The organism is Cryomorphaceae bacterium 1068, from assembly GCA_027214385.1.
Lineage (GTDB): Bacteria > Bacteroidota > Bacteroidia > Flavobacteriales_D > Cryomorphaceae > JAKVAV01.
The window spans coordinates 1-57,671 of the sequence record JAPVXR010000011.1 but is presented as its reverse complement, the minus strand read 5'-3'; the positions used below and the strand labels follow the sequence as shown (position 1 = coordinate 57,671).

At 44.2% G+C, this 57,671-nt stretch carries 52 protein-coding genes (1 of these 52 running past the window's edge); 18 read left to right on the top strand and 34 right to left on the bottom strand.

Translation table 11 applies throughout. From position 1 onward, the window contains the following. On the top strand, positions 1–1,523 hold the 3' end of the coding sequence (locus tag O3Q51_13410) for a T9SS type A sorting domain-containing protein (protein MCZ4409812.1). Its footprint begins 3,055 nt before the window's first position; the window shows 1,523 of its 4,578 coding nt (coding positions 3,056–4,578); the start codon falls outside the window, past its left edge; the stop codon is at positions 1,521–1,523. A 231-nt stretch (positions 1,524–1,754) separates the two neighbouring features. On the opposite strand, the gene O3Q51_13405 is transcribed toward O3Q51_13410, so the two are convergent. After that, complete coding sequence (locus O3Q51_13405; protein ID MCZ4409811.1) at positions 1,755–2,546, bottom strand: class I SAM-dependent methyltransferase; 792 nt, start codon at positions 2,544–2,546, stop codon at positions 1,755–1,757. A gap of 118 nt (positions 2,547–2,664) precedes the next feature. Between O3Q51_13405 and O3Q51_13400 the strand changes: the two genes are divergently transcribed. Continuing rightward, positions 2,665–3,783, top strand: a complete 1,119-nt coding sequence (locus O3Q51_13400) for an L-dopachrome tautomerase-related protein (protein ID MCZ4409810.1) — start codon at positions 2,665–2,667, stop codon at positions 3,781–3,783. A gap of 11 nt (positions 3,784–3,794) precedes the next feature. On the opposite strand, the gene O3Q51_13395 is transcribed toward O3Q51_13400, so the two are convergent. Continuing rightward, positions 3,795–4,928 carry a pirin family protein gene (locus tag O3Q51_13395; protein ID MCZ4409809.1) on the bottom strand — a complete coding sequence of 378 codons (1,134 nt, stop codon included), beginning with the start codon at positions 4,926–4,928 and terminating at the stop codon, positions 3,795–3,797. A 93-nt stretch (positions 4,929–5,021) separates the two neighbouring features. Here O3Q51_13395 and O3Q51_13390 point away from each other — a divergent pair, with 93 nt between their 5' ends. Beyond that, the gene (locus O3Q51_13390) at positions 5,022–5,696 is read left to right on the top strand and encodes a DNA alkylation repair protein (GenBank protein MCZ4409808.1); all 675 of its coding nucleotides are present in this window, start codon (positions 5,022–5,024) and stop codon (positions 5,694–5,696) included. Between the two features lie 22 nt (positions 5,697–5,718). Here the strand turns inward: O3Q51_13390 and O3Q51_13385 are convergent, their stop codons facing one another. Next, the gene (locus O3Q51_13385) at positions 5,719–6,201 is read right to left on the bottom strand and encodes a hypothetical protein (GenBank protein MCZ4409807.1); all 483 of its coding nucleotides are present in this window, start codon (positions 6,199–6,201) and stop codon (positions 5,719–5,721) included. Between the two features lie 175 nt (positions 6,202–6,376). On the opposite strand from O3Q51_13385, the gene O3Q51_13380 reads away from it, so the two are divergent. Next, positions 6,377–7,354 (top strand): NAD(P)-dependent alcohol dehydrogenase, encoded by a 978-nt coding sequence (locus O3Q51_13380; protein MCZ4409806.1) that lies wholly within the window; start codon positions 6,377–6,379, stop codon positions 7,352–7,354. 70 nt (positions 7,355–7,424) lie between these two features. Here the strand turns inward: O3Q51_13380 and O3Q51_13375 are convergent, their stop codons facing one another. The 4 genes from O3Q51_13375 to O3Q51_13360 form a co-directional block, all read right to left on the bottom strand. Further along, positions 7,425–9,383, bottom strand: a complete 1,959-nt coding sequence (locus O3Q51_13375) for a hypothetical protein (protein ID MCZ4409805.1) — start codon at positions 9,381–9,383, stop codon at positions 7,425–7,427. Positions 9,384–9,495: 112 nt separating this feature from the next. Beyond that, complete coding sequence (locus O3Q51_13370; GenBank protein ID MCZ4409804.1) at positions 9,496–9,960, bottom strand: hypothetical protein; 465 nt, start codon at positions 9,958–9,960, stop codon at positions 9,496–9,498. A 140-nt stretch (positions 9,961–10,100) separates the two neighbouring features. Continuing rightward, positions 10,101–11,120, bottom strand: a complete 1,020-nt coding sequence (locus O3Q51_13365) for a DUF481 domain-containing protein (protein ID MCZ4409803.1) — start codon at positions 11,118–11,120, stop codon at positions 10,101–10,103. 36 nt (positions 11,121–11,156) lie between these two features. Continuing rightward, positions 11,157–12,119, bottom strand: coding sequence for a GDP-mannose 4,6-dehydratase (locus tag O3Q51_13360; protein MCZ4409802.1), 963 nt, complete (start codon positions 12,117–12,119; stop codon positions 11,157–11,159). Between the two features lie 93 nt (positions 12,120–12,212). Between O3Q51_13360 and O3Q51_13355 the strand changes: the two genes are divergently transcribed. The 3 genes from O3Q51_13355 to O3Q51_13345 all read left to right on the top strand — a co-directional run bounded on the left by O3Q51_13355 (position 12,213) and on the right by O3Q51_13345 (position 14,886). After that, positions 12,213–12,950 (top strand): DUF4197 domain-containing protein, encoded by a 738-nt coding sequence (locus O3Q51_13355; GenBank protein MCZ4409801.1) that lies wholly within the window; start codon positions 12,213–12,215, stop codon positions 12,948–12,950. A gap of 34 nt (positions 12,951–12,984) precedes the next feature. Further along, the gene (locus tag O3Q51_13350; GenBank protein ID MCZ4409800.1) at positions 12,985–13,884 is read left to right on the top strand and encodes a nucleoside phosphorylase; all 900 of its coding nucleotides are present in this window, start codon (positions 12,985–12,987) and stop codon (positions 13,882–13,884) included. Positions 13,885–13,986: 102 nt separating this feature from the next. Further along, on the top strand, positions 13,987–14,886 hold the full coding sequence (locus tag O3Q51_13345; protein ID MCZ4409799.1) for a transglutaminase-like domain-containing protein: 900 nt from the start codon (positions 13,987–13,989) through the stop codon (positions 14,884–14,886). Here the strand turns inward: O3Q51_13345 and O3Q51_13340 are convergent. From O3Q51_13340 to O3Q51_13270, 15 genes are read right to left on the bottom strand one after another with little or no spacing between them, the layout of a single operon-like run. After that, positions 14,883–15,473 carry a sugar transferase gene (locus O3Q51_13340; protein ID MCZ4409798.1) on the bottom strand — a complete coding sequence of 197 codons (591 nt, stop codon included), beginning with the start codon at positions 15,471–15,473 and terminating at the stop codon, positions 14,883–14,885. The two genes, O3Q51_13345 and O3Q51_13340, sit on opposite strands and share 4 nt — an antisense overlap. Further along, positions 15,470–16,666 carry a DegT/DnrJ/EryC1/StrS family aminotransferase gene (locus O3Q51_13335; GenBank protein ID MCZ4409797.1) on the bottom strand — a complete coding sequence of 399 codons (1,197 nt, stop codon included), beginning with the start codon at positions 16,664–16,666 and terminating at the stop codon, positions 15,470–15,472. Before O3Q51_13335 ends, O3Q51_13340 begins: the two co-directional genes overlap by 4 nt. Positions 16,667–16,725: 59 nt before the next feature. Then, positions 16,726–17,811, bottom strand: coding sequence for a UDP-N-acetylglucosamine 2-epimerase (non-hydrolyzing) (gene wecB / locus O3Q51_13330; protein ID MCZ4409796.1), 1,086 nt, complete (start codon positions 17,809–17,811; stop codon positions 16,726–16,728). A 2-nt stretch (positions 17,812–17,813) separates the two neighbouring features. Then, positions 17,814–18,845, bottom strand: coding sequence for a glycosyltransferase family 2 protein (locus O3Q51_13325; GenBank protein MCZ4409795.1), 1,032 nt, complete (start codon positions 18,843–18,845; stop codon positions 17,814–17,816). After that, positions 18,836–20,059, bottom strand: coding sequence for an O-antigen ligase family protein (locus tag O3Q51_13320; GenBank protein ID MCZ4409794.1), 1,224 nt, complete (start codon positions 20,057–20,059; stop codon positions 18,836–18,838). Before O3Q51_13320 ends, O3Q51_13325 begins: the two co-directional genes overlap by 10 nt. Next, the gene (locus tag O3Q51_13315) at positions 20,056–21,000 is read right to left on the bottom strand and encodes a GNAT family N-acetyltransferase (protein MCZ4409793.1); all 945 of its coding nucleotides are present in this window, start codon (positions 20,998–21,000) and stop codon (positions 20,056–20,058) included. Before O3Q51_13315 ends, O3Q51_13320 begins: the two co-directional genes overlap by 4 nt. A gap of 55 nt (positions 21,001–21,055) precedes the next feature. Beyond that, on the bottom strand, positions 21,056–22,186 hold the full coding sequence (locus tag O3Q51_13310) for a glycosyltransferase (protein MCZ4409792.1): 1,131 nt from the start codon (positions 22,184–22,186) through the stop codon (positions 21,056–21,058). A 3-nt stretch (positions 22,187–22,189) separates the two neighbouring features. Further along, entirely contained in the window at positions 22,190–23,245 is a 1,056-nt protein-coding gene (locus O3Q51_13305) for a glycosyltransferase family 4 protein (GenBank protein ID MCZ4409791.1), read from the bottom strand. 38 nt (positions 23,246–23,283) lie between these two features. Further along, positions 23,284–24,534 carry a DegT/DnrJ/EryC1/StrS family aminotransferase gene (locus O3Q51_13300; protein MCZ4409790.1) on the bottom strand — a complete coding sequence of 417 codons (1,251 nt, stop codon included), beginning with the start codon at positions 24,532–24,534 and terminating at the stop codon, positions 23,284–23,286. Beyond that, positions 24,534–25,064, bottom strand: a complete 531-nt coding sequence (locus O3Q51_13295) for a DapH/DapD/GlmU-related protein (GenBank protein ID MCZ4409789.1) — start codon at positions 25,062–25,064, stop codon at positions 24,534–24,536. The genes O3Q51_13300 and O3Q51_13295 overlap by 1 nt, the downstream gene beginning before the upstream one ends. A gap of 22 nt (positions 25,065–25,086) precedes the next feature. Next, entirely contained in the window at positions 25,087–26,373 is a 1,287-nt protein-coding gene (locus O3Q51_13290; GenBank protein ID MCZ4409788.1) for an oligosaccharide flippase family protein, read from the bottom strand. Between the two features lie 19 nt (positions 26,374–26,392). Continuing rightward, positions 26,393–27,379, bottom strand: a complete 987-nt coding sequence (locus O3Q51_13285) for an SDR family oxidoreductase (GenBank protein MCZ4409787.1) — start codon at positions 27,377–27,379, stop codon at positions 26,393–26,395. A 4-nt stretch (positions 27,380–27,383) separates the two neighbouring features. After that, complete coding sequence (gene rny / locus O3Q51_13280; protein MCZ4409786.1) at positions 27,384–28,925, bottom strand: ribonuclease Y; 1,542 nt, start codon at positions 28,923–28,925, stop codon at positions 27,384–27,386. A 54-nt stretch (positions 28,926–28,979) separates the two neighbouring features. Continuing rightward, positions 28,980–29,264, bottom strand: a complete 285-nt coding sequence (locus O3Q51_13275; GenBank protein MCZ4409785.1) for a cell division protein ZapA — start codon at positions 29,262–29,264, stop codon at positions 28,980–28,982. 10 nt (positions 29,265–29,274) lie between these two features. Beyond that, entirely contained in the window at positions 29,275–29,571 is a 297-nt protein-coding gene (locus O3Q51_13270) for a hypothetical protein (GenBank protein ID MCZ4409784.1), read from the bottom strand. Positions 29,572–29,743: 172 nt separating this feature from the next. Between O3Q51_13270 and O3Q51_13265 the strand changes: the two genes are divergently transcribed. Beyond that, entirely contained in the window at positions 29,744–31,447 is a 1,704-nt protein-coding gene (locus O3Q51_13265; protein MCZ4409783.1) for a M23 family metallopeptidase, read from the top strand. Here the strand turns inward: O3Q51_13265 and O3Q51_13260 are convergent. From O3Q51_13260 to O3Q51_13215, 10 genes are all read right to left on the bottom strand, one after another. Continuing rightward, complete coding sequence (locus O3Q51_13260) at positions 31,444–32,286, bottom strand: hypothetical protein (GenBank protein ID MCZ4409782.1); 843 nt, start codon at positions 32,284–32,286, stop codon at positions 31,444–31,446. The two genes, O3Q51_13265 and O3Q51_13260, sit on opposite strands and share 4 nt — an antisense overlap. 38 nt (positions 32,287–32,324) lie before the next feature. Continuing rightward, a complete protein-coding gene (locus O3Q51_13255; GenBank protein ID MCZ4409781.1) occupies positions 32,325–33,008 on the bottom strand; it encodes a response regulator transcription factor in 684 nt (227 codons plus the stop codon). A gap of 45 nt (positions 33,009–33,053) precedes the next feature. Further along, positions 33,054–33,992, bottom strand: coding sequence for a ribonuclease Z (locus tag O3Q51_13250; GenBank protein ID MCZ4409780.1), 939 nt, complete (start codon positions 33,990–33,992; stop codon positions 33,054–33,056). Positions 33,993–34,044: 52 nt separating this feature from the next. Then, entirely contained in the window at positions 34,045–34,431 is a 387-nt protein-coding gene (locus tag O3Q51_13245) for an STAS domain-containing protein (GenBank protein MCZ4409779.1), read from the bottom strand. A gap of 72 nt (positions 34,432–34,503) precedes the next feature. Continuing rightward, entirely contained in the window at positions 34,504–35,439 is a 936-nt protein-coding gene (locus O3Q51_13240; GenBank protein ID MCZ4409778.1) for an aspartate carbamoyltransferase catalytic subunit, read from the bottom strand. Next, entirely contained in the window at positions 35,432–35,980 is a 549-nt protein-coding gene (gene pyrR / locus O3Q51_13235; protein MCZ4409777.1) for a bifunctional pyr operon transcriptional regulator/uracil phosphoribosyltransferase PyrR, read from the bottom strand. The genes O3Q51_13240 and pyrR overlap by 8 nt, the downstream gene beginning before the upstream one ends. Positions 35,981–36,115: 135 nt before the next feature. Next, a complete protein-coding gene (locus O3Q51_13230; GenBank protein ID MCZ4409776.1) occupies positions 36,116–37,078 on the bottom strand; it encodes a D-2-hydroxyacid dehydrogenase in 963 nt (320 codons plus the stop codon). Positions 37,079–37,088: 10 nt separating this feature from the next. Continuing rightward, positions 37,089–38,159: a 3-phosphoserine/phosphohydroxythreonine transaminase gene (gene serC, locus O3Q51_13225; GenBank protein ID MCZ4409775.1), complete on the bottom strand. Its 1,071-nt coding sequence runs from the start codon at positions 38,157–38,159 to the stop codon at positions 37,089–37,091. A 104-nt stretch (positions 38,160–38,263) separates the two neighbouring features. Beyond that, entirely contained in the window at positions 38,264–39,154 is an 891-nt protein-coding gene (locus O3Q51_13220; protein ID MCZ4409774.1) for a hypothetical protein, read from the bottom strand. A gap of 47 nt (positions 39,155–39,201) precedes the next feature. After that, positions 39,202–39,549, bottom strand: a complete 348-nt coding sequence (locus O3Q51_13215; protein MCZ4409773.1) for a 4Fe-4S dicluster domain-containing protein — start codon at positions 39,547–39,549, stop codon at positions 39,202–39,204. An 89-nt stretch (positions 39,550–39,638) separates the two neighbouring features. Between O3Q51_13215 and O3Q51_13210 the strand changes: the two genes are divergently transcribed. Further along, entirely contained in the window at positions 39,639–40,688 is a 1,050-nt protein-coding gene (locus O3Q51_13210) for an acyl-CoA reductase (GenBank protein ID MCZ4409772.1), read from the top strand. A 69-nt stretch (positions 40,689–40,757) separates the two neighbouring features. Here O3Q51_13210 and O3Q51_13205 read toward each other — a convergent pair whose 3' ends face one another. Then, complete coding sequence (locus O3Q51_13205) at positions 40,758–42,260, bottom strand: hypothetical protein (GenBank protein ID MCZ4409771.1); 1,503 nt, start codon at positions 42,258–42,260, stop codon at positions 40,758–40,760. A gap of 103 nt (positions 42,261–42,363) precedes the next feature. Between O3Q51_13205 and O3Q51_13200 the strand changes: the two genes are divergently transcribed. From O3Q51_13200 to cmk, 5 genes are all read left to right on the top strand, one after another. Further along, positions 42,364–42,621: a type B 50S ribosomal protein L31 gene (locus tag O3Q51_13200; GenBank protein MCZ4409770.1), complete on the top strand. Its 258-nt coding sequence runs from the start codon at positions 42,364–42,366 to the stop codon at positions 42,619–42,621. A gap of 69 nt (positions 42,622–42,690) precedes the next feature. Next, positions 42,691–43,893, top strand: a complete 1,203-nt coding sequence (locus tag O3Q51_13195; GenBank protein MCZ4409769.1) for a putative sugar nucleotidyl transferase — start codon at positions 42,691–42,693, stop codon at positions 43,891–43,893. 96 nt (positions 43,894–43,989) lie between these two features. Beyond that, positions 43,990–46,437, top strand: a complete 2,448-nt coding sequence (gene lon / locus O3Q51_13190; GenBank protein ID MCZ4409768.1) for an endopeptidase La — start codon at positions 43,990–43,992, stop codon at positions 46,435–46,437. Positions 46,438–46,499: 62 nt separating this feature from the next. Continuing rightward, positions 46,500–47,537, top strand: a complete 1,038-nt coding sequence (gene porQ, locus O3Q51_13185) for a type IX secretion system protein PorQ (GenBank protein MCZ4409767.1) — start codon at positions 46,500–46,502, stop codon at positions 47,535–47,537. A gap of 36 nt (positions 47,538–47,573) precedes the next feature. Next, complete coding sequence (cmk, locus tag O3Q51_13180) at positions 47,574–48,260, top strand: (d)CMP kinase (protein ID MCZ4409766.1); 687 nt, start codon at positions 47,574–47,576, stop codon at positions 48,258–48,260. On the opposite strand, the gene O3Q51_13175 is transcribed toward cmk, so the two are convergent. Further along, complete coding sequence (locus O3Q51_13175) at positions 48,250–49,479, bottom strand: 4-hydroxy-3-methylbut-2-enyl diphosphate reductase (GenBank protein MCZ4409765.1); 1,230 nt, start codon at positions 49,477–49,479, stop codon at positions 48,250–48,252. The genes cmk and O3Q51_13175 overlap by 11 nt on opposite strands. Before the next feature lie 94 nt (positions 49,480–49,573). On the opposite strand from O3Q51_13175, the gene O3Q51_13170 reads away from it, so the two are divergent. From O3Q51_13170 to O3Q51_13155, 4 genes are all read left to right on the top strand, one after another. Then, positions 49,574–51,565 (top strand): hypothetical protein, encoded by a 1,992-nt coding sequence (locus tag O3Q51_13170; GenBank protein MCZ4409764.1) that lies wholly within the window; start codon positions 49,574–49,576, stop codon positions 51,563–51,565. A 124-nt stretch (positions 51,566–51,689) separates the two neighbouring features. Further along, complete coding sequence (rpsA, locus tag O3Q51_13165; GenBank protein ID MCZ4409763.1) at positions 51,690–53,849, top strand: 30S ribosomal protein S1; 2,160 nt, start codon at positions 51,690–51,692, stop codon at positions 53,847–53,849. Positions 53,850–54,088: 239 nt separating this feature from the next. Further along, entirely contained in the window at positions 54,089–56,035 is a 1,947-nt protein-coding gene (locus tag O3Q51_13160; GenBank protein ID MCZ4409762.1) for a T9SS type A sorting domain-containing protein, read from the top strand. Positions 56,036–56,370: 335 nt separating this feature from the next. Then, positions 56,371–57,671, top strand: a 1,301-nt coding sequence (locus O3Q51_13155; protein MCZ4409761.1) for a hypothetical protein, incomplete at its 3' end; no start/stop codon positions are given.

Sequence of the window (57,671 nt, the reverse complement as noted above, 5' to 3'; positions counted from 1 at the left end):
TTCAAGGTTCTTCCAGTCGCCCGGTCATTTATGGAAACTTAAACATTGGAGGAAGTGGAACAGGAGGATATACGATGATAACCAATAACCTGAATACTGATCCGATTTTGGTTAATGGAGAATTGATTATTCAAGCGGGCTCTACGCTCACTAATAACGATACAGGTGGAAGTAATGAAGGAACGGGAATAGAAGTCAAGGGTGATCTCACAGTAGAAGGCTCTTTGGATTTCACATCATCAACAGTTGCGGGCCGCGGGCAACTAGTCCTGTCGGGAAATGGTGATCAGCTAGGAATCGGCGATGGAAATGCCTTATCGGTAAACGAATTTGAAATCAATAAACCAGCAGGTGACTTCTTTACAGAGTTTTCTTTAAACGTAAATCGAGAAGCTCGATTTATTGACGGTATTTATGAAATTGATGATCTGGCTTCGAATCCCGCGGATGTAGAATTCTCAACTTCAGCTACAGCGATTGGAATGAGTAATGCCAGTTTTGTAGACGGTACCGTGGTGAAGTTTGGTTCAGCCGATTTTGACTTCCCTATAGGCGATACGCACGCTGATGGGGGTAGCTTTTACCAACCACTTGTCATGTTTGGACTGACCGGAACCAGTGGTTTTTCAGCGCGATATTATGCCGAAGAGCATCCGAACGCAGGGCTGTACTACGACGGAGAATCAAATAATATTAACGATTTCCAAGAAATTGGTAACTGCGACTACTGGAGGTTTGAACAAGTAGCGGGCACTGCTGACCCCATATTTGGCGTGCGATTTACCAACTCTGATCCCGAATATTGCAATGTAGTTGGTGCACCCGAATTCATCCGTATTTCGAGATGGAATGGATTCTCGTGGGATGAAATTCCATCAGCTGACAATGGTACTGAAATAGAATTGGATCAGGCCGTTGGGGTAGCCGTTGGAAGTGATTATGGAGAGTTTGTTCTTTCGGGTCCTGAGGTGGGGAATTCAAACGTCCTCCCCATCACCCTCCTCTCCTTTCAAGCGGAAGCGAAAGGGCAACAAGTCATCACCGATTGGATTACCGCCACCGAAATCAACAACGATTTCTTTTCCATCGAGCGATCCAAAGACGGAATTTTTTGGGAGCAGGTAGGAACCATTGAAGGTGCAGGCGATTCCCACACCGAACTCTCCTACTCCCTCACCGACCAAAGACCATATACGGGAATATCATACTACCGCCTGCGCCAAACCGATTTCGACGGAACCTCTACCTTGAGCGAACCGCAGGCGGTCGAAGTGCTTTCAAACGGCGATTTTGCACTCGATCAGGTCTATCACGCCCAGGAAGGACTCAACGTCATCTACCACGCTACCGCTCCTTTTGTGACCGTTGAAGTTTTCGATCTACTCGGAAAACGAGTGCACGTAGAATCTCTCGAAAACGGTGGAAATGGATTTGGAACCATTTATCCAGATTTGGCTAATGGAGCTTATTTGTTGCGGTTGTCGAATGGTCAAGAGATGGCTACGGAGAAGTTCGTTTGGTAAATAGGGTTTAGGCGTATTGAGTAGTGCGTAGATCGATTGGGCGCGGAGGTTTGTTGCACAGAGGACACAGAGAAGTATTTTGCGAGTTAAGGTCTAAAAGATGAGTACACTGAGCTCGCTACAGCTCGGGGGAGAATGATCAGTGCGAAGGCAGCAGTTAGGTGTTACCTTGAAATTAAAAAAATATATCTCAGCGAAAGGTGCATTAAATTAGCGGAAGAAGAAACATTCTCAGCGCTGCAAGGCCACCACCGAATACACCATCGGTATCTTATCGCCCAACTTCTCGATTTGAAACTTTCCCGGCTCAAATTCCACCGTACCATTGAAGCAGTCGTAAGGTGAATAATCGTACTCCTTGAAAGACTCTATTTGCAGGCCGACTTTTAGTAATGCCGAAATGACTTCACCGAGGCCGTGATTCCAAGACACGGATTTCGGTTTGATCTTGGCATCCCGATCGGCGTAGGTGCCGCTCTCCTCTTCCACTATCGGATCGGCATTGTTGTACGGGTATTTCACTTCCGTGAAATCATCGTCGAACATCCATACTACCGGATGAAACTCCACAAAAACGAGCTTGCCTCCCGGCTTTAAAAAATGAGCAATCACCTCGGCCCAACGGCTGATGTCGGGCAACCAGCCGATCGTACCATAACTGGTGTAAACGATATCGAATTTCTCATCGACATGATTCGGTGTGTCATAAACATCACAAGCGATAAACCTAGTATCGAGATCGAGTTTGTCGTTGATTTCTTTCGCGGAAGCAATGGCCTTATCGGAAAGGTCGATTCCCGTGCACTTGGCTCCCATTCGCGCCAGCGAAAGCGTATCCTGTCCAAAATGGCACTGTAGGTGGAGAATGGATTTACCGCTTACATCACCCAGTAAGGGCAACTCAATTTCCTTCAAAGAAGTCTGGCCTTTTAAAAATCCTTCTACATCGTAGAAGTCACTTTTGAGATGGGAGTCGACACGGTCGTTCCAAGACTGGCGGTTAATGTTTTGGTAGTTGTCCATGAGGTGAAAATAGGTATTTGAGATAATCTATGTCGTTTCAGTCCATCTTCGAAATATTCATTCTCAAAATAATCCGAAATTGCTATCCTTCAGGATAAGAAATGAATACCTAATCGAAATGAAGTTCCTTAGAAATACCCTTATCACCATTACACTATTCCTTTTGGTTTTGGCCATCACAGGCTACTTCCTATACGGAGGTGGCGAAGAGTATCCCGATATTTCTACCGATCCAATCTACACAGCCAATCAGTTGGAAGAGGTCTTTGCATCAACTTGGCCTTTGGGAAATGTGGCCGCGACAAAAGACAGCACAGCACGCCTCTTCTTTACCGTGCACCCCGAGAGTCGACCGGATACCTTCAAGCTAATGGAAATCATCGACGGGAAAGCCCGCCCTTATCCATCTTCCAAATTGCAAGAAAGACTATTGACTCCGCTGGGACTCTTTACGGATCATTTCAATCGCCTTTGGATTATCGATCACGGAAATCACGGTTTTGAAGGGGCACGATTGCTCGCGATCGATCTAAGCACCGACCAATATGTCTTGGACTACACCTTTCCCGATTCCGTCGGGAAAAAACTCAGTTTCTTCAACGACCTCAGCGTATCTCCAGACGGGAAACATGTGGCGGTAGCCAATGTCAGCTTCTTTGGCAAAAAGCCAAGTCTGGTCATTTATCACACGGAAACAGGTGAAAGTAAAAACTTACTGGAAGGCCATGAGAGCATGCGGCATGAAGGCTATGTCCCTGTGACGCCGATCAAGAAAATGCGCTTCTTCGGAGGTGTGGCGGATCTGCTGACCGGTATTGACGGCATTGACTTTAGCCGCGACGGAAACTACATTTACTGGGCGCCGATGGGTAGTTCGGGACTTTACCGAATTCCCACGGTAGTGGCGGTAGACTTTTCCAAAAGTGAGGGTGAACTAGCAGCAGCAATTGAAAGAGTTTCCGACAAGCCATTGAGCGACGGAATTCGCACAGACGATCAAGGCAATGTCTACATCACCGATGTCGAAAATCAAGGAGTGTATGTAGTAACCCCTTCCGGGAATGGAAAAACCTTGATCAAGGACGATCGGGTTCAATGGGCCGATGGGCTTTCATTGGGTGGCGACGGTTATTTCTACCTCATCGATAGTGAAATTCCCAATCAGATGATGCAGTCGCAAGAACGAATGAGAGAGAGCGCGCCGTATTACATCTTCAGATTTCGACCGCTAGAATAAAAAGGTGGCAATTATCCTTTCACCTCTTTCAGCCCATCTGCGTGTTTGGCAAAACGGCCCAATGATCCATCATGCACCATATCTCGCCTTGGCCATGGCCAACCGCCGAATTGAGTTTTGTGGTAATCTTCAAAGGCCTGCTTGATCTCGTCTTTGGTATTCATCACAAATGGTCCATATTGACTAACGGGCTCATTGATCGGCATTCCTTGAAGCACCAGAATTTTCCCTTTGTCATTTCCATTTTCCAAATGAATCATACGGTCAGCATGAACACGTGCCATGTGGTAATTGGGTATTCGGTTTCCCGCAATTTGTAGCGAGTCTCCTTCGTAGTAATAGATAGTTCGGTTTACTCCTTTCGAGGCACGAGGCAGGGTGAGAGAAGCATTTGGTTCTAAGTTAATGTTCCAAATGCCTACTTCATTAGTAGGATCGGCGGCCCACGAATCAGGCGGTGGTGCAGGGGCTTTATGATTTCCCAAGCTACCCGCGATCACCTCTACGTCAGTTCTATCACCTTCCCCATCGGTCTCGGTATACCTTGGAATATCCTCTGCCCACAGCATTTTAAAGTAGGGATCGACCATTTTGTTTTTCCGAGGCAGATTGAGCCATACTTGAAATAGCTCCAAGGGATTCTGTTTGTTTTGATGAATAAGAGGGAACATCTCAGAATGCTGCACTCCGGCTCCTGCTGTCATCCATTGGGTATCGCCATAGCCGTAACGACCTGCCGCTCCGAGTGAGTCAGCATGATCCACGACTCCTTTTCGCACAATAGTTACCGTTTCAAAACCGCGGTGAGGATGTCCCGGAAAACCGGGCACCTGCTTACCGTGGTACATGCGATAGCCGTCCTTAATGATAAAGTCGTCTCCTAAGTCTCGTCCATCGAGCGATCCCACCGGGCCCATCATTCCATTCCCTTTCGGGTAATCGTCTTCATGATGCGCACAGAAAAGAAAGGGGTCATACGTTTTCCATTGAAATCCGAGTGGCTTGATATCGATCACGGGATCGAGATTCAAGCGGTAGGCGATACTGTTTCTGACCGTTTGAGCAGAACCAATAAATGGAGCGACGACAACGGTTCCCAGTCCTAAAGTTAAATCGCGGAGGAAACTTCTTCTTTCGGAGTTCATATGCTATTTGTTTTGAACGAACATGAAGATAAGTTAAAAAGAGTGGGAAAGGTTCATATCAAAATGACGCTATCTTTAAATCAGAACTAAAACATGGAAAATCAAGCGTTCATCCAACGACTAGAGGAGGCATTTAGCAGTGCATCAAATCGAGAAATTGCGAGAGGTCAGGCTGCCTATATGCGGGATCAGTTTTTATTTCTCGGGCTGAAATCAAATGCAAGAAAGGAGATCTTGAAACCCTTTCTCCGTAAGGACAAACCCCATAAAGATGATTTAGCTCAAGTGGTGAAAGCCCTTTGGCGAAAGCCCGAACGGGAATACCAATACGCCGCACAAGAGCTGGCCGCCAAATACCTGCGAGAATCGGAAAAGGAAGACATTGAACTTTTCGAATGGATGATTACCACTAAATCATGGTGGGATACGGTAGATTATATTGCGGCAACTTTGGTGGGAAACTACTTCCAAAAATTTCCAGATGAGCGAGATCAACGGATCAAAGCATGGCTGGATTCCGGCAATATTTGGCTTCAGAGAACCACATTGATATTTCAGTTGAAGTACAAAGATCAGGTGGACACGGAATTGCTGGCGGACAATATTCACAAGCTTCTTGGCACCAAAGAGTTCTTTATCAATAAAGCCATTGGATGGGCTCTGAGAGAATATGGGAAAGTGAATCCGGATTGGGTGGTGGACTTTGTTGAGAAAAACGAGCTTAGCAACTTGAGTAAAAGAGAAGCTTTGAAAAGGGTGAAGGCGTAATCCTCGAAGTCGCGTTATGTATTCATCGCCTTCTCCTTGACTTGGCGCTTAATTGAGGGCTGTAGCGAGCATATTTTTTCTCAATGACAGTAGCAAATTCTTTTGCGAAAGTTAGCGCCGTATCCTGATCCTTGAACTCTGCCACTTGTGCCTTTGTGCGGTGCGTTTCGCTCAAGAGAAAAACTTCAAAAACGGGGTCGGTTGTAGTCACGGTGCGGTTGGACATACTGGCAGTGGTGTAGCCTTTTTGTGACTTTAAAACGGCCACAAAAGGAAAGTCGGTCAAATTCTTCCACGCTCCCCTTTTAATCCCGAAGGCTTTAGTGTATTCCCGACATCGACCTCTGCCAGCCTCTATTTGAAAACCGTAAGAACTCGTCAAAGCAAAACCGAAAAACAGCGAAAGCGGCACTCCGAGAATGGGAAAAACCAAGATCAGAAGAAGGGAAAAGAACAAGAAGACACCTGAAACGATTCGTTGGATATTGCCAAATGAATAGCCCAATCTTCGGGAAGATTTGCGGAGAGGGTGATCGTCAATGTCTAGGATTTCTTCGATGACTGTTGGTGTTTGAAAGCTGCAATATGAGGAAAAAACCACTTATCCACTCACTTCAGCCATTCAACATTTTTTGGTTCACTTTCATTTCAAGGTATCTCATCTTTGAATTATGGTTAAGATGAAAACCTTCTACCTCGAACACTACGGAGACCCTGAAGAAGTGCTCCAAATTCAGACGGTTGAAATCCCTGAGCCCTCGGCCAACGAGGTGCTTTTGAAAGTAAAAGCCTCTTCCATCAATGATTACGATTGGGCTTTAACTTCAGGTACTCCGTTTGCCTATCGTCTTTTCTTTGGGCTATTTAAACCGAGAAAAAAGATGCGTCACCCTGGGATGGAGGTAGCGGGTATCGTTGAGAAGGTCGGTGCGGATGTGAAAAACCTTCAGATCGGTGATAGGGTTTACGGCGACACTTCCGATCATGGGTTTGGAAGCTTGGCCGAATACATGTCGCTCAATGAAAAGGCCCTTCGAAAAATGCCCGATGAACTCTCCTTTACGGAAGGAGTGGCCTTGCCTCATGCCTCGGCCTTGGCCATGCAGGGATTGAAAGATTTGGGGCAAATTAAAAAAGGAGAAAAGGTTTTAATCAATGGAGGCGGCGGCGGCGTGGGCATGCTCGGCATACAAATCGCCAAAACATACGAAGCAGAAATCACGGGGGTAGACTCCGGTCAAAAACGGGATCGGATGATTGAGATGGGTTGTAAAAAAGTCATCGATTACCGGAAAGAAGACTTTACTTGCAGTGGAGAGAAATTCGACCTCATCTTGGATTGCCGCACTTCACGATGGCCTTTGGCGCACTTGAGAGCGCTCAAGCCAAAAGGGAGATATGTATCCATCGGCGGCCAATCAGGCAAACTCATTGCGATGCTCTTGCTAAGTGGATTGATCAAGCTGATCGCCAAAAAGAAGCTTTTGATGGTCGCGGTGAAAGCCAACAAAGATCTTCCCGAAATAGAGCAGCTGCATGCCGATGGAAAACTGAAATGCGAGATAGACGGCCCCTACCCTTTTGAGAAAACGCCTTGGGCCATCAAACGGTTTGGTAAGGCTGAGCATACGGGAAAGGTGGTTATTCGTAGTGCGTAGTGCGTAGTGCGTAGTGCGAAATTCGTAGATTGTAAATGCTATTTTCAAACGAGCAACGAACTACGAAAATCTAATAAACCGTAGAAATCACCACTAAGCTCACGGTATCATTAATCTTAAGCCTGGTATTTCGATCCGGATTCATGATCAAGTCGATGGTTCCTTCGTCGCGATTGACAATGCGGTAAGTTCCAAGAGCCGTTTCGTGGAATCCTTCTGCCAGAGCCTCCAAATCACGAAAGGTAATTTCGCCTTTGGTCAAACCGTATTCAGAAGGTTCCCTAAAGATAATTTCGGCCCCTCCTACCGTGAGCAATTCATTGTAAAGACTGTGGAGTTCTCTGCGCAATGCAATTGCTGCTAAAAGATGGCTCAAGATCTTCGGTCCGATAATAACCTCACTCTTAAATCTCTTGATGAGGCTTTCGTTGTTGGGATCTGCCAACTCAAGCAGCACCTGTGGCCTGCGTTCAACATTATCCAGAATCTCTTCCAGCAAAATATACCCAACTATGGTTCGTGCATCGGCCTCCTCCTCGTCTTCAATAAGGTCGGAACTTACCAATAGGATATTGTCGAATTGACCGGGGTTTACCGTTCGCAGCTCATTCTCTTTTACATAATCTACCACAACGTGCTTTACTGTAACACGATCAGCAGTTTCCATTATAAGTTCTAAATCTTTTTGTCGACTTTCCACCGATCGCAATGAAGCCATAACGATTTCGTACTGCTCGTCTTCGTAGGTACTAAATTCTTTGATCAAGGAAGGAATGTGATGGTTCCAGCCCAATATCAAAATCCTGGTCACTTGATTCTGATCTTCAACGGGCAAAGCCCTCACAGGCTCAACTTTCATCACCTGACCGGGTTTATTACTCATTTCGATGGCTTCTTGATTCTTTGCCAACATCACCAGCCTGTCATTCTTCTCCAAAAGGTAGTCTCCACGAAGATTCAACATTGGCTTATAGCCATCTTCAGCCATCCGAATAATACCCGCAATAATTGCTTTAGGAAAATAACTCTTCGCTTCGGCTATTGTCTTCCCTGCTAATGCATCGTATTCCTTTGCAAAAAGATTATTGTTCAAGCTTCTCGAAAGAAGTTCATTGTAAATCTCTGACAAACCATGATGCCGAATATTCTGCGCCAGCAATCTGCTAATGATGGTATTGCTTCCTACCACCTCAATCGGCCCTGAATAGGCCCGGTAAGCGGCGGAAATTTTGTTTTCATCCTGTATTTCGGCCACCACGAAAGGACGCTTTCTGCCCATGGCATTTTCCGATTCGGCATTAAGCGAAAGCAACGCTTTGATGGTCTCCACATCAGGAGTCACAAACTCTCTTTGACCGTTTGCCTGACTCGGAATAATAATAGCGGCAGCGTTGAGGCTATCTACCCTTTTGAGGTGCTCTCTATCTATGGCCACCCCTGAGCGGAGGATGATCTCGTGTGCTCTATTGCCGATGAGTGGGTTATCTTTTAGTTCCTGAACGTGGTCAGGTGTCACGTCGTAAGAAAGTATAATCAAACGCAAGGACCGTGTTCCGTGAAGTTTCAAGAAGCGTCTCAATCGACCCACCGAGTGAAAAATCTCAGCGGCGATGTGAATCGTTCTGTTGGTCCAACCAAGGATGATGACGTGATTATTTGCGGCAACAGGAGTAAGGCCTTGTTCCAGGTTTCTGATTTTGCGATTTAACCAAGTCGTAATAATGGCCACCAGTGAGCCGAGAAAAACCACATAGCCCAAAACCGTGACGATGGTGGAAACAAATCTGCGCCACGTACCTTCGTCATCCCCTAAATATCCGGGATCGGAAAGGCGAAGAAAAGCCCACCAAACAGCCTCATTGAAGCTGGCTGTCGGGGCACCCACAGGCATTACCAGCAAGCCTCCAATTACCGAAATAAGCCCGATGGCGGCGGCCACAAATAGCAGCTGATAATAGGCGCCCTTTACGAATTGACGTTCCAGTAAAAACAAAAAACGTTCTTTAATTCTGGGCTTTTTTATACGCATACTTGGGACTATTTAGTGTTGGAAGTGAAGCTATGAAAATATATCCTTTGAGAAATTGCATAAAAAAAGCCGAAATGTTTCCATTTCGGCTTCCATATTTTTCATCAACAGATTAATAATCTCCTATAAAAGGAATCTCATCCATTACACTCAATCTGAGCAGCATACTGATCGCATCATCCAATTGAACAAATCGAGCTGCAGTCTTTGCATCTACCATTTTCACAATCTGCGCATGGTACTTCTTTTGCAGTTTCATACGGCCCATTTTACGCTTGAAACTTGAAGCTATCAGCTCATTGGCCTGCTCATCTGTCATAGTAGCATACTCTTCAGCATACTTTTTCAAGTCAGTCATGTAGCTAGTACGAAAGCCTTCCAATTCTTTCTCATACTCGTCGTAAATCTTCCAAAAAGCTTCTTTTTTAGGAGACTCCAAATCCATCGCTTCATCAAAAATCATTCGACGTTCTGTTTCCACCATGTAGTTGGTCCACTTGGTATCAAGCTCACCCTCTTGCGCAAAAGTAGTAGCTGCAAAAAGGAACACTAATGCTGAAAGAATTAATTTTTTCATTTGAATCATATTAAGGTTTTACACTGATTAATTGGATCATCTTTAAGCGCTATTAAACGCTCTAACGAAAGCAGCAAAGATACTTTTTAAATCAAATAATAATTCAAATTAAACCATTGATTAAAAGCATCTATACCCGATCAAAACTCCCAGCCGATCCCTCCTGTAAAAACGTAATCCGTTTCTGAAGCACCTGCTACGGGTTGATTATCGTAGTTTACTGTTAGCCCCGTTTTGATGTAAAAATCCAACGGCATATCGTAGGAAACATCAATGGAATAATTAATCCGATTACGGCCCTCCTCTGTAAAACTTGGGTACCAGATGATGTTTGTAAACAAGTCAATATCTCCAAGGTTGTACAGATTCAGTTCAGTACCCAACAGTCCTTCAAAACTATCTCGATCTTCGGAGGGCTCTTCCGGCACATCGGTAAAATTCTCATTGTTAATAGCTACTCCAAAAGTGCTTTGCCAATACATCTCATTGTTTCTGACCAGGTAATAACCTACCCCGGCCGATCCTGTTGTCCGCAGGTCGAGTAATTGTTCGGTATTGCTCAGAAAGTTCACACCGGCTCCAAAGAAGATTCCATTGTGCAGAGCGTAATCCGCATTTGCATTTACTTCTGTTCTGCGCACGGGATCAACATCATCCTGCTCAGAACGGTTTTGCTGATAAGTGACTCTATAAGTCCATTGGGCCGATTTATACCCCACCGTCGTGGAGGCATTGAATTGCTGAAGATTGCTCGCTTTGGTCAGGTTGAACCCCAAATCAATTGATGCAGACAACTTGCTCCAAAAACCGGTATCCACTTGCCTGAGATATACAACCTCACTCATTGGTACATAACCAGAGTTCGATTCACCTATGATCTTGAACTCGCCCGGCTTTTGAAACGACATGGTTGCATTGGTGAAGATGGTCCGATCAGTTATCTGAATCATGTAAAGTTGATCACTATAGAATTCGGTTATCTTATCCCATTCTATCTTAAAATCGGTGTTACTGTAGTCAGTTTCAATGGTCAGTATATTACGGTTCATCTCTTTGACTTCACCCACAATCACCTGGCCCCCATCAAATATTAAAGAATCTTTCTGCGCGAACAACACCATTTGTGTCAACAAGAAGCTTGCAACTAATATATTCTTCATCTGATGTAACTATAGGAATTTGAAATACGTCCGAATCTATTGAGGATTTACGGCCTTGTACCACTCAACAAATTTCTCTAGACCATCTTTGATACTCGTCTTGGGATTATAACCGAATAGCTTTTTAGCTTTTTCGATAGAGGCGTAAGTAATGTCCACATCTCCCGGTTGCATGGGCTGTCGATCGATATTGGGTTCTACACCCAGAGCATTTCCGATACTTGAAATCAGGTCAGAAAGCTTTACAGGTTGATTGTTTCCCAAATTTACCGTTTCAAAAACGTCGCTGTTTTCTCGTAAATAATCCATAGCAGCGTTTATACCGGCTACGGTATCGGCTACGAAAGTATAATCGCGCGAAGTGGAACCATCTCCAAACATTGGAATTGATTCTCCTTCACTTAAGAGTCGCGTGAATTTGTGAATAGCCAAATCAGGCCGTTGACGTGGCCCGTAGACAGTAAAAAAACGCAGATTTAAAATATCAATTTGATAGAGATGATGAAAGGTGTAGTTCATCAACTCGCAGCTACGCTTAGAAAAAGCATAAGGAGAAATGGGCTCGTATTCCACTCCTTCTTCTACAAATGGAATGTGTTTGGAATTACCGTAAATACTGCTGCTACCGGCAAAGGCCATTTTGGTGCAACTTTTGGCTCGACATAGCTCCAACACGTTTAGAGTCGCAGTAATATTCGCGTCTACGTAATCTTGTGGGGCATCGATACTAGGTCTCACTCCTGCTTTTCCAGCCAAGTGAACGACCATATCGAAGGCAGGAATTCTTTGGAGCTTTTCTGAATCGGTGAGGTCCAGCTCAAAAAACCCGAAGCGCTCGTGATTGCGGAAAGACTCGAGGTTTCTTTCTTTGATTCGTCGATCATAAAACGGATCGAAGTTGTCGATTCCATAAACCGTATGACCTTGCTCCAACAAGCTTTCGCAAAGATGCGAACCAATGAAGCCCGCGGCTCCCGTTACGAGGATTTCTTGACCCATGCCCGCGAAGATAAAAACATTCATTCATCGACTACAAAACGATTCTATCAGTATTCATGAAATAGTTGGCACTATCTTTGGCAAAATTGCCGCATGAAAAAAATTATTCTTCCGCTCATTGCTATCAGCCTGGTCTTTTCCTCATGTTCTGAAGAGAGCTTTCGCAAAACGATGAAAACGGTGACCGAATCACTGGAAACCTCTGAAGGACTTTCATCATCAGAAGTAGCGGCGGGACTCAAAGAAGCATTGGTGGTCGGGACCAATAATGCCGTCGATTTTGCCGGAAAGGAAAACCAATTCCTTTCAACTCCTCGTATTCGGATTCCATTTCCTGAAGAGGCAGAGAAAGTAAAAGAAACTGCCGAGAAACTTGGCTTGGGAAGTCAAGTAGACAAATTTGAAGAAAACCTGAATCACGCGGCAGAGAAGGCCGTGTCGCATGCGGCTCCGATTTTTATTGATGCCATTACTTCAATGACCATTAACGATGCTTTTGCCATTTTAAAAGGAGAAGATGATGCTGCAACAACTTACTTGCGTCGGAGCACTGAAACCAGTCTCCGCACTGCTTTTGAACCTGAGGTAAACAAGGCAATAAATGAAGTAGAGTTAACGAAATACTGGCAGCCGCTGGTATCGACCTACAATACTGCGTCTGCATTTACAGGAGGAGAAAAAGTAAATCCCGATCTGGAAGCTTACGTTACCGATAAGGCGATGGATGGCCTTTTTCTATTGATTTCGGAAGAAGAGGAAAAGATCAGGGAAGATCCCGCAGCGAGGGTAACAGAGCTTCTCGAAAAGGTTTTTGGTTCACAAAGCCGCTAGTGTGTTTTGATGAAGTTTGTAAATTGGCCAAATCGTGAAAAAATTTCCTCTCAATAACTCGCTCAAATTTGCTCCATCGGAGCTACCTGTCAATGGTGACGGTTCCATTTACCATTTGGCTATAAAACCCGAACACTTGGCTGACACCGTTTTGGTAGTTGGTGATCAAGGTCGGGTAGAGAAAATATCCAAGCATTTTGATCGAACGGATGTCGTCATCAGCAATCGCGAGTTTGTGACGCATACGGGCTATATCGGCTCAAAGAGAATTACTGCCTTGAGTACGGGAATCGGAACTGACAATATCGATATCGTCCTGAACGAACTCGACGCACTCAGAAGCATCGATTTCGAGAAACGAGAGACTATTGAGAACCCCAAACCACTCGAGATTATTCGAATAGGCACGTCGGGAGGTCTAAGGAAAGAAATTGAGCCCGGGAGTTTTATTCATAGTCGTTTTGCCATCGGCCTTGATGCCGTGATGCATTATTACCAAGCGCATTTCGAAGAAGACGAGATTGAACTCGCTCGGTCATTTGCTGCCCATGTCAATTGGTCTTTGGATGGCATAAAGCCTTACGCCGTAAAAAGCTCGGCAGAGGCAGGTAGTAAATTCCAAGAAGGATTCATCCAAGGACTTACTGCTACAGCTTGTGGTTTCTATGGACCGCAAGGCAGAAAAATACGTCTCCCGGTAGCGATGCCCGATATCAACGAAAGAATGGGAAGTTTCTCTTTCGGAGAACTACCACTCGCCAATTACGAGATGGAGAGTTCTGCTTTATTCGGCCTTGGAGCCGCATTGGGACACCAATGCACCACGGTGTGTTTGGTCGTAGCCAACCGCGCCGCCAACTCGTTCCTCACCGATCATCATGTGGCGATGGAGGAGCTAATAGCCACGGTTCTGGAACGCGTATCCGCCCATTAACATCTCTCCGGTTAAAAAACGGGGAGACCACCGTATTCGACAAGTCACTTGAAAATACCTTTAGACAAAACAAAGATCCTCTGATCTTCGTCTAAACAAGTGATGAACTCGAACGAAATAGAAGCACTGATTAATCTACTCGATGATCCCGATGAGACCATTTACCGTCAGGTAAAGGATCGTATCGTTTCTATCGGTGAAGCGGCTATTCCGAGTTTGGAAAATGTTTGGGAGGTAAACACTTTCGGTCAGGAATTCCAGCAGCGAATAGAGGACATCATCCACGATATTCAATTTGAATCAGTCCTTTCCGGATTGGAAAATTGGGCCAAAGACGGTGGAGACGATCTCTTTGCCGGTGCATTGATGGTAGCCAAGTATCAATATCCCGACTTGGATGAAACAGAGACTTTTGATCGATTGACAAAATTGCATCAGGAGATTTGGATTGAACTCAACGATGAACTCACGGCACTTGAGCAAGTAAAGGTGATGAACCATATCCTCTTTGACGTTCATGGTTTTAGAGGAAATAAGAAGAATTATCACGCAGCTCAAAATAATTACATCAATACGGTGCTCGAAAGCGAGAAGGGAAACCCGTTGAGCTTAAGTATTCTTTACATTGTGTTGGCGCAACGGCTGGATATTCCAATTTTCGGAGTGAATTTGCCGAATCATTTCGTCATGGCTTACGTCGATGAGTACAATATTCTGAGGCTCATGGAAAACCATATGAAAGGCAAAATTGATGATGATAAGGTCTTGTTTTACATCAATGCCTTCAGCCAAGGAACGATCGTTCATAAGAATGAGATCACCTCTTATTTGCAACAATTGGAATTGAAGGAGGAGCCGAAATATTATGAGCCATGTGACAATAAGAGTATGATCATCCGGTTATTGAATAACCTCATTATGTCTTACGACCGTTTGGGTTACCCCGAAAAAGTTGAAGAAATTGAGAAGCTTCATGCTGCTGTGAGCAAACACCGACTCTAGGAAACGATTCTCCCCAGCGTTCTTAGAATTATACCAATATCCGAAAGAAAGGTCCTTCGCTTTAAATAAGCCAAGTTGAGTTCAATCTTGGCTGGCATAATCTCTTCCAAGTAGGTTTTTTGAGGATTTTCGCTTTTCGACAAGAGCTCATTCTCATTAAAATAAGCCAAGGATGCTTCATCGGTAATACCCGGACGCACGTTTAAAACTTTTCTCTGTCGAGCGTTATAAAAAGCCACGTAATCAGGCACTTCGGGTCTTGGACCGACAAAACTCATATCGGCAACGAGAACGTTGAAGAGTTGAGGCAGCTCGTCAATTTTGTACTTCCTCAAAATCAATCCCGACCGTGTGATGCGAGGATCATTAGAACCAACGGTGAGCTTCCCTCTTTTCTCAGATAAAGGACGCATAGTTCTGAATTTCAATAAGCCAAAGTGTTGACCATCCTTCCCAACTCTGGTTTGAACGAAAAAGGCTCCTCCTTTCGAATCGAACATCACCCAAATGGCGATGATGAAAAGCAGAGGAAGCAAAATGATAATACCAATCAATGCAACAATACGATCAAAGAGGAACTTGATCATTTTTTTAGAATCTGCGCCACGGCATCCTTCACAGCAGATGCTACTTCTTTAACTTCCTCATCCTTTAGATTGAAAAAAAGCGGAAGGCTGATCTCATTGGTATAATGCGCGAATGCATTCGGGTAATCCTCCATGCGGTATCCCCTTTCGCGATAGGCGGTAAGCATAGGCAAGGGAATGAAGTGGACATTCACGGCAATGTCTCGATCGGCGATAAATTGAATGATGGCCTCGCGGTCATCTTCGGAGGCTCCGTCGATTCTCAATTGGTATAGGTGATAGGAAGTTTCGCTACCGTTGTCATCGATAAACTTTGGCGTAACCGCCCAATCGCAATCGGCAAACTCCCGATCGTAAAGTGCACAAATCTCTTTTCGCCGTTTCAGGGTTTCGGAATCGTATCGGCTCAACTCTACCAAACCGATAGAAGCTTGGATGTCGGTCATATTGCATTTGTACCCGGGAATGGTCACGTCGTAGCGCCACGCTCCTTTCTGCATTTTGCTCAAGGCGTCTTTGCTTTGTCCGTGCAAGCTCATCAAATTGAGCATGCGGTACATCTCGTCGTGATCGAAGGGCTCGGGCATATTGAGGCAAACGGCGCCTCCCTCAGCGGTGGTGAGGTTTTTTACAGCGTGAAACGAAAAGGCTGTACCATCGGCAACGCTGCCTAGCTTCTTGCCTTTGTAAGTTGCTCCGAAACTATGCGCCGAATCGGCCATCAACATTATCCTCCCCAGCCTTTCTTGCTCGGGGGTATGTGGTGAAAATCGCGCTTTAGTAGCTTCATCATGTATGATTGCTATGAGCTCATCGTAATTGCACGGATAGCCTGCAATATCGACGGGTACGATAACTTTTGTCCGATCGGTGATGGCTTCCCTTACCTTTTCGGGATCGAGGTTAAAACTATTCGGTAGCGTGTCGACCATGACGGGTTTGGCTCCGCAATGAACCACCACATTGGCCGTGGCGCAATAGGTGTAAGCGGGAATAATCACCTCATCGCCCTCTCCCACTCCGAACCAGCGAAGTACCAATTCGATTCCGGCTGTAGCCGAATTGAAGCAAATGGTGGTCTTGGCTCCCGTGTATGCCGAGATCTCCTTTTCGAATCGCTTGGTCTTCGGGCCAGTCGTTATCCATCCCGATAGCAATGTATCGGTTACTTCGTCGACAATCTTTTGGTCCATGCGTGGAGGTGAGAACGGTATCATACCTTGGAATAATTTCGGGCAAAGATAGGAAATCGCTAAGCGCCTTTTATCGCTTCCTTGAGGTGACGGAGAATGGCTGCAGCTGCGTTTCCATCGCCGTATAGATCCATTTCAAAGTTGATGCTTGTGGAGGTCATGGTTTCGAATGCGGATAGCATGCTCTCGCGATTTGGCGACGCCAAGACATTGAATCCATTTTCGACCAATTCAACCCACTCGGTTTGGTCGCGCATGGTGATGCAAGGCTTTTTGAAGAAGAAAGCTTCTTTCTGCAAGCCGCCGCTATCGGTTAAAACCAATTGGCAATGCTTGAGCAATTCCACCATGTCGAAGTATCCGACGGGGTCGATGGTATGAACCTCGAGTTGGAGTCCATGCTCGGCCAGTTTCTTGTTCGTTCGCGGGTGCAAAGGGCAAACTACAGGAAGCTGCTTGTGAATTTCATTGAGGCTCTCAACGAAAGCAGTGAGACGCTCAGGATCATCCGTGTTTTCAGCGCGATGAAGCGTGCACAGCGCAAATTTTTCGTGTGGAATCTCTTTGATCACGGTAGAAAGTTCAGCCGAGCGTAGGGCATAAAACAAGGCAGCATCGTACATGACGTCTCCTGTTCGCACCACCTCAGCTCCGAGGAGGGCATACCCCTCGCGGTCAAGGTTTTTCACTGCGGTATCCGTGGGGCAGTAGAGAAAGTCAGAGATTCGATCGGTGAGAATGCGGTTCACTTCTTCGGGCATGTCCATATTGAAGCTGCGCAATCCTGCTTCCACGTGGCCCACTTTTACGTGAATTTTTCTAGCTGCCAATGCTCCCGCTATGGTAGAGTTTGTATCGCCGTAAACCAGTAACACATCAGGTTTCTCCTCGAGGATCAATTTCTCAATTCCCTCGAGCATTCTACCCGTCATGGCTCCGTGACCGAGAGCGTTGATGTCCAAATTGTACTTGGGCTTGGGAATTTCCATTTCCGTGAAAAAGACCTCGCTCATATTGGCATCGAAATGCTGCCCAGTGTGGACGAGAACTTCTTCGACTTCGGGATCATTCGCTACCTGACGGCTGATGGTGGCTGCCTTCACAAATTGAGGCCGCGCTCCTACTATGGTTAAGATTTTCATCATCGTTAACGAGATAAGTTCGTTTGGTCTGCACGGACCTTATTTTTCAAGAGAACAAATTTGAATATCCCTTTCAAATAGCCCCAGCCATAAGAAAAATGAATAAGAAAGAATGCCAAAAAAAGGCGAGGCGCAAGACCGCTTCTTTTTTCCCGCCAGGCAATTTTTGACGAAACAAAGGCATTGATCCAAAAATAGATGGTATAAATTGTTGACCAAATTAAAAACAACCAATCCAACAAGAGGGCAATGGGTAAACACAAAAGACCCAATGTAAAAATGGGAGGTGCGAATTGCCGGAGAGTTGCGGGATGCCCTAACTTGATATTCACCAATGGCTTGAAGAGTCCATATTGGTAAAACATTTTGACCATGGTTCCAAAAGTCGCTCTGGCGTAATACTCGATTTCTACATCAGGCACCAAAAAAATCTTACCGCCATTCTTAATTATTCGCCCGTTAAATTCGTCGTCTTGATTTCTGATCAGATCCGTATCAAAAAGACCGATTTGATCAAAGATGCTTCTTTTAAAACAGCCGAATGGAACGGTATCTACTTCCGTAATCTCAGGGTTCTCCAAGCGATAGCTTGCATTGCCAATGCCCAATGGATGAGAAGTAGCTAAGGCAATGGCAGTTGCGACGGTCCCAGAGTTTGCAGGAGTTGTAATCCAGACTCCGCCTACATTTTCAGCATCCAAACGGAACAATTCAGTTACCAATCTTGAAATGTAATTGGAAGGGTAATTTGAGTGGGCGTCAAGTCGCACAATCACCTCTCCTTTCGATGCTTCAATAGCCAAATTGAGCGCATCGGGAGTCACTCGATTCGGATTGTCTATCACCTTTAAGTTGGGATAAGAACTTGATAGCTCACGCAGTTTATCTCTGGTTCCATCATCGCTCATTCCATCGGCTACGATGATTTCCAGAGAATCTTTCGGGTAGTCTTGAGCCGAGATGGAATTCAATACGCCTTGAATAAAATTCACCTCATTGCGGCAGGGGATGATGATCGAAACGAATTTTAACCCCATTTTAGAGATTTGGGTGAAAAGAAAAAGAAAGCATTAAAAAAGGCAAAGAAGATCACACCGCTTTGCTTTTCGAGCATCGATTCAACGGAAAATTGCATGAAAATGCTCAAGAGAAAAATTCCATAGATCCAATCTTTCTCCCGAAAGATTTTGCCAAAAGGATAAACCAATGAAAAGAGAAAGACCAAAGCGGCAGGAATTCCAATAGCAACCGCAATTTGAAGAAACTCATTATGAGGGTTGAGGCTCTTTGCAGCGAGATCGTCTAAACCTTGTTTCCTGTATGCGGAAACCATAGCGTCGTTGATATCGCCTGTGCCGACACCAATGGGATTCTCTTTAATCAGCATCAGCGAGGTACTCCAAGAGTAGAGGCGAGCCGTATTGCTCTCGATTTGCGATTCATTGCTTGGTTGATCGATTTGTGAAGTGACCTCAACGGCCTTCCCAATACGCGCGCTAGCGACGGGATCAAATTTCATAAAGAGAAAAAATAGTAGCCCGACACCGAGCAATAGAAGAGCAGACTTTCTATGACGCGGTTTCAAAATCAGCCACTTCAAAAGGAAGATGAAAGCTACCATGGACCAGTTTATGAACCCCATCTTACTGGCAGGAAAGATCAAGGTTAAGCTTAGAAACAAAACAGCCAGCCAAAGTGGAGGTGCTTTTTTGGATTCCGTGTTTTTCTCGATTCTCAAAAGCAATATGGCCAAGGCAATAACCACGTAAAAACTGATGTAAGAAGGGTGATGAGATGGCGAGAAACTCGACATATAAAATTCAGAAATGATTCCTGAAGAGCTATAAGCTATTGCCGAAGAAACAAATGCAAAGAGCACTGCGGTCAGGGTTCCTAAAACAAAGAATTTCATCCCGGTAGCTCGCATCTTTTCGCTAAGCTTTGGCCCCGTTCCAATTATCACGGGAAAAAGTATGAGCGAGAGCTTTTGGACAAGATCTTTCGAGCCTCTATCGACATTCTCGGTATAAAGCATGGCAATAAGATGGAAGATGTAAATCGCAGCAAAAAGTAAGATAGGAATAAGGACTTTTTTATCCACCTGCTTTTTGGCGAAAAGCCAAGCAATGACTAGAAGGATAATAGGAATTTGAATACCGTATTTAATAACGGGGATGGAGAATGCCAGAAGGCAAATAGCACCTTCGTACAGAGAAAAGTCACGCATGAGATTTCGCCGTGTTCCATTCATTTCCCTAGCGTTCTTTTTGCAGACCGAAGAAAATCGAAAACGACATTGTCAGCAATAATGCGGAAGTATGGAGTTAACTGTCCACCGAAACCACGAAAAAATTTTTCGATTGCAGGATTTGAGGAGCCTAAAAAATCAAAGTGTTGCACACTGTGTTTTCGTGCTTCTAAAATAGCCCTCCAAAGAACCAAGGCTCCTGCTTCAGCAGTTTCCTTTTTTGTTCCGCCAGCAAGGTAGTATGCCTTTGATTTATCTAAAGCGATTACGGCTGCCGATTGCAATTCGTCTTGACGGAATACTGACACTGTGAATACCTTACCCTTCCCTTCTTTGATAAGGTGAGTTAACTGCTCGGTTTTCGACTTCACGCCTTTTGATTCGAGCGTATCTTGAACCAAGGTGACAATAGCCTCAGGCTCTGAATTTATTCTGACATCGTAGCCCTTCTTTTCGGCATCTCGAATGTTCTTTCGTCGCTCAGAACTCATTTCTGAAAGTAGATCCTGTTCAGTTCTCCTTTCAATTTCCAATAAATAAGTATAAGAGACATCCGATTTAAACTCGGCTTGCTTGAAGGGCTGAATATCCTTAATCTCAGGAGGAAGAGCTAAATCGACATGAGCTGATGGATATTTCTCAGCAAGGTATTCAGCGATCGATCTTAAGGCTCTTTTTTCATCGCTGTAACGACTCAACTTTTTTTCGGTGCGGTGATAAAAGTGAAGCCCGCAGTGAGGTGCCATTGGCGGAGTAATGACCGCATCTACACCCATACGTCGATAGGCATAAAAGGTCAAATTGGCAATGGGTTCCTTATCCTTTTCGGACTTAAAAACGCTTAACTTTTTTAATTCAGACCCTAGCGATGCACACCACAACTCTGACAAGAAGAATGGACTTTTGCCTTCAGTTATAAAGCTATCTACGATACGGGTTACCACGCGCTTTTCATATTAATCGCTCACCACAGTGAGATCGATGAAATCTAATTTCTCTTTACTTCAATAGCGAAAGATAGGCTTCTTTGAGATTCTCTCCCTCGCTCTCCCAATTGTAAACTTCCTTTACCAAGCGGTATCCGCTGAGACCGAATTCCGTTCGTTTCTCAGGAGACTTCCCCAAGGTTTCTATGGCTTCTTTGATTTGACTGATATCGTGCGGATCTACAAACTCCGCACAGGATGAGTAGAGTTCTTTCCAATAGGGAAATGATGACATCACGATCGGAACACCTTCTTTCATATACTCAAAGGCTTTAACGGGGTAACTCATGAGGTAATTTTTTACGGGATAGAGTATCGCCAGACCAATATCAGCTTGGCGAATTTGCTTCGAAACTTCAGCCGGAGAGACTAAGCCGAGATATTTGACATTTTCACCCGCATTGGACATACAATCAGCTCTGAAATCTTCAGTATCCCAAGGCCCCAAAAGCCTCAATTCAAAGCCCGAACCAAGTTCAGCAAATGCTTGAATGATTTCGGCTATTCCGCGAATTCTAGTTAAGCCGCCTGCATAAATGGCAACAATCTTTTTCGTTTTGATGTGATCAATTGGAGGTTGACTTGAATCAAAAGGTGGGAAATTCCTTATCATCAATCGTTTGTTCTCAGGGAATCTTTCGACAATCTCAGGGACAACCGAAATAACCTTATTTGCAAAAAGACAGAAAAAGTGCTCATAACCTGATGCAAAAAAAGCAATTAGCCGCCTAAACCAAGTTGGTTTGATCCATGGCTTACTGGTTATTTGATTGGGGACATGCTCGTGAGAATCGTAGATAAATTTAATCCCGAATAGGCGGAATATCCAAGAAGACCATAAGAGTTCGGGATCGTGAATATGAGCTATTTTTGGTTTTAGGCTTATTGCCCTCAGCGTAATCTTCCATACCCCAATCGTAGCTCGGGAAATTCGACTTTTATAAGTGGGAAAGGCCAAAACTTGAACACCGAACTTGGTGTAATCCTTATCTGCTCTGGCTATGAGAAAGGTGTCAAACCCAGCTTCTGCAAGTGTCTTGCACTCCTTGTCGAGCAGGCGATGGTCTGATGAAGAATGAACCGTGGAAATGTGGACGACCCGAACCTTACTGAAGTCATTTTGACTTTGTTTATGGTCTTTCAAGCTTTAGTTAGATTTTTTAATCATGAGTCGATGAAGACTTGAGAAACATTTTTTGGCTACCTCCACGCTTCCCTTTCTATCAATTAGCTCTCGATTCTTTTGAGCCACTCCTTGGTCAATCTGATTCAAACCGTCTGCAAGAAAACTCGAATTGACATCGTTGACAAGCTTTCCATTTACGCCGTCCTCAATCCATTCCCGAATGGAAGGAAGACCAATGACTACGGGAAAACAACCATGGTACATCGCCTCGAGTAGAGAAATCGGCGTTGCATCAGATTCGGGTATCGATACCCACACCTTTGCCTTGGCGTAGTTTTCAGCGTTTTGCTCGTTTTCCACCCAACCTTGAAAATTTATGCTTTCACCGAGTTCTAACTGATTGGCTAAAGCAATTAATTTATCCGTCTCACTTCCACTTCCTGCCACAACCAATTTCCAGTCTCTGCCTGCATCCGAATTTTTAAACTGACCAAAAGCTCGAATGACCTTATCAATTCGATACAAGGGGTTGTGCAAGCGATTGCTGTAAATAATGTTTTCTTTCGGTATGGTGATGCTCGGCTTTTCAGCCCCAAAATTGCAGACGGAAATGTGCAAATCCTTGTTGGCAATTTCACGCATACGATCTGCTACTTCTTGAGAATCAGCGGTAAATGCATCGGCCGTTCTCAGAATTCGTCGAAGTACCCAACTCAAAAAACCGCCACGCTTTGAATTAACCAAGATATCCGATCCCCATGCAGTAGCCACAAAGGGAATATTTGTTCCTCTTATAGCATTCATGGTAAAAAAACTGACTGAATTGAGTTGCTGCGAATGTACCAGATCAGGCTTAAACTCTTTGCATACAGCTCGAATTTGCTTCGGTGTATTCAAGAAATTCACTGGGTTTCGGTATGAAAAATCAACTATTGTCTCAGGGTGCCCGACATCACCTTTCATTGAGGTGATCACGTGAACGGCTTCGGTTTCTGACTCAATCCGCTTCAGAAAATTTTTCAAGTGAATCCCGTGAGGAGCCACCACCAAAAGTCGATATGGTTTTCTTTCAGACATTTTCTAATCTGATGCGAAAATAGTTGAAGTAATGAGAACTAGTTGATCCCATGTTTTCGAATCATGCTTTCCAGCTCTGCTAATTGCTTTTTACTCGGCAGGTGAAAGGCATTTACTGGAAGGTTGAGGATGCGCTCCGACACCCACTCTCCCACCTTGCAAGTTCCCTCATCATACATGTAGCGGAACGACCCTTTGGGATGAACTACATCGTTGAACCAGACACCAAAGCGATACCCTCGAGAAATCGCCTCTGCCCTTAAGGCGTTGATTTGCTCAAGACTTACCTCTCGACCAAAAAGAATGGGGTAACGAATCAGTACAGCATTCTCAACATCTATGGTTTGAATGGATTTGAACTTCGAAAGAATCGCAGCGTACTGACTTACTATTTCCCGTTTTCTAACATTTATAGACGCAATATCTTTTAGCTGCTGCACCAAAACACAAGAAAGGATGGGGTGAATTCGGGTAGGGTAGTTGGTTGGCTTGATGCCTTCTACCTCCTCTTTGGAAGTAGCGTATCCGAGTTTACTGCGCCTCAAGAACCTCATGCTATTTATATGTAAGAACGAAGTCACTTTAGAGCGACTCAGCACCATTGCATAAAGTGTAAGCAAAATGCGCATTGCACCAGAAGTATTTGCCGTTTCGATGTGCTCAAAATCCGATTTAAAAGCGGGAAGGAGGTTTCTATTATTTATGATCATGATGCCGCCCATACCGGCAGTTACGGGTTTGGAGTATTCCAAACTGAAAAAAGAAGCATCACCAATGGTACCGCAAAGTTGGCCTGCTTTGTCTTTGGATCCAAAGCTGTGCGCCACATCCTCTATGATCACCAGATGGGGATATTCTTCTTTAATTTTACCGATGTCTTGATAGGTGATTCCGAAGTTATGGGGGAGAATCAAAATCTTAGTTCTCTCTGAAATCATCGCTTGAAGCGACTCCGTATTGGGATTGAAGTTTTCGGGGTTGATGTCTACATACTTGAGCGGCTGACCGGCAAATTTCACAGCATTGGTCAATACCACACAAGTGTAACCTGCCACTATTACTTCGTCATGGGAATCAAGTTTCAATGATTTAAGCAAGGCATAAACCGACATCCGACCTGCCGAAAAGAGGAATATCTGATCAGAACTAACATTGAAGTAATCGGCTAAAAGTTCATGTGATTGGCTCAGGCATCTCTTCTTTCGCCCACTGATCATTGAACCAAAAGCGGAGTACAAAGAACGCCTGGAAAGAGAATTGCCCGTGAAATAAAATTTCTCCTTCGGCATTATTCTGAAATGGGTTTAATCATTTTGACTGGTGTACCGCCGTATACAAAACCACTTTTGAGTATTCCTCGCACCACAGAGTTGGAAGCGATTACCACATTGTCGTCGATTTGTGCGCCTGGTAATATCGTGCATTGGGCTCCGATAAATACATTGTTCCCAATTTCGATCCCTCCATCGGAATAGTTCTCTGCAAAAAATTTACTATTTCCCTTGATGCTATTTGAATGGCATACGAAGGTGCAGAAAGGACCTACTGCTACTTTGCTTCCAATCGAGCAGTCATTGTTGTCAATTAACAAGTAGCCAAAGGGGGCTATATGGGATCCATCACCAAGGGTGAAGGAGCCATTCTTGCCACAATAAATGGAGACATTCTTACCCAAATTGCTGTTTTGGCCAATTGAAGCTGTTTTCGGGTTCCAGATATCCACACCAGGATTTATGGCTGAATTAGTACCAATCTCAACCCCTCGAAAGGACCAATATAAGGTGCTTAGTCTTCTTTTTATTCGGTCAATAAATGTCATATACAGTCCAAAAATCTTCTTTTTACAAGGTTACATCTCGCCTACCGATGGAGCCCACTCGAATTATCCAGAAAAGTACGAATAACAAAATGACCACATTCAAGCCTGACAAGGTCCATAAAACTTGAATAAAGTCATATCCATACTCGCTCATTACCGCAAGCAGTCCCAAATTTAAAAGACCTGATATGACCGACATCTTGAAGAAGTCAGGTTGCCGCTGAACCAAAATGGGTATCGAGCTAATGGGACTTGACATAAAATTTATAAAAAGCCAAGGTGCAAGAATTTCAGCATATACACCAGCTTGGGTCCAATCTGAGCCAAACACAAACGTAAAGATGGGCTCTCCATAGAAAAACAGAATGGTAAACGGAATAAAGGCTGTACCTCCTAAGAACAATACAATTCGAATGACCGAACCTTTAATCGAACGATTTTCGTTGAGGTCTCTCGACCATTTTTCGTTTAGAACTTGGCCAATTGAAGTACCAAAAATGATGAGTGGCACGCGCAAATAACGAAAAGCAAATCCAAAGAGGCCCAATGCGATCTCTCCGTAATATCCCGATATTAAAAACAAAAGAACCGTATGTTGCCCTTCGTGAAAAAAGGCGTGAAAGGTATTGATGAGTGGAAAGTCTTTGTACTTTTTGATGAGCACTTTTCCGGAGATTGGCAATCTGTATGCCTCTGCAAGCATTTCTCTCATTCTTTTTAGTCTTAAGACAGCAAAGAGCGGTAGAACAGACCCGACAATTTGACCGACAACAAGACTAAATGAATTGGGAATGCTTAATCCTAAGATGAATTTGCTAAGATTATTGGAAGAAGCTGAAACAATTTTTTCGATTGCAGCCTCTTTAAATGACTGAGATTTTATGAGGTATTGATTCATGATATTAAAGCCCCCCAAAGAGAGCACTCCTATTGGCAAAAGCCAAAGCAGATCAGGCAGCTCAGTGCTGTTAACGAATACTCCGATCTGATTCCTGAAAGGAAGAATTAGTGCAGTCGAAACGAGTGTGACAATGACCAAAATTCTCAGGCATAATTTCACCAGAGCTAAGACCTCATTTCTATCCTTCGGAAGAAGTATGGCGAACTCAAGTCTGAGAGAACCCACTATGGCTATCAGTCCCATTATTCTTACAAAAAGCTCAAACGCACCAAAATCTTCCGGAGTGTAAATCCGCGAAATGAATGGAGCAATGATGAATGGAATAATGAGAGCCAAACCGTTTCCGGAAAACATCACCGCTACATTCCTCACAAAGGGATTACTTGAATATTTGCTCAACCAAGCCATCAAGTCTATTGAAATGGATTTATTTCAAGGTATTCCGATACCACTCGATGGCTTCGGCAATTCCTTCTTTCAATGTATGGGTGGGTTCATAGCCCAAAAGGTTTTTCGCTTTTGAAATATCGGCCAGTGAATCGCGGACATCCCCCGCCCTTTCCGGGCCATGCTGTACTTCTATGTCTGTAATGGCCGAATCGTATTTGGATAGTTCCGTTCGTATACTGGTTATCAAATCATTCAAAGATGTCCGTTGACCGCAAGCCACATTGTAGACTTGATTCAATGCCTCGGGATTGTCCGTAGTCGCCGCCAAATGATTCATCTGAATCACATTGTTGATGTAGGTAAAATCGCGCGTTTGCTCTCCATCCCCGTGAATAATCGGAGACTCGTGACTCAAAAAAGCACTGACAAACTTTGGAATCGCCGCTGCATAGGCTCCGCCGGGAGATTGATTTCTACCGAAAACGTTAAAATAACGCAGACCGATGATCTCCATGCCGTGCAAATTGGCGAAAACGTTTGCGTAAAGCTCATTGACGTATTTGGTGACAGCGTAAGGCGATAAGGGCATTCCGATCTGATCTTCTACTTTGGGAAGCGCAAGACTGTCGCCATAGGTGCTCGAGCTCGCCGCATAAATGAATCGCCCAACCTGCTTCTCTTTAGCTGCATTGAGCATATTCAAAAACCCGTCGATATTAACCGAATTGGTCGTCAGCGGATCATTGATGCTTCTGGGAACGCTGCCTAAAGCCGCTTGATGTAATATTACATCCATCCCTTCTGCCGAGCTCAAGCAAGTCGGGTAATCACGAATGTCTCCTTCGGTAAATATAAAGTTGGGGTTGGATAAGAACGGGGCAACATTTTCATGCTTTCCCGTGGCAAGATTATCCAAACAAAAAACCGTGTTTCCCTCGGAGAGCAGGGATTCGCAAAGGTTGGAGCCGATAAAACCGGCTCCACCCGTTACCAATACTTTTTTGTCGGTGAGCTTTCGAGTCATTCGATTACTTAGCGTAGTTTACGGCTCTTCTTTCTCGAATTACCGTAACCTTCACCTGTCCGGGATAGGTCATTTCATTCTGAATTTTCTGAGATAGGTCGAAGCTCAGCGCGTCAGCCTGATCATCACTCACTTGATCACTTTCTACCAAGACACGAAGTTCTCTACCTGCCTGGATAGCGTAAGACTTAGTAACGCCCGGATAACTCAAGGCCATATTTTCCAAATCTTGCAATCGCTTGATGTAAGATTCGACCACCTCTCGACGTGCTCCCGGCCTTGCGCCTGATACGGCATCACAGACTTGAACAATCGGAGATATAAGACTCGTCATTTCTACCTCATCGTGGTGAGCTCCAATGGCGTTGCATACTTCGGGCTTCTCGCCGTACTTCTCGGCCAATTTCATTCCAAGAACTGCGTGTGGCATTTCCGGCTCATCGTCAGGCACTTTTCCAATATCGTGAAGGAGTCCTGCTCTTTTTGCCAATTTGACATTGAGGCCAAGCTCAGCTGCCATGGTTGAAGTAAGATTGGCTACCTCGCGGCTGTGCTGTAGCAAATTCTGTCCGTAAGATGAGCGGTATTTCATCCGTCCCACCATTCGAACCAATTGCGGATGCAATCCGTGAATTCCCAGATCTATACAAGTACGCTTACCCGTTTCTGCGATTTCTTCTTCGATTTGCTTTGACACTTTCTTAACTACTTCTTCGATTCTTGCAGGGTGGATTCTACCATCACTTACCAATTGGTGCAGAGCCAATCGAGAAATCTCTCTCCTCACCGGATCGAAGCAGCTTAAGATAATAGCCTCAGGAGTATCATCTACAATAATCTCAACACCTGTAGCTGCTTCCAAAGCACGAATATTTCTTCCTTCACGTCCGATAATTCGACCCTTAATTTCGTCGTTTTCAATATTGAAAACAGAAACTGAATTTTCTACCGCCTGCTCAGTTGCTACACGCTGAATGCTCTGAATAACCACTTTCTTAGCATCGGCACTTGCAGTCAATTTTGCTTCATCGACAATGGTTTTGATGTGCGTCATTGCCTCTGTGCGTGCTTCGTCTTTGAGGGCTTTCATTAGCTCAGCCTTCGCATCTTCTGCAGAATAATTGGCCGTTTTTTCCAGTTGCGCCACATTCTGCGCGTGAGCTTTCTCTAAGTCCTTTTTACGTTTTTCGACGATCTCCAGTTGCTTTTCGAGATTGGCTTTGATGGCCTCCGCTTCTCTTTCTGCTTTCTTGCTTTGCTCAGCCTTCTTACTCAAGTTAGCTTCGCGAGATTTCATCCGATCTTCAGCACTTTGGATCTTTCGGTTGCGGTCTTTAATGACCTTCTCATGTTCTTCTTTCAGCTGATAAAACTTCTCCTTTGCTTGGAGCATTTTATCCTTTTTGATGGCTTCGCCTTCTTTCTCAGCCTCAGAGAGAATGGAGTCTTTCTTCTTGGTGAGCACGGCATTAACGGCCACCCAAGCAATACCTCCCCCGACGATGACGCCCGCCAAAAGGCCAATAAGTAAATCTGTAATATTTATATCCATACCATAATTTATTAAGCCCTCCAACGGAAGGCGCGATACGGAAGATAGCTAGAGCAAATTGTCGATGAGTTGTTCAATTTCACTGATTTCACGATCATCAACTGCCGACCCCTTCGGGGCTGACGTGTCCACTTCTGCCAATTTGGTAGACAACTGCAAGGCAGTCATGGCAAGCAAGTCTTGCTTGTCCTTAACGGCGTAATTTTCCAAAAGGTTTTTTACGCTGTCGTCTACTTTTTTGGCGGCAGCCCGAACCATTTCCTCTTCTTCCGGCTTTACCGAAATCGGATATATTCGTCCTGCTATGGTCACCTTTATTGATTTCTCGCTCATAGCGAATCATCTATCTATTTAAAAGCGCAATGCACTTATCTATCTCCCGCACCAATTCGTTAACTCTGAATTTCATTTCGGCTTTGTCTCCCGAGCTACTCACGAGAGTCTTGGCCAGTTTAACGCGGTCGTAATCCTTTTCAAGGTTCTGACTTTTGGCTTTGGCCTCCTTTAATTCCAACTCCAGCTGAGCCGCCTTCTCTTTCAATTTGGCATTATCAGCTTCCAATCGATCCTGCTTGGCCTTGATTTTGACCAGCTTATCCTTAATGGAGCCTAATTTCAGGGAAACTTCACCCTTTTCCATGAACCTTAAATAGGTTAAACGTTGTACAAAAGTAAATTGGTCTACAAGATTAACAAAAAGCATTGGTTTTAAAGCGATCAATTATTTTCACTTTTGATTGTTCACATTTCCTCAAGTCCCGGCTCGGAAATTGCCAAGAGCTATGCTTATTCTTAGCTTCGCACTTCTATTCATGAGAAACACCATAATTTTACTTTTTACAATCCTCTCTTTCGGGGTTTTTGGTCAAAAAAATTTAGCAGATTTTACCGCACCTCTTGATATTCCGCTTTACTTGGCGGGAAATTTTGCGGAGCTCCGCAGCAATCATTTTCACACGGGTATTGACATCAAGACTCAGGGTGTAGAAGGACAAAGGGTCTTAGCCGCTGAAGAAGGAAAAGTATCGAGAATAAGTGTTTCACCCTACGGATATGGGTTGGCGCTATACATTGAGCACCCAAATGGCTACACGACGGTTTACGGACATTTAAAAAAGTTCAACGATGAAATAGCGCGTGTGGTCAGAGCAAAGCAATACGGAGAAGAATCTTTTCGAGTGGATTTCGCACCTGATGAAGAGCTAATCATTGAGAAAGGAGAACTCATTGCCTTGAGCGGAAATACGGGAGGCTCAGGCGGACCTCACCTTCACTTTGAAATCAGAAGAACGGCAGACAGTCATCCGCTAAACCCGTTAAAGTTCGGCTTTGACATTAAAGACGACATCGCTCCGAGAATCAGGGGGGTGCGTTTTCACCCGTTGAGCGACACCACCTTAATCAATGGTAAAAATGAAGCCGTGAGTATGGTTGTGCAAGGCGGTAGCGGAAAGTATCACTTAAAAGCGGGAAGCAAATTTATAGTTTACGGTGCCTTCGGCATGTCTATCCATTCCCTTGATTACTTGAATGGCTACCCCAACAAGTGCGGTCTCTACGAGGTACATCTTTCGGTGGATGAAGAAACTATCTGTCGGCAGCAATTCGATGAATTGGACTTTGCCACAACCCGTCATATCAATGCCTACAAAGCATATGATGTGTACCGTACCAACCGCTGGCACTATCACAAGTCATTTATTGAACCTGGGAATGATCTGGAGATTTATCTACCCGAAACAAAAAATCAGGGAGTAATTGACTTTAAAACTGCAGGCACTCATCGAGTCAACTACGTGGTGAAAGATGCCTACGAGAATATTTCCACTCTTGGTTTTTCATTTGAAACATTGGCAGAGCCAAACGGAGCACTTCCTGAAGCAAAGCCCTATGACGCTTATTTTAGCTTCGATCAAGAAAACAACTTCACTTATCCCGAAGAATTTGACGTCATCATACCCAAAGGTGCACTGTACAGAGATTTGAAGCTCAACTTCGGTAGAGAGATGCCCAAGCCAGGTCTGCTATCAGCGCGGTATACTTTACACAATGATATGGTACCGCTTGATGATTACATTGAAATCGGAATTACAGCGAACGACATTCCGAATAGCCTACGCGACCATGTTCTGGCAGCAAGGTATTCAACTACGGGAGCTGCTTCATACATTACAGGAAATTGGACAGGAGATCGTTTCGAGTTCAAGTCCAAGAGTTTCGGGAAATTTGCTTTGGTAGCAGATAGCATAGCACCTGAATTGACTCCCTTGACTCGTACATCAGGAAGCCTGTCAAATAGAACCGTGCTTCGATTTAAAATATCAGACGACCGCTCAGGAATAGGCAGCTACAATGCTTACCTCAATGGGGAATGGGTACTTTCAGCTTATGAGCCAAAGGCCAAGACCATATCGGTAATCTTTGAAGGAACAAACCCTCTTCCATCGGGTAATGAGCTTCGAATCGAATTGAAAGATTCAGTCGGAAACAAGACTGAAAAGGTATATTCCTTCTAGTGCTGTTTGTGGTATTCTAATAAACCATCGATCGGGGCCTTCATTATTCGATCAATGTTGACGTCGTAGCGCTCAGCTCTCGCTCGTAGTTGTTTCTCGAAATAATACCCTACCGAGCCCAACACTCTCAAGTTGTACTTTTTATATCCGGGGTATTGAATGATATACCGCTCAAAGAACTTCATAAAAGCGTCGTCTACCATTTCATTTATGTAAGGATGGTCGATGTTTTCAGAAGCGAACTTGCTGAATGAAGCCAAAAATCGGTTGGGGTACGCATCTTTATAAACAGCATAGATAATTTGATCCTTAGTCACTCGATACTTGTTGGTAAAAATTTCTTGCATGTCATTCGGCATCAAGTCATTCATGAATTCGCGAAGTACTTTTCGGCCGATGTGCATCCCACTACCTTCATCACCTAAGATGTATCCAAAACCACCAAGGTTCATCTTAATCTTTCCACCATCATAGAGACAAGAGTTTGACCCCGTACCCAAAATGGCCACCAAACCTGAGCTATCCTTATACAAGGCGCGGGCTGCCCCTAAGAGGTCATGCATAATGTGAACTTTTGCGGAAGTGAATATCCTGCAAAAACCCGTATTCATTATCTCAATGCTCTTTTTGGTATTCGACCCGGCACTATAGAAATACACCTCATCAATATCCGCATGAGAGTAAGGAGCGAACGATATTTTGCGCAACGTTTCCGAAACACTTTCGTCGTTGTGAAAATAGGGGTTAATCCCTTCACTTCTGTACTCAAATACTTCTCCCGAGGGGGTTATCAGTCTCCAATCAGTCTTGGTAGACCCGCTGTCTGCTATCAATTTCATACGGCGGCAAAACTATGGAAATTAGACTAATGCTATTCCTATTTCGAAAAAAGGAACTTATTCACATTCACCAAATTTGATTTTACCGCGTACATCACGATGGATGCGGTGTTTTTCACGCCCAACTTCTGCATGATATTCTTGCGGTGAGTATTGACTGTGTGAGGACTGAGGAATAGCTTTTCAGCGATGGTGGTATTGGTGTGCCCTTCTGCTATGAGGGTGATGATCTCCTGTTCGCGTTCGGAAAGTTTGACAGGCTCACAATTGAAGCTTTCAAAATCTTCTGACTCAGGATCGATGTCTACCTGATGGATGGTGTTGAGGATCTGGCCGCAGAAAAACTTGTTTCCTTTGGCGGTGTCGCGAACCGAAGAGACAATCTCATTCAAGTCGCAATCTTTCTTCACGTAACTCTTCACTCCGGCCTTCAAGGCGTTGACAATGGTCTCACCTTCTTGATCGGGAGTAATCGCTACCACTTGGATGTTTGGATATTCACTGAGCACTCCCGGTATGGTTTCAATACTAAATTGAGGAGCGGTAAAATCTATGAGAAGAATATCAGCATCGACTTGACTTAACAATTCCTTGAGTGCACTCTCGCTGTCAGCTTCACCGGCTATTTCGATATCGGCCTCTTCAGACAAGACGACACCCAAGCCTATGCGAATCAATCGATTGCTGTCTGCAACAACTACGCGAATGCTAGAAGAACTCAAGATTATTTAGAATTTATCTGAATAACAAAGATAGTGGCTAAGGGTTCAGCTCTGAGAATTCTTTTCCACATTTTTTACCGGAACAATCAGTCCTTCATCAGCGAGTTCTACACTCGAAAAAACATCCATTGCCTCAGCCCGAAATGGTTCCATGTCGCGGTAGCGGGCAGAGTAATGTCCAAGTAGGAGTTTACCTGCACTTGCCTCTTTTGCTACTCTTGCAGCTTGAGAGGCTGTGCTATGAAAGGTGAACTGTGCTCGTTCTGCATCCTCCTCCAAAAAGGTACTCTCGTGGTAAAGCAAATCTACACCTTTCACATATCCAGATGTTTGCTTTTGGTATGCCGTATCAGAACAGAAGGCATAGCTCAACGGAGACTCGGGACTATACGTCAGCTCGTCGTTTGAAATTTCGGTACCATCTTCCAACTTGTAGTCGCTTCCCGCTTTTATTTGACGAATGCGCGCTACGGGTATGTTGTACTTGCTGATGTATTCCGGTTTAATGTTTCGGGCCTTCGCCTTTTCGGCAAAAAGAAATCCGCAGCAAGGCACGCGATGATTTAGCGGAAAAGAGAATATTTCCAGTTTTTTGTTTTCGAAAATCAGTGTTTTCTGGTTCGGATTGAGATTGTGCCAGTTGACTTCAAATCTTAGCCGCGAATGGGATATTTTCAACTGTTGCTCTACGGCCTCTTTCAATCCTTCTTGGGCGTATACATCAAGCGGTCTGGTTCTTCCCAATAAATGAAGCGTAGAAATCAATCCAGGTAAACCAAGGCAATGATCGCCGTGATTATGAGAAATAAAGATGTGATTGATTTTTAGGAATCTGATTTTAAACCGACGCAATTGCAGCTGTGTTCCCTCTCCGCAATCAATTAGAAAATAGTGGCTATCGTGCTCCAGAAGCTGCGAAGTAGGTCCATGTCTCAAAGTAGGTGTGGCCGATCCACAACCGAGAATGGTTACTTCAAATTTCATAACAAAGAAAAGGTAGAAAAGATCAACTTGTTCGCAAACAGCAAATGGTCGATCAGGATTTGTCTCCTGCCTGAGCTTTGAGCTCGCGCTCAATTTCTTCCATCAGAACTACATCGATGGCTTCATCTTTAGTTGGAACGATATCAAAAACAGAGTTCAATTGAGAGATAGCGATCAATTTTTCAACGGATGGTTGAAGGCTTGATAGAACAAAGGTACCTTCAGCTTCTTTGCTCAATCTGTTTCCTGTAAGAAGAGCACTGAGACCACTCGAATCGCAGTATCGCGTATCAGCCATATCAACAATAATATTCTTAAAACCGCCTTTGATCAACATCACCAATTCTGACTTCAACAAGGGAGCATTGATAGACTGAATTTTCTCTGTTTGAGTATATAAAACGGCGTACTTATCTTCTTTCTGAATTTTGAAACCCATAGTAATTCTTGCTGATTGCTTTAGCCAAATATAATAACCTGAATGAGAATATTCAGCAATTCGAATCAATTGTTAATCCTCACCCTTAATCTTCCCTGCCAAAAGATAAAGCACGGCCATGCGGATGGCAACTCCATTTTCAACCTGTTGAAGGATAATACTGTTCGGGCTATCGGCCAAATCGCTGCTGATTTCGACTCCTCTGTTGATCGGACCGGGGTGCATCAGCACAATGTCCTTATTTATAGAGTTGAATAGATCTCGATCTAAGCCATACTGCATCGTGTATTCCCGTAAAGATGGAAAGTACGCCATATCCTGACGCTCCAATTGGATACGGAGCATATTGGCCACATCACACCATTCGAGCGCTTTCTTGAGGTTAAACTCAACCTTTACACCCAGTGATTCGGCATACTTTGGCATAAGGGTCCGTGGCCCACAGACCATAACTTCGGCTCCAAGCTTCTTCAGGCAATAAATATTGGAAAGGGCAACGCGTGAATGAAGAATATCCCCCACAATAACCACTTTCTTACCTTTTACTTCCCCGAGTTTTTCGCGAATGGAGAAAGCATCAAGTAGCGCCTGCGTGGGGTGCTCATGGGTTCCATCACCTGCATTCACCACTTTGGCTTCGATATGCTTTGAAAGGAAATGAGGTGCTCCCGGATTGGGGTGACGCATCACCACCATATCCACTTTCATAGCCAGGATATTATTTACCGTATCGATAAGGGTCTCTCCTTTTTTCACCGAAGACGATGAAGACGCGAAATTGACTACATCCGCTGAAAGGCGTTTCTCAGCCAATTCAAAACTGAGTTTCGTTCGGGTAGAATTCTCAAAGAAAACGTTAGCAATGGTAATGTCGCGAAGTGAAGGAACTTTCTTAATCGGGCGATTAATCACGTCCTTAAAGTTGTCTGCCGTGGTAAATATCAATTCGATATCCCCGGGCGTAAGCCCTTTGATTCCCAAAAGATGATCTACGCTGAGGCTACTCACTTTTTGTTGATAAGAGGGTTACACGATCGGTTCCTTCAGTTTCCACCCATTCCACTTCTACGCGCTCGCTGGCAATGCTATCTATAGTACGCCCGGTATAATCAGACTGCACAGGCAAATGGCGACTAAAGCGGCGATCGATCAAAACCATGAGTTCTACCGTGTTTGGTCGGCCAAAAGCCAGCAGGGCATCAAGACCGGCACGTATCGTTCTTCCCGTGAAAAGCACATCATCTACCAAGACTACGTTGAGGCCTTCTACGGTAAAATCCATACGGATATCGCTGGGTGTGGGTGGAACGCTTTTTCGGCGGAAATCGTCGCGGTAAAAAGTAATATCGAGATCTCCGTGTCGAATATTTTCAACCCCTGTGATCTCTTCCAAGCGCTTTACAATTCGATTTGCCAAGAAAACACCTCTGGGCTGCAAGCCTACAATGGCCGATTGGCTAAAATCACCATGAATCTCTACCAATTCGTGGCAAAGACGTGTGATGGTAATCGAAAGCTGATCGCTATTTAGAAGCTCAACGGGATTCACGAAGGCCAAAGATAGATTTTCAAGGGTGAAATGACCACAATTTACTTCCCTTAAATGCGGGAATTTTTTGTGATCAATTCAGGCAAATCCAAACTGAGCGGTCGTAACTAAAGAAGCTTTGTATCAAAAAGGCGTCTACCAGCGCTTAGAGTCAGCAACTATCAAGTCTGCCAATTCCTCACCAATCCGATCCTGAGCTTCGACAGTAGCTGCACCAATGTGCGGTGTCAAAGCCATTTTGTCGGATTTCATCAAGTCTTCTCTAGGCGTAGGCTCATTCTCAAATACATCCAAAGCTACACCGGCTAGATGCCCGTCTTTCAGTGCCTCCAGGAGTAAAGTTTCATCGATAACTCCTCCACGAGCAGCATTAACTAAAACAGTCCCGCGCGGCATCATTGACAATTCCCGCTTGCCAATGACAGCTGAACCATCGTCTTGTTTCGGCACATGAAGGGAAATGGCTTTGCTATTCTGTAGGAGCGTGTCTAATTCAACTTTTTCAACATCCACTTCTACATTACCGTGGCCGTGAATGTAAAGCTTCACTTTAGTGTCCACATCGAATTTATCTGAACAGATAACTTTCATTCCTGCGCCTAGGGCATAACTTGCCAAGGCTTTCCCGATACGTCCAAAACCGACAATACCAAGCGTCTTTCCACGCAACTCAAAACCTTTGGCGTACTTCTTTTTCAATACTTTGAACTGAGTATTTCCGGATACTGCCATCTGCTTGTTCGAATCATAGGTGGCCCGAGCCAAGCTGAATAGCTGCCCCATCACCAATTCAGCAACCGATTGAGAGCTACTTGCGGGCGTATTGGCAACGGTCTTACCTTTTTCACGAGCATAAGCGACATCGATATTGTCCATTCCAACTCCACCGCGACCGATGAATTGCAACCCGGGACAAGCGTCGATCAAGTCTTTTCTTACAGTGGTGGCACTTCTTACCAATAGTGCCTTTACGCCGTTGGTATTGATGTAGTCGACCAATTTATCTTGATCTACAGTATCTGTAATTACTTTAAATCCTGCTGCTTCCAGTTTGGCTTTTCCCGAAGGAGAAATTCCGTCGTTTGCGAGTATGTTCATCTGTTTTGGTTTAAGCGGTTCTTTCTAATTCTTGCATCACGTCCACCAGCACCTGTACGCTGTCAATACTAAGGGCATTGTACATCGATGCGCGGTATCCTCCTACTGAGCGATGCCCTTTCAATCCGTTGATTCGGGCCTCTTTCCACATTTTGTCAAAGCGCTCGGCGTGGCTCGCCTCTTCTTTGAGCACAAAGGTTGGGTTCATGCAACTTCTGTCTTCTACTGCAGTGGTCCCTTCAAACAAAGGATTGCGATCAATTTCGTTGTAAAGCAAGTCTGACTTGGCATCATTGCGACGCTCCATTTCTGCTACTCCACCTTCTTTTTTCATCCATTCCATGGTAAGCATTGATCCGTAGACGGCGAAAACAGGCGGTGTATTAAACATCGAGTCTTTGCTGTCGTGCACTTGAAGATCGAGCATGGAGGGAATGTTTCTTCCCGTTTTGCCTAGAGCATCTTCTTTTACTATGTAAACGGTCGTTCCCGCCGGCCCCATATTTTTCTGCGAACCGGCATAGATCAAATCGAATTTCGACACATCGACTGCCTTGCTAAAAATGTCGCTGGACATATCGCAAAGAAGTGGTGGAGTGCTTTCGGGAAAAGCCTTGAATTGGGTTCCGAAAATGGTATTGTTGGAAGTAATGTGAAGGTAATCTGCATCACTCGGCACACTGTATCCCTTTGGAATATTATTGTAATTATCTGCCTTGCTTGAAGCCAAAACATTCACATCACCCAAAAGCTTGGCTTCCTTGATGGCTTTGTTTGACCAAGCGCCTGTATCGACATACGCTCCTACTCCACCCTCATTTTTCATAAAGTTGATGGCGCTCATGTAAAAACCAAGACTTGCCCCTCCTTGCAGAAAGAGAACGGTGTATCCATCGGGTACATTGAGCAGCTCTTTCACGAGGCTGCGTGCGTGCTCCATCACTTCTACGAATTCTTTGCTACGGTGAGACATCTCTATGATAGAGAGACCTGTACCATTGTATTCTAAGATACTTTCTGAAGCTTTTTGAAACACTTCCTGAGGAAGTACGCAGGGTCCTGCGCTGAAATTATGAACCATCGTTTTTGCTTTACGTTTTTTCGCCGTCCTCGAAAACGGCGAGGCAAAGCTATACGGAATTTTTGTAACGACAATGGGGGCAAGCGTTACCTCAACATTAAAATTTAATCTCCAATCAACGGATTGGTTTCATCCCTTTTTCGATTGAGGTCTGGCCGATCGGGAAAATTGAATTGAGCGCCCGATTCAGCGCTTTTAGGGCGCGACATATCTATAAACTCATTGAGTTTCCAAAAGTCGCCTTCCCATTCATAACCGTTGAAGGCTGTGCTTGGGCCGTAAAAAGCGTAATTGCCTTTCAGGTTTTGCGTCTTTGGTTCTAGCCTGTCGAATATGATCATCTTTTTTGGCTCAAGCCACTTGAGATTCATGATGACATCTTCGGCATATTCAAAAACCCGTCGGTTCATTAAGTCTCCACCTTTTTCGAAAATCGGAAAACCAAGACTGACTTTGTTCTTTTTCTCTAAAACCAGCACATCCAAGACTTTTTTAGTCGTGAGTTCGTCATTGCCATCCCAACCGATAAGGGTATAGTAGGTGTCTCGCTTTATTTTTACGGAGTGGAGTTCATAATACAGCGCTCCATACCACTGCTCAGGCTTTATCGACAACTTCTCGACTTCGTGCTTCAAGTCTTGAGAGTCATCGAAGCGTTGATATTTCCCGTTCGGAAACAGCACGTACATACGGAAACTGTGCTTGCCTTCTTCCAGCGGAATATTCCAATTGAACATTCGAAAAGCTTCGTCTTCGGGGGTGTGTTTAGCCACCTTGGGCAATGAGTTGAAGGGATATTCAAAGGTTTCCTTAGAGTTAAAGGCACTTACCAATAGCTTCTCAAATTCTTCTGAAGCCCTAAGTCTCTCTTCTTCTGTGGGTGCTGAGCCAATGACATCTTGAAGCACAGTCATTTCTTGCTCCAGCTCTTGTAAGTTTTGGCCTTGAGCCAAAGCAAACAAAAAGAAAAAACAGAAAGCTGAGGCTATTCGCATATAGTTGAAATAACGAGATCTAAGGTAGCCTATTGCAGTGAATTCAATCACAAATGCATGAACTCCTTCTTCTTGGTGAGCTGCTCTTCGCTTTCGCGGAAATCGGGGTCATCCACGCAGCAATCTACAGGACATACGGCCGCACACTGAGGCTCATCGTGAAATCCCACACACTCCGTGCACTTATCCGTCACGATGTAATATACGTCCATATCCACAGGTTCCTGCTCGGCATCAGCCTCGTAGGTATTTCCCATGGGGGTTGTGAGGTCTCCTTTTAAGTCTGTTCCATCGCTCATGCGCCATTCCACGCCGCCTTCGTAAATTGCGTTATTGGGACATTCGGGCTCGCAAGCTCCGCAGTTGATGCACTCGTCTGTTATAATTATGGCCATGGTAATCTATCTTTTCTCTGTTGGAATATGATCAATACTTTTGCAAATATAAAGTTGAACGGGTCACTAACGAATTCCAAAGACAATTAATGTCATCAAATAAATCTGAGCTCGAAACAAAGCTCAAACATTTGCACCTCATCTTTCGCCAATTGGCTTTTCTGGAATCTTCCGATCAAGTTCTAAACGACGAAGCTATTGAAAGGTTTAATGGTTTGGCTATCCATGCCCAAAACTTGAATCCATGGTTTACGGAAGAGAGTATCCAAAAGTCTTTGGAGGGATTTGCCTTCATGCTTCGACCCGAGGCAGTGAAGCTGTGGCTCACCAAGTATGAACTTACACCGAAAGACAAGAAGCGAATCGGGTTGGTATTGGCAGGCAATCTTCCGATGGTGGGGTTCCATGACATTCTGGCCGTATTGGTAAGCGGAAATCATCCCGTGGTAAAGTTGTCAAGTCAAGACCGACTTTTACTCCCGACAATTTTTGAACTCTTCAATAAGACTTCTTCAAATGGGCCATTTGACATCACCTGGCTGGAAGACCGAAAATTAGACGATATCGACGCGATCATCGCGACGGGTTCCAACAATAGCTCGCGCTATTTTGAATATTACTTTGGAAAATACCCAAACATCATCCGTAAAAACAGGAATTCGGTAGCAGTGATTTCAGGAACGGAAACCGATGAGGAGCTAAAACTTTTAGGTGAAGATATCTTCAGCTACTTCGGATTGGGCTGCAGAAATGTGGCCAAGCTTTACGTCAAAGATAATTTTGACCTCGACCGATTTTTTGGGTCTATTATCGACTACAACCCGATTGTCAATCACAATAAATACGCGAATAACTACGACTACTACAAAGCCCTTTGGCTGATGAATCAAGAGGATTTATTGGACAATGGGTTTTTGCTTTTGCGCAAAAGCGAATCGATTTCGAGCCCTGTAGGCACACTTTTCTACGAACGATACTCTAAGGAGGATAACCTATTGGACAAGCTCTCAGCTCAATCGGAAGAGATTCAGTGCATTGTTTCCAAGAATGATGTGCCTTTCGGCAAAAGCCAGAAACCAGAATTGTGGGATTATGCCGATGGAGTGGACACCTTGGAGTTCTTAGAGAGTATAGAGTAGCGGGTTTTGGGTATTGAGATAGGGCGACAAAATTCAACGATCCGAAATCTGCTATCTGACCTCTAGTTTCTACTCCGGTAAATACTCAAAACAACCCAGGGGTCTTGGGTTATTGTAAAATGTACCTACTATGTCGCGATTGGGAAGACTACCTTGATTAGTACCAATTCCGCGTACAAAAGCATCTTCTCTCAATCGGAAATCACCTCCTGAAAAATTCACAAACCCCGGGTCAAAACCTACAAATATTCCTTCATCAAAATACGATTGATCGAGCTCAAGGAAATCATCCTCTTGCATTCTGATTAATGTATGATCGATGCTGAGATCAACATCAGCAGAACTCGTTTCAAAATCAAAACCAAGTTCGTTCAGGCCATTTCCATAAAAAATGCAGTTGCGGAATCGACTATTTAAAATATTCCCAACCCCAAGGGTTTGAGAGTCGACTTGGTAAAGGTTGGTCAGAAATACAGCAGGAGTTTGACGAGTGGAAGCCGACCAATTATTGGCAAAAGTGCAGTGATCGAACCGGTATTGACCGGCACCTGTAGCTGCAAGAAGGTTTTGTCCACCGGAACTAACTAGCAGATTTTCAGCTTCTATACGATAGTTTCGGCTAAAAATTCCTGCAACTGAATTGTTGCGAATGGCAACATTTCTCAAAATGAGCCTATTATCAACCAAAGCATTGGAAATACCCGGGTCGAATGGAGAAGGCTCCACCTGAATTCCGATAAAGTTGTTCTTTATAATGGTGTTCTCAAAAGAGTTGTTTTCCGTGCCTCCTAAAATCCAAATTCGATCCCATTGCCCTGGCTCCTCATCAAAAAATGGTTCCAATCGATCGCCTTGGAATACAACGGCTTCGCCATCGGTGCTACCCGCTTGTATAGATCCGTTTTCAAAAATCCAAAGGCCTCCACCTTGATGAAAGTAGACTTGTGTGCCAGGTTCCACAATCAAGCGCTGACACGAGTCAACGACGGCATAACCATAAACAACGATAGGTTTTTCGGCGGTCCATGTGATTGTAGCACACGGATCAGGATCTATCAGAGTGTAAGCAGGAAGGCCGTTCGTTGGAAATACCGTTGGGGTATAGAAGATGGCATCGAGGCCGTAGGCAAAAAGCGTAACATATTGTAAATTTCCATTGGTCGAAAATTCTATCACGCCCAGCTCAAGCGCTGAGCAAAGCTGCGCGGGATCGATCGTTACTTCAACGAAAACGAAGGCGCTGTCATTCGGACCAATTTCGATATTTCTGACGGTCGAACCCGAAATACCGTCGGCATTAAGCCGAAAGGGATCGTAATTATCGCAAGAGTCAATTACCGAGATTCGGTCAATCGTCACGAATTCATCGGAACGATTGTAAACCTTCAAAAGTTGAGTGGCAGAGCCAACGCTTTGAAATATGGTATCAAAACTTACCGTATCGGTAGAAAATGCTAACCTGAAATCAGGAGATGTGTTGAATTCTTCTTTGTCGCAACCGGTGACAAGGAACGAAACCAGAAGAATGGCTAAAATAGTTGGGTAATAAAACCGCTTTAATCGAATTTCCACTAGGCTATAACTCCTTTTCTGCCGACAATATTACAATTTTGCTCAGAGTATTTTTAGAATTAAAAGGTTTGCGTACATTTGCAGCCCGAATAATAATAGTGTCATGAGAAAAGGAATTCATCCTGAAGATTATAGATTAGTGGTATTTAAGGACATCGCAGCCGATTTTGCCTTTTTGTCACGTTCAACCGTTGAGTCTAAAGAAACCATTAAATGGGAAGACGGAAACGAGTATCCACTAGTGAAGTTGGAGATTTCAAGTGAATCTCACCCATACTTCACCGGTAAAATGCAACTTGTTGATACCGCGGGTCGGGTTGATAAATTCCGCAAGCGTTACGCAAAATTCGAAAAGAAATAATTTCGACATAATCGTTTTTTTGGAAGCCTTCTCTTCATCGGGAAGGCTTTTTTGTTTTCTTTTGGTTCCATGAAGACATTTCTCATAGATGTAGACCGAAGACGACTATTGCCTCTTACTTTCTCAAGGCCTGCTTGCGATTTACTGGTGGGTATCGATTCCATAAGAGATAAATGGGAAAATAAACTGCAAACGGGGTTGTCTGTCTTAACAGCTTCCTACTTGGGCCAAAGAGAAAATGCAGAGGAACTCAACCTTCTCATTCATGGTTCAGCTATTCCCAATGGAGAACTGCTTGAGGCCATAGCAGATCTCAATCAAGATCAGATATTAACTCATCGAGGAAGATTTATCGCCGTAAAGGCTAGTAAAACGGAGATAGAAGAAGTACAAGCCAGAATCGATAGTGGAGTAGCTATCTCCTTTACCCACTTTGAGCGAGAAGAAGTTCACTTCAATTATGACCTGACCGTAATCGAAAAACCATCTGATATTTTTGTTCACAACGGAGAGATTCTGCGAGCAGATTTCAAGCGACTTTCAAAAAACTACCACAGCATGAGTTTCGACAATGACGTCTCTACCAAAGGAGATGAAATATTTGTGGAAGAAGGAGCCAAATTAAGTCACTGCGTTCTCAACGCCTCCGAAGGGCCTATCTACATTGGCCGAGATGCTGAGGTAATGGAAGGCAGTTTGATTCGCGGGCCATTTTCGCTTGGCGCAAACTCCACGCTTAAAATGGGAGCCAAAATCTATGGTGATACGTCTATTGGAAGACACTGTAAAGTGGGAGGAGAAGTAGGGAATTCGGTTGTGAACGACTACTCCAACAAAGGCCACGATGGCTATCTCGGGAATTCCGTTATCGGATCTTGGTGCAACCTCGGCGCAGACACCAATACCTCAAACTTGATGAATACATACGGTGAGATAAAAGTCTGGGATTACTCTCGCGAGGCAATTGTACCTACGGGACGTCAATTCCACGGCTTGATCATGGGCGACCACTCAAAAGCGGGGATCAACACCATGTTCAACACGGGAACGGTAGTGGGCATGTGTGCGAACATTTTTGGAGGAGGATTCCCCGAAAAATTCATTCCTTCTTTCTCTTGGGGTTCTCCCGAGAAGGGATTTTCAGAATTCAGAATGGACAAGGCTGAAGAAGCAGCAGGTGCCATGATGTCTCGCAGAGGACTAAAACTTTCAAAACGTGACAAAGATGTCTTTCATCACGTGGCAGAACACGACAGAAAGTACCGAAAATAGACTCCCATCGACTTTGGCACGACGCTTGACTTTTGTTCAATTGTTATAAATCGAGTGCCCTTTCTGACAGATTGGCGCACTTTGGACTAGAAGAATATGATCGAAAATAAACTTTGGGATCCTCGCGAATTACAGGACATAGTGGACAACGAGACGGAGTTCATCCCATTAATAACAAACGAAGACGAAGAGGAGATGAACAGCGAGGAGACTCCTGTTGAACTGCCAATACTTCCGATTCGAAATACTGTACTTTTTCCAGGCGTGGTTATCCCGATCACTGTAGGAAGAGATAAAAGCATTAAACTGATTCAGGAAGCCTACAAAGGCAAGCGAATGGTCGGTGTAGTGAGTCAAAAGGAGCAATCCATTGAAGACCCGCAATTTGAGGATTTGAACAAAATCGGTACGATTGCAAAGATCATGCGACTCCTAAAAATGCCCGATGGAAGCACTACCGTTATCATTCAAGGTAAGAAGCGCTTTGAGCTGATTGAACCCGTTACGGAAGAGCCCTACCTCAAGGCCAGAGTGACAGAGTTTCCAGAGATCAAACCGGAGACAGGAAAGAAAAAATTCCAAGCGTTGGTTGATTCACTCAAGGACTTGGCTCTCCACATCATCAAGCTTTCGCCAAATATTCCTTCGGAGGCACAGTTTGCTATTAAGAACATCGAAAGCCACAGTTTCTTGGTCAACTTTATTTCGAGCAATATGAACGCCGAAGTAAAGGACAAGCAGAGACTTTTGGAAATCGCCGATTTGCGCAAGCGAGCTGAATTGGTACTGGAATACCTCAGCAAAGAGCTGCAAATGCTCGAGCTGAAAAATGACATCCAGTCGAAAGTGAAAGTTGACATTGATCAGCAGCAGCGAGAATACTTACTCCACCAGCAGATGAAGACCATTCAAGAAGAATTGGGTGGAAATCCGCAGGAAGAGCTTATTGCGGAGATGACCAAGCGGGCTGCCAAAAAGAAGTGGAATGAGAAAACAGCGAAAGCCTTTCACAAAGAGCTGGATCGCTTGAAAAGAATGAACCCACAGGGGGCAGACTACTCGGTGCAATTGAATTACCTCGAGACTCTTTTAGATCTTCCTTGGAAAGAATATTCTAAAGATAAATTTGATCTCAAGAGAGCACAGCGAATACTAGACCGCGACCATTACGGATTGGAGAAGGTGAAAGAAAGAATCATCGAGCACTTGGCTGTACTCAAGCTAAAAGGCGACATGAAATCGCCGATCCTTTGCCTTTACGGACCTCCGGGTGTGGGTAAAACGAGTTTGGGAAAATCAGTTGCAGAAGCACTTGGAAGAAAATATGCGCGTATGTCATTGGGAGGTCTGCGCGACGAAGCTGAGATCCGCGGACATAGAAAAACGTACATCGGTGCATTGCCGGGAAGAATTATTCAAAACCTCAAGAAGGCAGGTACTTCCAATCCTGTTTTCATCTTGGACGAGATGGACAAGCTAGGAAGAGATTCACACGGTGATCCCTCATCTGCTATGCTGGAAGTGCTCGATCCTGAGCAAAACTCAACCTTCTACGACAATTATATTGAGCTCGACTACGACCTTTCGAAGGTTATGTTTATAGCCACTGCCAATAGTCTGAACACCATTCACCCCGCCTTGCGCGACAGAATGGAAATCATTGAGGTGAATGGCTACACTGTGGAGGAGAAAGTGGAGATCGCCAAAAGACACCTTTTGCCAAAGCAGATCAAAGAAAACGGACTCGACTCGAATATGATCAAGGTAGGGAAGCCCGTTTTGGAAAAAATCGTTGAAGAGTACACGAATGAATCAGGAGTTCGAAGCTTGGAAAAGAAAATTTCCAAATTGGTTCGAAACAGAGCCAAAGAGATTGCCATGGAAGAAGAGTTCACTGCTACCGTTTCTTTGGAACAGTTGGAAGACATTCTAGGTCCTGCTCATGCCAAAGACAAATACCAAGACAACGACGTAGCCGGAGTGGTTACCGGTTTGGCGTGGACTCCAACGGGGGGTGACATTCTTTTTATCGAGAGCTCACTTACCAAAGGAAAAGGTAAGCTTACCCTGACAGGGAACTTAGGTGATGTGATGAAAGAGTCTGCCATGATTGCTTTGGAATACTTGAAGTCACACAGCGATGTTCTTGGATTGGATCAAGAGGTTTTCGATAATTGGAATGTGCACATTCATGTGCCGGCAGGAGCCACTCCGAAAGACGGCCCATCAGCGGGAATCACCATACTTACAGCATTGGCATCAATCTTCACTCAGCGAAAAGTGAAGAAGTATTTAGCAATGACCGGAGAAATCACCTTACGCGGAAAAGTCCTTCCCGTGGGTGGAGTGAAAGAAAAAATCCTTGCCGCCAAGCGAGCAAATATCAAGGAAATCATTATGTCCACAAAAAATAAGAAAGACCTGAAAGAGATCAACCCAAAGTATCTCAACGGTTTGACTTTCCATTTTGTAGACGATATGATGGACGTGGTTGAGAAAGCTTTATTGACTCAAAAAGTATCGGAACCACTTAAGGTGGCTTAGGGCCCTACAAGTTTTTTCCCATTCGGCAATAGACCGAGTTTTTTTGCGTTTTTTGCATCGAGATGTTAAAGCGGTTACTATCGATAGCCTTTGTGCTATCTGGTTTTGTCCAAGTCTTTGCCCAAGATAATGGTCAAGCCAATTTTCAAATTCTACAAACCATTTCACCTGCCAGAATAGCGGCCTTGGGTGGAAATGCAATTGCCGTTAAGGATGGCGACCTCAACCTTGGACTGTTCGCTCCATCTTTACTCGACTCCTCGACTTCTGATCAAATCGTTTTCGGATACACTCCTTTTTTCGGCGAAGCCAATATCATTCATGCGGGCTACGCGAAGCACATTGATAGTGTAGGAACATTTTCCGCGGCGATAACGAGTTTAGGCTACGGTGACTTTTCCATGACCTCAGAAACAGGAGAAGTAATCGGCTCTTTCAATGCAGGCGAATACCTGTTCCAAGGAGGTTATGGACGGCAAATCAACGATCGATTTTCGGTGGGTGGAAATTTGAAATTTATCCTCAGCGAATTGGCCGAATACAAAGCCACTGCTTTGGCTGCCGACTTCAGTGGCACATACTACAATACTGAGAAACTCTTTACCGCTACCGTATTAATCAAGAATCTGGGCACCTCCCTAAGCAGCTATCGCAGTGGTGTGAATGAAAGGTTGCCTTTTGAGATTCAGGCAGCCTTCTCAAAAAGGCTTGCCAAAGCACCCATTCGATTTTCTATTGTTGGAGAAAACCTTCAACGCTGGGATTTAACACCGGAACAGACCATCACTGAAATTGATCCAATCACAGGAGAAGAAGTGGTGACAAACCCGGGAGGTTTTGGTGTAAACCTGATGAGACACTTGGTCTTCAATGCTGAAATTCTACTCACGGAGAACTTCAATTTAAGACTTGGCTATAACTACAATCGTCGTCAACAATTGAAAATTGATGACAATCCGGGCGGAGCGGGAATCACCTATGGACTCGGTCTTCGAGTTGCAAAAATCCACATCAGCTACGCACGCGCTGCTTATAGTGTAGCCGGGGTAAGTAATCATTTTACCCTCGGATTCAAATTCGACGATTTCAAAAAGTCATAACTGCATTCCAAGCCGGTATTCCTATCTTCGCCAGCCGTGGATAGAAAGATCAACATAGCCATAGATGGCTATTCATCCTGTGGAAAAAGTACTTTAGCCAAAGGCCTTGCAAAAGCACTGGGATACTCTTACATAGACTCCGGGGCGATGTACAGAGCAGTAACGCTCTACGCCATCCGAAATAAGTTGACCCGGAACGCGGAAGTTAAAGAGCAAGGTCTAATTGCTGCCCTTTCTTCTATTGACGTTGACTTCATCAATAAAAATGGAGTTAACACAACCCGCTTGAATAGAGAAGAAGTGGAAGACGAGATTCGTACACTCGAAGTTTCTTCATTGGTGAGTCAAGTCAGTCGCATTCCCGAAGTAAGAGGGAAGCTGCGCGTGATGCAGCAAAGAACGGCAGAAAAGGGAGGCGTAGTAATGGATGGAAGAGACATTGGTAGCGCCGTATTGCCAAATGCCGAATTAAAGATTTTCATGACGGCAGATCCTGAAGTCCGCGTAGAAAGAAGGTTTGCTGAACTCAAGGCAAAAGGCGAACAACTTACCCGCGATGAAGTGAGGGAAAATCTGACTCATAGAGATCAGATGGATACGAATAGAAAGGAAAATCCGCTCATTCAAACGACCGATGCACGTGTGCTGGACAATACGAACCTGACACCTTTAGAGCAATTAGAACTAGTAATTGCATGGGCTCATAGTTTTATTAAGGCGTAACAAGCGCCTCCTCAAGTACTTCTTCCAGATTTCTAGTTCCATCAAAAAATGAAATTATGGTCTGCATAACAGCATCAACCGTAGCATCGGGACAAGAAGCTCCACTGGTCAAAACAATACGCAAAGGGGACTTTGGCATTAACCAGTCCTTTGAAACTTCCATTTTCTTATCGGGGTAATTAAAGTGGTGAATCTCCTCTTTGCTCTTGATTTCGTCCTTTGAGCTAATGAAATAGGTCGGCATCTTTTCTTCGCAAAGTTCGACGATGTGAGAGGTATTGGAACTATTGTATCCACCTACCACCAAGGCCAGATCTGCTCCTTCTTTCAAAACACCCAAAGTTGCTCTTTGGTTGTCATTGGTAGCATAACAAAGGGTATCTCTGGTATCGGCGAAGTGATTTTTATACTCAGCCTCCCCGTAGAGATCAATCATCGTTTGCTTAAAGTAATCTGCTATTCCCTGCGTTTCCGTTGCGAGCATGGTGGTTTGATTGACCACCCCTACCCTTTCGAGATCTTTACTCGGATCAAAACCTTCGCTATACTTCCCTGCAAATACTTCGTAAAATTCACTCATCGGTCGCTCTTTCCGAATAAACTGACCAAGAGTCACCGCCTCATCCATGTTTAAAATCACAACGGATGGAGCTCCTTGGTAACTATGCGAAAAGGTTGCTCTTGTTTCTTCGTGCTTGATCTTACCATGGATTATTACAGAAAAATCATTTTTTCCCAACTGGTCTGATCGTTTCCAGACTTTCTCCACAAAGGGACATGTGGTATTGTATTTCTCCACCTGAATATCTTTTGCTGCGAGTAATTCCATTATCTCCACTGTCGTGCCAAAGGCGGGGATGATGACAATATCATCAGCTCTAAGTTCATCCCAATCCACAAATTGATTTCCCTGGGTGTCCATGATAAATTTGATACCCTTACTTTCCAAATCTGCATTTACAGTAGGGTTATGGATCATTTGACTGAGAAGGAAAATCCTTTTGTCCGGGTTCTCTTCTATAGCTCGATATGAAATCTCGATAGCATTTTCTACACCGTAGCAAAAGCCAAAATGACGAGGAACTAAAAACTGAACCGGGCCAAAATCCAAAACGGAAGGTGAAAAATCTTTCTTCCTCGGGTCAGTAATCTTTCGAGACTCCTTTACCTTTGCGATAATGGGTGAACGATAGAATTCCGGAACTTCGAAGCTTTTCATGCAAAAAAGGATTAATCTGTTCAACAGCAAAATTAGAGTAAAGTTTCTCCTCCAAATCATTAATATCTATTTTCCCATCCTTTAAGTTTGAAAAATGAAAGGTTCGTATTTTCTATTGCTCATCTTATTATGCGGCTGTTTTAAGCCAGAGGCTGATATGACTGTTGAGAATTTTGAGATATTCTCAAACTATTCACTCTCATCAGATACTTTGGTTCTCGAGATGGATTTGAGCCAAGGGCCGTTTAAGGGAATAACGCTGCCATCAGACTCAGCGACCGGTTCAAGAGCTTACTTCCATTTTAATTTCAATCTCCAAAACAAAGGTGCCACGGAACGATTTTTCTATAAGCTCTATTACAGGAATGTTTCCTACATGCACGCTGATTACATCGATGGAGAGTTCAACCCAAAGTCTTCCGAAAATTTTTACGGATCATGGTCCGGTATCGACGTGCCCCTTTATAAACTCACAGAAACCGTCAAAGAAAACGAGCGACTGGAGATTCAGGATTCAATCAAGATTATGGGAAATCCTTTTAACGAATCTCGATTTTTCGGACCCGACCCAAGATCAAATCAGTTTGACATCACCGATGTCAACAAAATGATCAAAATCATTCAAAGCAATCCCGACTGGCTGACTTCAGTAGAAGAAAAAGCAACTATTAAGAATCAGAGTTTAGAAGATCAATTGCGTTTTGATGCCATTTGGACGTTGAGAAACACCCAATTAAATGATACCACGAATCTCCGTTTCCGAAACAATCCCAGAGTTGGTTTATATGAATTCATGCTGGTGATCGGTCGGGAATCACTTATGGAATCTATTCCCGACTATGCGCTAAATCATAGCTTGACAAACCCCGAAACGGGTGTTAGGTCTAATCCTTTCTATTTCTTTCCGAAAAAAGAGAAAAAAGGGGAACTTATTGTTCAAAAGAGCGACCAACACTTAAGAACTTATGCAGTATTAAGACCTGATGAGGGCCTCTATTACGACAAGTTCGATTTTAAAGAATCTTATTCCGGAAGTGAATGCGAAAATGATTCGACTGCCTTTGAAAATGCTCATTTCATCCAATACATCAACACTCCTGAACTTGACTCAACTCTTAATAACATAGATCAGGCAATGGATGTAACGGCGGACATGACGCAGGAACTATTCAGAGAATGGGCTCAAAACGCAGACAGAAACCAAAACTCATTCGTGGCTCTGGCAGATGAACCCTGCCAAAACGCCTCCTATGATGCCGATCAAAATGTCATACTCGTTAAAAACCCGGGGAATTCAGAGAAACCTTACAGAAAAGAAAATGGTGGAATTGAAGGTAGATTCGGATTTACCTATGGAAAATTTAAGGCACAGATTGAATTTCCGGAGCTCTTGAGCGAAGAAAATGTTTGGAATGGAGTGACCTGTGCTTTTTGGCTGAAGTTTCTCTCACTCGACGAATGGAACACCAGAGATGAATGCAAGACAGGTGGAGGATATGTGCTGGACTATTTTGACCAAAACAATCCCGAAAGAGGGCCAAGGTCGACTTACAGCGAAATAGATATCGAAATTGTTAAGGCCGCCAATCACTGGCCACCTCTATCTTACTCAGGCTATGCCGATACGGTAGATTTTGACAACCCCTCTTCAAATCACGATTTAATTATAGCTTGCACCAACTGGGATTTGGCTTGCAAAGATCCCGGTCAATTCGGTGTCGGCGTTAAAACTTTTATTGAAGGTGACAATACATATTACACCCACCGATGGGGCGATTGGTATAGAGCAGTTACCTCAAAGAACCCTTACCCTCACGACAAAACCGTAGGTCAACCAATTTGGTATGAAATAGACTGGAAACCCACCTGCATTACTTGGAGGGTTGGAGAAACCAAAGGAGCTATGCAGAGAATCTGTTTTATGGATTCATCGATTACCAAAATTCCCAATAATGCTATGAATCCTGTAGTAAGCCAAGAATTTCATTATGGACATTGGTGGCCTACTACCCCTTTTCCGCAAGGAGATATCCCTTACCCTAAAAATGATATTGTAGGTAAAGTGATCGAAATAAGAGTGGAATAAATTCGTGTTAGTTATTGAAAAACATTACCTTCGCGCCTCCTAAAAAATGAGGTGTCATGGCTGCCTCTTCAATAACACTACTCACATCTGCCATGAAGTTGTGATACAAAGAACTGCCTTTTCTATGGCAAATGAAGACAAAAAGGTTTCTGAAGAAACCGAAAATACTCAAGCAGCTGCTGAATCTAAGCCTGCTGAAACCCAAGAAAAAGTAACGGAAAGCACTGAGGAAACTGCAAAAGCAGAAGAGCCAAAAGCTGAGGTTACTGAAAAGACTCCAGAAGCTGCTCCTGTGGCTGAAGAGGAAGTGGAGGAAACAACCGCTGAAGCACCTACTGAAGATACTGATGCAGACCCTGATGGTAACGACATCGTAACTCGTCAGAAGGAAGAAGAAGTTGGACGTGACGATGAAGATGGTGATGAACTCAACCTTTATGAGGGAAGAGAGGAATTCGATCCTGCTAACTTCGATTGGGAAAAATTTGAACACGGAGCTGAAGACTACAACGAGACTGAAAGAGCTAGCCTCGATGAAATGTACGATGACACTTTGAATGCTGTTCAGCAAGGAGAAGTGGTAAAAGGTACAGTTGTAGATATCACTAAAAAAGAAGTTGTAGTCAACATCAACTACAAATCTGAAGGAATCGTAACAGCCAACGAATTTCGTTACAACGAAGAGTTAGCGATCGGCGATACGGTAGATGTATACGTTGAAAGTCTTGAAGACAAAAACGGACAACTGGATATTTCGCACAAGACTGCCCGCATGCACGAAGCATGGCGTAAGGTGAATGCAGCTCTTGAGGATGACACAATCATCACAGGAAACATCAAGTGCCGCACGAAGGGTGGATTGATCGCAGATGTATTTGGATTGGAAGCATTCCTTCCGGGATCTCAAATCGACGTGAAGCCAATTCGCGACTACGACATGTACGTAGGAAAGAAGATGGAATTCAAAGTTGTGAAAATCAACCACGAGTTCAAAAACGTAGTTGTATCGCACAAAGCGTTGATCGAAGCAGAACTCGAAGAGCAGAAGAAGCAAATCATCGGAGGCCTCGAAAAAGGTCAGGTACTCGAAGGTACTGTGAAGAACATCACATCTTATGGTGTATTCATCGACCTTGGAGGAGTAGACGGTTTGATTCACATTACCGATTTGAGCTGGGGACGTATCAATCATCCTGAAGAGGTGGTTGAACTCGACCAGAAAATCAATGTGGTTATTCTGGACTTTGATGATGACAAAAAGAGAATTGCGCTGGGCTTAAAACAATTGACCGATCATCCATGGGATACCATCAGTGATGAAGTTCAAGTAGGTAGCAAAGTGAAAGGAAAAGTAGTTGTGATAGCAGACTACGGTGCTTTTGTAGAAATCGCTCCGGGTGTAGAAGGACTTGTTCACGTAAGTGAAATGTCTTGGTCACAGCACTTGAGAAGTGCTCAAGACTTCTTGAATGTAGGGGATGAAATCGATACAGTGGTTCTATCCATCGACAGAGAGGAAAGAAAAATGTCACTTGGAATCAAGCAATTAATGCCTGATCCATGGGCAAGCATCGTTGAGAAGTATCCTGTAGGAAGCAAGCACAAAGCTACCGTGAGAAACTTCACCAACTTTGGAATCTTTGTAGAGTTGGAAGAGGGTATCGACGGATTGGTGCACATCTCTGATTTGAGCTGGTCTAAGAAAATCAAACATCCTTCTGAGTTCTGCAATATCGGTGATGAGTTAGAGGTGGTAGTCTTGGAAGTAGATCAAGACAACCGTCGTTTGAGCTTAGGGCACAAACAACTTGAGGAGAATCCTTGGGATGTATTCGAATCTGTGTTCCTTGAAGGATCCACTCACGAAGGAACCGTTACTAGTATCGAAAACAATACTGCGACCATTGCCATGCCTTACGGGGTAGAAGCAGTAGCTCCTGCTAAGCACTTGCTGAAAGCGGACGGAAGTAGTATTAGAGTTGATGAACGTGCAGAGTTTGTAGTTCTTGAATTCAATAAGAACCAACGACGCATCATGGTTTCTCATACTCGAACTTTCGAAGAAGACCCTAAGTTGAATAAGGCAAAAGAAGCAGCTGAAAGAAAAGCATCTTCTAAAGCAGCTTCTAAGGCAATTCAGAATATCCAAAAAGGTCAAGAGAAGACAACTCTTGGAGATTTAGATGTTCTGGCCGGTCTTAAAAACGAAATGGAGAAAGACGAAAAAGCGGCTACTGCAAAAGCCGATAAAAAATCGAAAGAAGATAAAGAGGAAAAATCCTAATCCTTAATCTTACGATCCAAATTGATCAGAAGCCGCGCTCAAATGAGCGCGGCTTTTTTATTTCATCCGGATTTTTTTTGGCAATTATTTTGATTCAACGAATTAACATGCTAAATTGGCGGAGTGAAATTCTTGATTAGTCTAAAAAATACGACGGTTCAGGAGAAGCACAAACCGCGCAAAGAGAGTTCTCTTTGTATTATTAACCAAATTATTAACCAAAAACAATTCTTATGAAGATGCATTTTACTAAAATGTTTACAGTCTGTTGCGCCATCGTATTTGGCGCTTTCATGACGTCTAACGTAATGGCCCAAGGTGGCTGTTTGAACACTGCCGCTTTTGCAAGTGCCGACATTACCGTTGAAGGACCTAATGGTCAATTGATTGGTATTTCTACTTGTTCTTATGAAGAGGAGTACTCTACAATTACAGGAGTTCCTGCAGGTGAGGATATTCAGTTTACTCTTGATGCTGACGGAGACGGAGGTTACATCACAGTACGTCGTGATTCTGCGGCTGGTGCGATTGTAGCGGAAGGTTTTAGCCCTCTCACTGTATCTGCTGCAAGCGGTGCAGACCTCTTCCCACATTGGAATACAGACGATGCTTGCGGTACACTTGCTCAATGTGTAGTGACTACCGTTCAATGCGTTTCTTGCGACACACAGTGTCCTGAAGGAAACATCGGTGATCCATGTGACGATGGTGATGAAACGACTGTTGGTGATACGATAGGTGAAGACTGCGTTTGCGCAGGATTGCAAGCCACTGGAGATTGCCTTAACTCGTCTGCTTTTGGATCTGCAGACCTCTCTCTTGCAGCATCTGAAGTTGTAACAATCAGCACTTGTTCTTTTCAAACTGAGTATTCTGAAATCTCTGGAGTTGTCGCTGGAGAGACTTACCAGCTTGCCATTGTTGAAGGTGGATATATTACAGTAAGATTTGACTCTTTGAATGGCCCCGTTGTCGCTCAAGGTTCTTCACCTCTTACTTTCTCTGCTTCAGCTAGCAATAACTTGTATGCTCATTGGAATACTGACGGTGCTTGTCAAACAGCAACCAATTGTGTAACAACAACAGCTCAGTGCACTACTTGTCCAGCTACTTGTCCCGGAGGAAACATTGGTGACCCATGTGATGATGGTGATCCTTTGACTGAAGGATCAACTATACAACCTGACTGCTCTTGCGCAGGCGGTACGGTGCCATTAGCAAATGATGACTGTGATGATGTAAGTTCGCTTCTTGCTTGTGGCGCTACCGTTACAGGTACTACAGTAGGTGCTAATCAAACTGAAGGCTTGAATAATTTATGTGGTGGGTTTACATCAACCACTCCTGATGATGTGTGGTATGCATTCCAAGCTAACGGTACAGACAATTACACTGTAACCGTATTACCTGGTGAAGGTTCTCTTATTGACGCAGTTCTTTTTATCTACTCCGGAGATTGTGAAAGCCTAACGGAAGTAGCTTGTTCAGACACTGGTTTAAGTGCTGGTTCTGGAGAAGGTATAACTTTGGAAGCTCCTGCTGCAGGAGTCTACTACGTGCGCACATACGCCTATTTCGACGCTGGTGACATCACCGTATCTCTAGACTGTGAGTCTAGTTGTGCAGATCCATTCCCTGCTGTTGATGAAGCAAGCCTTAGCACTACCTTCACTGGTAATTCATTCTTAACGGAGTGGGATGCTGTTGCAGGTCAGATTGGATGTCAAATCAGAGTTAGATTAGCTGGTGCTTCGAGTATTCTTGGCGCTCAGATAATCGGTGGGGCTGGTGCAAGCTCGTTCAACATCCCTGGTGGAGTTCTTCAGCCTGGCACAGATTACGAATGGCAAGTGAGATGTGGATGTTCTCAAACTCCACTAGTAGCAGGTCCATTCACAACTTGGCAACCGTTTACTACTCCAGGTGGAGCAGCAATTTCTTCATTGCCTAACCCAACTGAGGGTCAGTCTAACGTAACTTTCACAGTTGCAGAAGATAGCTACACAACTCTTGAAGTATTCGATATGAGCGGACGTCTTGTTGACGGTTTGTTTGCAGGAAATGCTCAAGCAGGAAACGATTACCGTTTCGAGTTTGACGGATCTAACCTCCCTAACGGAGTGTACATTTACCGTCTGACTACTGAAAACGAAGTAGTAAATGACAAATTCATGATTGCAAAATAAGCAGTCAGTTATTCATTGAAAGCCGTCTGCCCTATGGGTAGACGGCTTTTTAATTACGCTGCGCTAGATTATTAAATGTCAGCCTTTTTGTCAATATCTAGTGTCTTGTACATCTCCACAAAAAAAATCCAATCTCACTGGATTTACTATCAATGCTTTATAGCAGAAACTGATGATTTCTGCTATTGATTTTGATTCTTTCAAAAACCATTGTAACTTGTCGATCTTGTAAGGCTTTTTGTCGACCCTATTCGACGGTTAGCCGAACTAATTAAATTATTATGGAGTGACAATACCCACTTCTTTAACCAAATTATTAACCAAAAACAATTCTTATGAAGATGCATTTAACTAAAATGTTGACAGTCTGTTGCGCCATACTTTTTGGCGCATTTATTTCGTCAACCGCATTCGCACAAGGCGGATGTCAAAACGTCGCTAGTTTCGGTAGCGCTGACATTAGTGTTGACGGACCAAACGGTGAATTGATCACTATCTCTACTTGTTCTTACGAAGAAGAGTATTCTACCATTACAGGCGTACCTGTAGGAGAAGACATTGAATTTTCTTCTTCAACGGGCGGATACATCACTGTCAGAACAGATTCTGCCGGAGGTGCTGTTGTAGCAGAAGGTTTTAGCCCGGTTACCGTATCAGGTGCCAGCGGGTCAAACCTGTTCCCACACTGGACCGTAGACGACGCTTGTGCTACTGCTTCCAGCTGTCTAGCTACTTCAGTGCAGTGTACGTCTTGTGCAACGGAATGTCCTGATGGAAACATCGGTGACGCTTGTGACGATGGTGATGCAAATACCGTTGGAGATGTTATTGGTGAAGACTGCGTTTGCGCAGGCCAACCACTTACAGGTGATTGTTTGAATGGATCATCGTTTGGTTCTGAAGATTTGACCGGAGCTGCTGATGCTTTATTAACCATCAGCACATGCTCATACCAAGAAGAATACTCTACTATAACAGGAATTTCTGCAGGTTCGGACGTTGAATTCGCTATTGTTGAAGGCGGTTACATTACCGTACGAACTGATTCTGTAGACGGACCCGTTGTCGCTCAAGGAACATCTCCCGTTACTGTTTTAGGTGCGAGTGGTGCAGACCTCTATCCGCACTGGAATACAGACGGGGCTTGTGGTCAAGATGCCAGCTGTGTTGAAACAACCGTTCAATGTCTCACTTGTGGTACTGACTGTCCGGATGGAAATATTGGTGACCCCTGTGATGATGGTGATGAAAATACTGAAAATGACGTATTGGGTGAGGACTGTGTTTGTGCAGGTACTCCAATTCCAGACGACAGCTGCTTAAACACAGTTGCTTTTGCAAGTGCGGATATTACTGCTGAAGGACCAAACGGTGAATTGATCGGTATCTCTACTTGTTCTTACCAAGAGGAATACTCGACAATAACTGGCGTTCCTGCAGGAGAAGACATCGAGTTTTCGATTGTTGAAGGTGGTTATATCACAGTGCGATCAGGCTCTTTTGACGGACCTGTAGTTGCTGCCGGTTTTAGTCCTCTTACTGTATCAGCTGCATCAGGTGCAGATCTATACCCACATTGGAACGTAAACGATTCTTGCGAGCAAGCTGCAACTTGTGTTGAAACGCAGGTTCAATG

What these genes read in the sequence shown, in the direction of transcription:
- O3Q51_13405 (MCZ4409811.1), bottom strand. Translation starts at nt 2,546, where the DNA reads ATGGACAACTACCAAAACATTAACCGCCAGTCTTGGAACGACCGTGTC.
- O3Q51_13400 (MCZ4409810.1), top strand. Translation starts at nt 2,665, where the DNA reads ATGAAGTTCCTTAGAAATACCCTTATCACCATTACACTATTCCTTTTG.
- O3Q51_13395 (MCZ4409809.1), bottom strand. Translation starts at nt 4,928, where the DNA reads ATGAACTCCGAAAGAAGAAGTTTCCTCCGCGATTTAACTTTAGGACTG.
- O3Q51_13390 (MCZ4409808.1), top strand. Translation starts at nt 5,022, where the DNA reads ATGGAAAATCAAGCGTTCATCCAACGACTAGAGGAGGCATTTAGCAGT.
- O3Q51_13380 (MCZ4409806.1), top strand. Translation starts at nt 6,377, where the DNA reads ATGAAAACCTTCTACCTCGAACACTACGGAGACCCTGAAGAAGTGCTC.
- O3Q51_13375 (MCZ4409805.1), bottom strand. Translation starts at nt 9,383, where the DNA reads ATGCGTATAAAAAAGCCCAGAATTAAAGAACGTTTTTTGTTTTTACTG.
- O3Q51_13370 (MCZ4409804.1), bottom strand. Translation starts at nt 9,960, where the DNA reads ATGAAAAAATTAATTCTTTCAGCATTAGTGTTCCTTTTTGCAGCTACT.
- O3Q51_13365 (MCZ4409803.1), bottom strand. Translation starts at nt 11,120, where the DNA reads ATGAAGAATATATTAGTTGCAAGCTTCTTGTTGACACAAATGGTGTTG.
- O3Q51_13360 (MCZ4409802.1), bottom strand. Translation starts at nt 12,119, where the DNA reads ATGGGTCAAGAAATCCTCGTAACGGGAGCCGCGGGCTTCATTGGTTCG.
- O3Q51_13355 (MCZ4409801.1), top strand. Translation starts at nt 12,213, where the DNA reads ATGAAAAAAATTATTCTTCCGCTCATTGCTATCAGCCTGGTCTTTTCC.
- O3Q51_13345 (MCZ4409799.1), top strand. Translation starts at nt 13,987, where the DNA reads ATGAACTCGAACGAAATAGAAGCACTGATTAATCTACTCGATGATCCC.
- O3Q51_13340 (MCZ4409798.1), bottom strand. Translation starts at nt 15,473, where the DNA reads ATGATCAAGTTCCTCTTTGATCGTATTGTTGCATTGATTGGTATTATC.
- O3Q51_13335 (MCZ4409797.1), bottom strand. Translation starts at nt 16,666, where the DNA reads ATGGACCAAAAGATTGTCGACGAAGTAACCGATACATTGCTATCGGGA.
- wecB (MCZ4409796.1), bottom strand. Translation starts at nt 17,811, where the DNA reads ATGATGAAAATCTTAACCATAGTAGGAGCGCGGCCTCAATTTGTGAAG.
- O3Q51_13325 (MCZ4409795.1), bottom strand. Translation starts at nt 18,845, where the DNA reads ATGGGGTTAAAATTCGTTTCGATCATCATCCCCTGCCGCAATGAGGTG.
- O3Q51_13320 (MCZ4409794.1), bottom strand. Translation starts at nt 20,059, where the DNA reads ATGAATGGAACACGGCGAAATCTCATGCGTGACTTTTCTCTGTACGAA.
- O3Q51_13305 (MCZ4409791.1), bottom strand. Translation starts at nt 23,245, where the DNA reads ATGTCTGAAAGAAAACCATATCGACTTTTGGTGGTGGCTCCTCACGGG.
- O3Q51_13300 (MCZ4409790.1), bottom strand. Translation starts at nt 24,534, where the DNA reads ATGCCGAAGGAGAAATTTTATTTCACGGGCAATTCTCTTTCCAGGCGT.
- O3Q51_13295 (MCZ4409789.1), bottom strand. Translation starts at nt 25,064, where the DNA reads ATGACATTTATTGACCGAATAAAAAGAAGACTAAGCACCTTATATTGG.
- O3Q51_13290 (MCZ4409788.1), bottom strand. Translation starts at nt 26,373, where the DNA reads ATGGCTTGGTTGAGCAAATATTCAAGTAATCCCTTTGTGAGGAATGTA.
- O3Q51_13285 (MCZ4409787.1), bottom strand. Translation starts at nt 27,379, where the DNA reads ATGACTCGAAAGCTCACCGACAAAAAAGTATTGGTAACGGGTGGAGCC.
- O3Q51_13275 (MCZ4409785.1), bottom strand. Translation starts at nt 29,264, where the DNA reads ATGAGCGAGAAATCAATAAAGGTGACCATAGCAGGACGAATATATCCG.
- O3Q51_13270 (MCZ4409784.1), bottom strand. Translation starts at nt 29,571, where the DNA reads ATGGAAAAGGGTGAAGTTTCCCTGAAATTAGGCTCCATTAAGGATAAG.
- O3Q51_13265 (MCZ4409783.1), top strand. Translation starts at nt 29,744, where the DNA reads ATGAGAAACACCATAATTTTACTTTTTACAATCCTCTCTTTCGGGGTT.
- O3Q51_13260 (MCZ4409782.1), bottom strand. Translation starts at nt 32,286, where the DNA reads ATGAAATTGATAGCAGACAGCGGGTCTACCAAGACTGATTGGAGACTG.
- O3Q51_13250 (MCZ4409780.1), bottom strand. Translation starts at nt 33,992, where the DNA reads ATGAAATTTGAAGTAACCATTCTCGGTTGTGGATCGGCCACACCTACT.
- O3Q51_13245 (MCZ4409779.1), bottom strand. Translation starts at nt 34,431, where the DNA reads ATGGGTTTCAAAATTCAGAAAGAAGATAAGTACGCCGTTTTATATACT.
- O3Q51_13230 (MCZ4409776.1), bottom strand. Translation starts at nt 37,078, where the DNA reads ATGAACATACTCGCAAACGACGGAATTTCTCCTTCGGGAAAAGCCAAA.
- serC (MCZ4409775.1), bottom strand. Translation starts at nt 38,159, where the DNA reads ATGGTTCATAATTTCAGCGCAGGACCCTGCGTACTTCCTCAGGAAGTG.
- O3Q51_13220 (MCZ4409774.1), bottom strand. Translation starts at nt 39,154, where the DNA reads ATGCGAATAGCCTCAGCTTTCTGTTTTTTCTTTTTGTTTGCTTTGGCT.
- O3Q51_13215 (MCZ4409773.1), bottom strand. Translation starts at nt 39,549, where the DNA reads ATGGCCATAATTATAACAGACGAGTGCATCAACTGCGGAGCTTGCGAG.
- O3Q51_13210 (MCZ4409772.1), top strand. Translation starts at nt 39,639, where the DNA reads ATGTCATCAAATAAATCTGAGCTCGAAACAAAGCTCAAACATTTGCAC.
- O3Q51_13200 (MCZ4409770.1), top strand. Translation starts at nt 42,364, where the DNA reads ATGAGAAAAGGAATTCATCCTGAAGATTATAGATTAGTGGTATTTAAG.
- O3Q51_13195 (MCZ4409769.1), top strand. Translation starts at nt 42,691, where the DNA reads ATGAAGACATTTCTCATAGATGTAGACCGAAGACGACTATTGCCTCTT.
- lon (MCZ4409768.1), top strand. Translation starts at nt 43,990, where the DNA reads ATGATCGAAAATAAACTTTGGGATCCTCGCGAATTACAGGACATAGTG.
- porQ (MCZ4409767.1), top strand. Translation starts at nt 46,500, where the DNA reads ATGTTAAAGCGGTTACTATCGATAGCCTTTGTGCTATCTGGTTTTGTC.
- O3Q51_13175 (MCZ4409765.1), bottom strand. Translation starts at nt 49,479, where the DNA reads ATGAAAAGCTTCGAAGTTCCGGAATTCTATCGTTCACCCATTATCGCA.
- O3Q51_13170 (MCZ4409764.1), top strand. Translation starts at nt 49,574, where the DNA reads ATGAAAGGTTCGTATTTTCTATTGCTCATCTTATTATGCGGCTGTTTT.
- rpsA (MCZ4409763.1), top strand. Translation starts at nt 51,690, where the DNA reads ATGGCAAATGAAGACAAAAAGGTTTCTGAAGAAACCGAAAATACTCAA.
- O3Q51_13160 (MCZ4409762.1), top strand. Translation starts at nt 54,089, where the DNA reads ATGCATTTTACTAAAATGTTTACAGTCTGTTGCGCCATCGTATTTGGC.